Source organism: Mesorhizobium sp. P2_D6 (assembly GCF_056404315.1).
Genome location: NZ_JBFUEG010000015.1, coordinates 1 through 56445 on the forward strand (window position 1 = coordinate 1; position 56445 = coordinate 56445).

General features: G+C 59.8%; 51 protein-coding genes and 13 pseudogenes (1 of these 64 only partly in view). 26 read left to right on the forward strand and 38 right to left on the reverse strand.

Translation table 11 applies throughout. From position 1 onward, the window contains the following. The first annotated feature begins 477 nt into the window (after positions 1–477). Positions 478–657 (forward strand): hypothetical protein, encoded by a 180-nt coding sequence (locus tag AC1D1L_RS25340; RefSeq protein ID WP_436175691.1) that lies wholly within the window; start codon positions 478–480, stop codon positions 655–657. Positions 658–673: 16 nt separating this feature from the next. Here the strand turns inward: AC1D1L_RS25340 and AC1D1L_RS25345 are convergent, their stop codons facing one another. From AC1D1L_RS25345 to AC1D1L_RS25360, 4 genes are all read right to left on the reverse strand, one after another. After that, positions 674–865 carry a hypothetical protein gene (locus AC1D1L_RS25345; protein ID WP_109671438.1) on the reverse strand — a complete coding sequence of 64 codons (192 nt, stop codon included), beginning with the start codon at positions 863–865 and terminating at the stop codon, positions 674–676. Positions 866–2048: 1183 nt separating this feature from the next. Continuing rightward, positions 2049–3485, reverse strand: a complete 1437-nt coding sequence (locus AC1D1L_RS25350) for a hypothetical protein (RefSeq protein WP_199201288.1) — start codon at positions 3483–3485, stop codon at positions 2049–2051. Positions 3486–3573: 88 nt separating this feature from the next. Next, the gene (locus AC1D1L_RS25355) at positions 3574–3969 is read right to left on the reverse strand and encodes a hypothetical protein (RefSeq protein ID WP_020628768.1); all 396 of its coding nucleotides are present in this window, start codon (positions 3967–3969) and stop codon (positions 3574–3576) included. Beyond that, positions 3962–4555 (reverse strand): hypothetical protein, encoded by a 594-nt coding sequence (locus AC1D1L_RS25360; RefSeq protein WP_019856495.1) that lies wholly within the window; start codon positions 4553–4555, stop codon positions 3962–3964. Before AC1D1L_RS25360 ends, AC1D1L_RS25355 begins: the two co-directional genes overlap by 8 nt. 131 nt (positions 4556–4686) lie before the next feature. Between AC1D1L_RS25360 and AC1D1L_RS25365 the strand changes: the two genes are divergently transcribed. The 3 genes from AC1D1L_RS25365 to AC1D1L_RS25375 all read left to right on the forward strand — a co-directional run bounded on the left by AC1D1L_RS25365 (position 4687) and on the right by AC1D1L_RS25375 (position 7127). After that, a complete protein-coding gene (locus tag AC1D1L_RS25365; RefSeq protein WP_199201287.1) occupies positions 4687–5358 on the forward strand; it encodes a multiubiquitin domain-containing protein in 672 nt (223 codons plus the stop codon). A 135-nt stretch (positions 5359–5493) separates the two neighbouring features. Further along, positions 5494–6753 (forward strand): HesA/MoeB/ThiF family protein, encoded by a 1260-nt coding sequence (locus AC1D1L_RS25370; protein WP_477344126.1) that lies wholly within the window; start codon positions 5494–5496, stop codon positions 6751–6753. Between the two features lie 74 nt (positions 6754–6827). Further along, positions 6828–7127, forward strand: a complete 300-nt coding sequence (locus AC1D1L_RS25375; RefSeq protein WP_223217946.1) for a ubiquitination-like system serine protease family protein — start codon at positions 6828–6830, stop codon at positions 7125–7127. A 63-nt stretch (positions 7128–7190) separates the two neighbouring features. Here AC1D1L_RS25375 and AC1D1L_RS25380 read toward each other — a convergent pair whose 3' ends face one another. Together AC1D1L_RS25380 and AC1D1L_RS25385 are read right to left on the reverse strand one after the other, a co-directional pair. After that, the gene (locus AC1D1L_RS25380; RefSeq protein ID WP_019856492.1) at positions 7191–7799 is read right to left on the reverse strand and encodes an RES family NAD+ phosphorylase; all 609 of its coding nucleotides are present in this window, start codon (positions 7797–7799) and stop codon (positions 7191–7193) included. Continuing rightward, complete coding sequence (locus AC1D1L_RS25385) at positions 7800–8531, reverse strand: XRE family transcriptional regulator (protein WP_244748464.1); 732 nt, start codon at positions 8529–8531, stop codon at positions 7800–7802. Positions 8532–8810: 279 nt separating this feature from the next. Between AC1D1L_RS25385 and AC1D1L_RS25390 the strand changes: the two are divergent. Continuing rightward, positions 8811–9725, forward strand: a pseudogene (locus tag AC1D1L_RS25390) (IS481 family transposase); the annotation flags it as partial. A 283-nt stretch (positions 9726–10008) separates the two neighbouring features. Then, complete coding sequence (locus AC1D1L_RS25395; protein ID WP_477344127.1) at positions 10009–11502, forward strand: hypothetical protein; 1494 nt, start codon at positions 10009–10011, stop codon at positions 11500–11502. 34 nt (positions 11503–11536) lie between these two features. Here the strand turns inward: AC1D1L_RS25395 and scpB are convergent, their stop codons facing one another. Both scpB and AC1D1L_RS25405 read right to left on the reverse strand, forming a co-directional pair. After that, on the reverse strand, positions 11537–12241 hold the full coding sequence (gene scpB / locus AC1D1L_RS25400; protein WP_436175692.1) for an SMC-Scp complex subunit ScpB: 705 nt from the start codon (positions 12239–12241) through the stop codon (positions 11537–11539). A gap of 2 nt (positions 12242–12243) precedes the next feature. After that, positions 12244–13137, reverse strand: a complete 894-nt coding sequence (locus AC1D1L_RS25405) for a DUF1403 family protein (protein WP_436175693.1) — start codon at positions 13135–13137, stop codon at positions 12244–12246. Between the two features lie 532 nt (positions 13138–13669). Between AC1D1L_RS25405 and AC1D1L_RS25410 the strand changes: the two genes are divergently transcribed. Genes AC1D1L_RS25410 through AC1D1L_RS25425 form a run of 4 tightly spaced genes read left to right on the forward strand, consistent with a single transcriptional unit; the run spans position 13670 to position 16621 of the window. Continuing rightward, positions 13670–13963 (forward strand): DUF2604 domain-containing protein, encoded by a 294-nt coding sequence (locus tag AC1D1L_RS25410; protein WP_199201282.1) that lies wholly within the window; start codon positions 13670–13672, stop codon positions 13961–13963. Further along, positions 13956–14573: a putative metal-binding protein gene (locus AC1D1L_RS25415; RefSeq protein ID WP_477344128.1), complete on the forward strand. Its 618-nt coding sequence runs from the start codon at positions 13956–13958 to the stop codon at positions 14571–14573. The genes AC1D1L_RS25410 and AC1D1L_RS25415 overlap by 8 nt, the downstream gene beginning before the upstream one ends. 8 nt (positions 14574–14581) lie before the next feature. After that, positions 14582–15058, forward strand: coding sequence for a Mov34/MPN/PAD-1 family protein (locus AC1D1L_RS25420; RefSeq protein ID WP_244748463.1), 477 nt, complete (start codon positions 14582–14584; stop codon positions 15056–15058). A gap of 3 nt (positions 15059–15061) precedes the next feature. After that, positions 15062–16621 carry an E2 ligase fold family C protein gene (locus tag AC1D1L_RS25425; RefSeq protein WP_199201279.1) on the forward strand — a complete coding sequence of 520 codons (1560 nt, stop codon included), beginning with the start codon at positions 15062–15064 and terminating at the stop codon, positions 16619–16621. A gap of 49 nt (positions 16622–16670) precedes the next feature. Here the strand turns inward: AC1D1L_RS25425 and AC1D1L_RS25430 are convergent, their stop codons facing one another. Then, a complete protein-coding gene (locus AC1D1L_RS25430) occupies positions 16671–16967 on the reverse strand; it encodes a DUF3363 domain-containing protein (RefSeq protein ID WP_477344129.1) in 297 nt (98 codons plus the stop codon). A 73-nt stretch (positions 16968–17040) separates the two neighbouring features. Next, a pseudogene (locus AC1D1L_RS25435) lies at positions 17041–18171 on the reverse strand (DUF3363 domain-containing protein); the annotation flags it as partial. A gap of 507 nt (positions 18172–18678) precedes the next feature. Here AC1D1L_RS25435 and AC1D1L_RS25440 point away from each other — a divergent pair. Together AC1D1L_RS25440 and AC1D1L_RS25445 are read left to right on the forward strand one after the other, a co-directional pair. Next, positions 18679–19067 (forward strand): annotated as a pseudogene (locus AC1D1L_RS25440) (RNA polymerase factor sigma-54); the annotation flags it as partial. Positions 19068–19123: 56 nt separating this feature from the next. Further along, positions 19124–20350: an MFS transporter gene (locus AC1D1L_RS25445; protein WP_477344211.1), complete on the forward strand. Its 1227-nt coding sequence runs from the start codon at positions 19124–19126 to the stop codon at positions 20348–20350. Positions 20351–20966: 616 nt separating this feature from the next. Here the strand turns inward: AC1D1L_RS25445 and AC1D1L_RS25450 are convergent. Further along, a pseudogene (locus tag AC1D1L_RS25450) lies at positions 20967–21082 on the reverse strand (nitrogen fixation protein NifQ); the annotation flags it as partial. A 110-nt stretch (positions 21083–21192) separates the two neighbouring features. Then, entirely contained in the window at positions 21193–22098 is a 906-nt protein-coding gene (locus AC1D1L_RS25455) for a LysR family transcriptional regulator (RefSeq protein WP_477344130.1), read from the reverse strand. Between the two features lie 43 nt (positions 22099–22141). On the opposite strand from AC1D1L_RS25455, the gene AC1D1L_RS25460 reads away from it, so the two are divergent. After that, entirely contained in the window at positions 22142–22288 is a 147-nt protein-coding gene (locus tag AC1D1L_RS25460) for a hypothetical protein (RefSeq protein ID WP_477344212.1), read from the forward strand. Between the two features lie 35 nt (positions 22289–22323). Here the strand turns inward: AC1D1L_RS25460 and nolL are convergent, their stop codons facing one another. Next, the gene (nolL, locus tag AC1D1L_RS25465; protein ID WP_477344131.1) at positions 22324–23445 is read right to left on the reverse strand and encodes a nodulation factor fucose acetyltransferase NolL; all 1122 of its coding nucleotides are present in this window, start codon (positions 23443–23445) and stop codon (positions 22324–22326) included. Next, a pseudogene (locus AC1D1L_RS25470) lies at positions 23438–23953 on the reverse strand (GNAT family protein); the annotation flags it as partial. The gene nolL and the pseudogene AC1D1L_RS25470, both read right to left, overlap by 8 nt. A 206-nt stretch (positions 23954–24159) precedes the next feature. Here AC1D1L_RS25470 and AC1D1L_RS25475 point away from each other — a divergent pair. Next, a complete protein-coding gene (locus AC1D1L_RS25475) occupies positions 24160–25104 on the forward strand; it encodes a LysR family transcriptional regulator (protein WP_477344132.1) in 945 nt (314 codons plus the stop codon). Between the two features lie 14 nt (positions 25105–25118). Here AC1D1L_RS25475 and AC1D1L_RS25480 read toward each other — a convergent pair whose 3' ends face one another. The 3 genes from AC1D1L_RS25480 to AC1D1L_RS25490 all read right to left on the reverse strand — a co-directional run bounded on the left by AC1D1L_RS25480 (position 25119) and on the right by AC1D1L_RS25490 (position 27527). Next, positions 25119–25964 (reverse strand): TIM barrel protein, encoded by an 846-nt coding sequence (locus AC1D1L_RS25480; protein ID WP_477344213.1) that lies wholly within the window; start codon positions 25962–25964, stop codon positions 25119–25121. 262 nt (positions 25965–26226) lie between these two features. After that, entirely contained in the window at positions 26227–26877 is a 651-nt protein-coding gene (locus AC1D1L_RS25485; protein WP_027033372.1) for a LysE family translocator, read from the reverse strand. Between the two features lie 26 nt (positions 26878–26903). Further along, entirely contained in the window at positions 26904–27527 is a 624-nt protein-coding gene (locus tag AC1D1L_RS25490; RefSeq protein WP_027033371.1) for an FMN-binding negative transcriptional regulator, read from the reverse strand. On the opposite strand from AC1D1L_RS25490, the gene AC1D1L_RS25495 reads away from it, so the two are divergent. After that, positions 27520–27756 (forward strand): hypothetical protein, encoded by a 237-nt coding sequence (locus AC1D1L_RS25495; RefSeq protein WP_477344133.1) that lies wholly within the window; start codon positions 27520–27522, stop codon positions 27754–27756. The two genes, AC1D1L_RS25490 and AC1D1L_RS25495, sit on opposite strands and share 8 nt — an antisense overlap. A 266-nt stretch (positions 27757–28022) precedes the next feature. On the opposite strand, the gene nodB is transcribed toward AC1D1L_RS25495, so the two are convergent. Continuing rightward, positions 28023–28682, reverse strand: coding sequence for a chitooligosaccharide deacetylase NodB (gene nodB, locus AC1D1L_RS25500; protein ID WP_214393647.1), 660 nt, complete (start codon positions 28680–28682; stop codon positions 28023–28025). 382 nt (positions 28683–29064) lie between these two features. On the opposite strand from nodB, the pseudogene AC1D1L_RS25505 reads away from it, so the two are divergent. Continuing rightward, positions 29065–29169, forward strand: a pseudogene (locus AC1D1L_RS25505) (LysR family transcriptional regulator); the annotation flags it as partial. A 22-nt stretch (positions 29170–29191) separates the two neighbouring features. On the opposite strand, the gene pdxR reads toward AC1D1L_RS25505, so the two are convergent. Continuing rightward, positions 29192–30661 carry a MocR-like pyridoxine biosynthesis transcription factor PdxR gene (pdxR, locus tag AC1D1L_RS25510; protein ID WP_477344214.1) on the reverse strand — a complete coding sequence of 490 codons (1470 nt, stop codon included), beginning with the start codon at positions 30659–30661 and terminating at the stop codon, positions 29192–29194. 318 nt (positions 30662–30979) lie between these two features. Here pdxR and AC1D1L_RS25515 point away from each other — a divergent pair, with 318 nt between their 5' ends. Further along, positions 30980–31282 carry a PLP-dependent transferase gene (locus tag AC1D1L_RS25515; protein WP_477344135.1) on the forward strand — a complete coding sequence of 101 codons (303 nt, stop codon included), beginning with the start codon at positions 30980–30982 and terminating at the stop codon, positions 31280–31282. A 157-nt stretch (positions 31283–31439) separates the two neighbouring features. Here the strand turns inward: AC1D1L_RS25515 and AC1D1L_RS25520 are convergent, their stop codons facing one another. The 9 genes from AC1D1L_RS25520 to AC1D1L_RS25560 form a co-directional block, all read right to left on the reverse strand. Further along, complete coding sequence (locus tag AC1D1L_RS25520; RefSeq protein WP_006328890.1) at positions 31440–31658, reverse strand: nodulation protein NodZ; 219 nt, start codon at positions 31656–31658, stop codon at positions 31440–31442. A 61-nt stretch (positions 31659–31719) separates the two neighbouring features. Then, positions 31720–33741: a carbamoyltransferase family protein gene (locus AC1D1L_RS25525; RefSeq protein WP_477344136.1), complete on the reverse strand. Its 2022-nt coding sequence runs from the start codon at positions 33739–33741 to the stop codon at positions 31720–31722. A gap of 296 nt (positions 33742–34037) precedes the next feature. Beyond that, the gene (locus tag AC1D1L_RS25530; protein WP_010913823.1) at positions 34038–34826 is read right to left on the reverse strand and encodes an ABC transporter permease; all 789 of its coding nucleotides are present in this window, start codon (positions 34824–34826) and stop codon (positions 34038–34040) included. Between the two features lie 3 nt (positions 34827–34829). Then, complete coding sequence (gene nodI, locus AC1D1L_RS25535) at positions 34830–35852, reverse strand: nodulation factor ABC transporter ATP-binding protein NodI (protein ID WP_006328887.1); 1023 nt, start codon at positions 35850–35852, stop codon at positions 34830–34832. Positions 35853–35901: 49 nt separating this feature from the next. Further along, complete coding sequence (gene nodC, locus AC1D1L_RS25540) at positions 35902–37176, reverse strand: chitooligosaccharide synthase NodC (protein ID WP_477344137.1); 1275 nt, start codon at positions 37174–37176, stop codon at positions 35902–35904. 55 nt (positions 37177–37231) lie between these two features. Further along, positions 37232–37828: a NodA family N-acyltransferase gene (locus AC1D1L_RS25545; protein ID WP_172374577.1), complete on the reverse strand. Its 597-nt coding sequence runs from the start codon at positions 37826–37828 to the stop codon at positions 37232–37234. A 991-nt stretch (positions 37829–38819) separates the two neighbouring features. Beyond that, positions 38820–39428, reverse strand: a complete 609-nt coding sequence (nodS, locus tag AC1D1L_RS25550; protein WP_036240893.1) for a nodulation methyltransferase NodS — start codon at positions 39426–39428, stop codon at positions 38820–38822. A gap of 425 nt (positions 39429–39853) precedes the next feature. Continuing rightward, a complete protein-coding gene (gene ubiM / locus AC1D1L_RS25555) occupies positions 39854–41035 on the reverse strand; it encodes a 5-demethoxyubiquinol-8 5-hydroxylase UbiM (protein ID WP_477344139.1) in 1182 nt (393 codons plus the stop codon). Between the two features lie 458 nt (positions 41036–41493). Next, positions 41494–42285: a zincin-like metallopeptidase domain-containing protein gene (locus AC1D1L_RS25560; RefSeq protein WP_477344140.1), complete on the reverse strand. Its 792-nt coding sequence runs from the start codon at positions 42283–42285 to the stop codon at positions 41494–41496. A 136-nt stretch (positions 42286–42421) separates the two neighbouring features. Between AC1D1L_RS25560 and AC1D1L_RS25565 the strand changes: the two genes are divergently transcribed. The 3 genes and pseudogenes from AC1D1L_RS25565 to AC1D1L_RS25575 all read left to right on the forward strand — a co-directional run. Then, the gene (locus AC1D1L_RS25565; RefSeq protein ID WP_477344142.1) at positions 42422–43144 is read left to right on the forward strand and encodes a tyrosine-type recombinase/integrase; all 723 of its coding nucleotides are present in this window, start codon (positions 42422–42424) and stop codon (positions 43142–43144) included. Further along, entirely contained in the window at positions 43141–44082 is a 942-nt protein-coding gene (locus AC1D1L_RS25570; RefSeq protein ID WP_477344143.1) for a tyrosine-type recombinase/integrase, read from the forward strand. The genes AC1D1L_RS25565 and AC1D1L_RS25570 overlap by 4 nt, the downstream gene beginning before the upstream one ends. After that, positions 44079–44909, forward strand: a pseudogene (locus tag AC1D1L_RS25575) (tyrosine-type recombinase/integrase); the annotation flags it as partial. The gene AC1D1L_RS25570 and the pseudogene AC1D1L_RS25575, both read left to right, overlap by 4 nt. Before the next feature lie 31 nt (positions 44910–44940). Here AC1D1L_RS25575 and AC1D1L_RS25580 read toward each other — a convergent pair. Further along, on the reverse strand, positions 44941–45825 hold the full coding sequence (locus AC1D1L_RS25580; protein ID WP_477344144.1) for an ArdC family protein: 885 nt from the start codon (positions 45823–45825) through the stop codon (positions 44941–44943). 475 nt (positions 45826–46300) lie between these two features. Here AC1D1L_RS25580 and AC1D1L_RS25585 point away from each other — a divergent pair. The 4 genes and pseudogenes from AC1D1L_RS25585 to AC1D1L_RS25600 all read left to right on the forward strand — a co-directional run. Beyond that, positions 46301–46914, forward strand: a pseudogene (locus AC1D1L_RS25585) (aldehyde dehydrogenase family protein); the annotation flags it as partial. A gap of 151 nt (positions 46915–47065) precedes the next feature. Continuing rightward, a pseudogene (locus AC1D1L_RS25590) lies at positions 47066–47468 on the forward strand (transposase); the annotation flags it as partial. Positions 47469–47782: 314 nt separating this feature from the next. Then, positions 47783–48754: a glycosyltransferase family 10 domain-containing protein gene (locus tag AC1D1L_RS25595; protein WP_436175703.1), complete on the forward strand. Its 972-nt coding sequence runs from the start codon at positions 47783–47785 to the stop codon at positions 48752–48754. Positions 48755–48922: 168 nt separating this feature from the next. Next, a pseudogene (locus AC1D1L_RS25600) lies at positions 48923–49854 on the forward strand (IS630 family transposase); the annotation flags it as partial. 76 nt (positions 49855–49930) lie between these two features. Here AC1D1L_RS25600 and AC1D1L_RS25605 read toward each other — a convergent pair. The 3 genes and pseudogenes from AC1D1L_RS25605 to AC1D1L_RS25615 form a co-directional block, all read right to left on the reverse strand. Beyond that, positions 49931–50302 (reverse strand): hypothetical protein, encoded by a 372-nt coding sequence (locus AC1D1L_RS25605; RefSeq protein WP_436175704.1) that lies wholly within the window; start codon positions 50300–50302, stop codon positions 49931–49933. A 52-nt stretch (positions 50303–50354) separates the two neighbouring features. After that, positions 50355–51575, reverse strand: a complete 1221-nt coding sequence (locus AC1D1L_RS25610) for an acyltransferase family protein (RefSeq protein ID WP_477344145.1) — start codon at positions 51573–51575, stop codon at positions 50355–50357. A gap of 194 nt (positions 51576–51769) precedes the next feature. Next, positions 51770–51886, reverse strand: a pseudogene (locus tag AC1D1L_RS25615) (transposase); the annotation flags it as partial. Positions 51887–52158: 272 nt separating this feature from the next. Here AC1D1L_RS25615 and AC1D1L_RS25620 point away from each other — a divergent pair. Together AC1D1L_RS25620 and AC1D1L_RS25625 are read left to right on the forward strand one after the other, a co-directional pair. Next, positions 52159–52775: pseudogene (locus AC1D1L_RS25620) on the forward strand (aldehyde dehydrogenase family protein); the annotation flags it as partial. A gap of 132 nt (positions 52776–52907) precedes the next feature. Beyond that, positions 52908–53471 (forward strand): hypothetical protein, encoded by a 564-nt coding sequence (locus AC1D1L_RS25625; RefSeq protein ID WP_477344146.1) that lies wholly within the window; start codon positions 52908–52910, stop codon positions 53469–53471. Here AC1D1L_RS25625 and AC1D1L_RS25630 read toward each other — a convergent pair. From AC1D1L_RS25630 to AC1D1L_RS25655, 6 genes and pseudogenes are all read right to left on the reverse strand, one after another. Beyond that, positions 53418–53948 (reverse strand): annotated as a pseudogene (locus tag AC1D1L_RS25630) (Shedu immune nuclease family protein). The gene AC1D1L_RS25625 and the pseudogene AC1D1L_RS25630 overlap by 54 nt on opposite strands. Continuing rightward, positions 53896–54405: a hypothetical protein gene (locus AC1D1L_RS25635; RefSeq protein WP_477344147.1), complete on the reverse strand. Its 510-nt coding sequence runs from the start codon at positions 54403–54405 to the stop codon at positions 53896–53898. The pseudogene AC1D1L_RS25630 and the gene AC1D1L_RS25635 overlap by 53 nt, the downstream one beginning before the upstream one ends. A gap of 35 nt (positions 54406–54440) precedes the next feature. Beyond that, positions 54441–54671, reverse strand: coding sequence for a hypothetical protein (locus tag AC1D1L_RS25640; protein WP_348648956.1), 231 nt, complete (start codon positions 54669–54671; stop codon positions 54441–54443). Between the two features lie 7 nt (positions 54672–54678). Continuing rightward, positions 54679–55119, reverse strand: a complete 441-nt coding sequence (locus AC1D1L_RS25645) for a hypothetical protein (RefSeq protein ID WP_477344148.1) — start codon at positions 55117–55119, stop codon at positions 54679–54681. Positions 55120–55133: 14 nt separating this feature from the next. Beyond that, positions 55134–55703: a hypothetical protein gene (locus tag AC1D1L_RS25650; RefSeq protein WP_477344216.1), complete on the reverse strand. Its 570-nt coding sequence runs from the start codon at positions 55701–55703 to the stop codon at positions 55134–55136. Between the two features lie 488 nt (positions 55704–56191). Next, positions 56192–56445 carry the 3' end of a hypothetical protein gene (locus AC1D1L_RS25655; RefSeq protein ID WP_477344149.1) on the reverse strand. It continues 721 nt past the right edge of the window, so the window shows 254 of its 975 coding nt (coding positions 722–975); its start codon lies off the right edge, out of view — the gene reads right to left on this strand; it ends in the stop codon at positions 56192–56194.

Below are 56445 nucleotides of genomic sequence, written 5' to 3' on the forward strand. Positions count from 1 at the left end.
GCCTTGGCTACAGCTCAACATCATAAGCCTCGCCCCATTGTTTTCGTTTCCAATTCGGACCTTCCTAGCACTGATATATGCAATGATTATGGAAAAATGAGCATTCGCTCCGCAGGGCAAAGACCTCCTCATTCGGACACGCGAGGTGCCTGGTGAGCCGAGCAGGATCGGCACCAATCACGCCGAGCCGTCCCGTTAGAGTTCACAGCCATACATCAGGGTCGGTGGAATGCTGTTCTCCAATATCTCCGCCAGCTCATTGACCCTTGGCAGCGCATATCAAACGCCGGCAGCGAAAAAGACTCGACGGCCCTCCGCGGAGGGCCGTCAGCGAGTAGGACCCGAAACCGTCGCGGCTCCTCTCACCCGTTCGGCCGTTCCGTCGTACCAGGGCGTCGCGTAGCGCGAAAGCTACTCAGGCGACCGTTCCGTGATCTCGGCCGGATCGACGCCGTCCTGGGACAGGAAGGCAGGCGAATGGCTGAAAAAAAAGCGTTCCGCCACAACCCGGCACCTGGCGCGGGCGCGGCGGAACTGCCGGGCGGCGGCCATTCCGGAATAGCTGCCGCCGATGACAATAGGCGCAGCGAAATTCAGAAGGTTGTGGGCGACAGGCTTCGGACTCCCATTCGATTGCCGACTCGGCTCATGCCTTGACGGGCAATATTCGGCCTCAGAAGCGGCGCCCAATCGGAAACATTAGCACCTCCGCGTTTTGGCTCGGCTGCTTGAACTCCTCGACGGCAACTGCCTCAATTAGCAGATCCAAGGCTTCGCGCCCTCTCTGGCTGATCGGGTCATCGCCTCGCAGGTAATGATATGCTCGATCTAGATGCACTCGCGCGGCGGAAAAATCGCTTGTCATATGACCCTCTCAGTTGCCGCCCGCGTTAGCCGTCTACGAGGTGAGGGTCACGCAATCGTCAATATCCACAGACGGATTTGATTTAAATCGCAGATGACCCGGGAGAACCAAACACCGGCTTGTCCTATGCGAGAGCTCCTTGATTATGTCGCCGGCGGGCCCGGTGGACTCTGCAATAGGGTTGCTTGGCAGGACGCCACTATGGCTTTTCTGCGTTCTGTCTTATCGCTGTGACATTTCCCGCACAGGATGACGTTAATGACACTCTTTCCCGCGTGAGGTGAGGTGATGAGAGCAGGTTAGAGTGACGCGCGGCAGGGAGGACAGGAGGCGATGGCAAAGGCTGAAACTCGGTAAGACAGCGCAGACCGTCACGCTTGCTACAAAGAGAATGTTCTTCGAAGAGTATCGTTATGATCGATCCGGCGTCGCGAGGCTCGGCCGGCTGAAGGAGGACGCTGGCAATGATGCGGTCAGGGGATGGTTGGCACGATCCACGCCAGGCACCTGCACGGATCACCCCGCAAAAGTGGCGGACGGGACCTGGAATCGAGCCGACATTGCGAGATTTTCGCGGCCGTGGCGGCTTCGCTGTCTGCTGTCCGCAGGCCGAAGCGCGCATCAGATGAGGGCCAGCGGTGGGTGCATCGCCGCCGGAACCGCGGGGATGACGAACACGATCTTCGCCGGCTAGGACAGCGGCACTGCGAACTCAATGTTGGAGGCGCTACGCCGCTCGATCTAGCGGAGGCGTGGCGAGTCGATGCGGCCGGCCAAAACCCGCGCTGCCGCTCGATTTCGGGAAGGATCCCTTGCCGCTTAAATATGATTCACCGATGAAGCTTAGGGTGTCGACCATGTCGAGGTGTTCGTCGCCAATGATTATCCGGGCGGCAACTGGACGATGCCAATTATTCGGGACATCACTCCCAATTCGATAATGCCCTTTTATGCGACTTTAGAAGCACAGAACGCGAACATTAAGAGGTTTGCACCAGCACAGATCCTCCTGTGTTGACGTCTCCCCTCGCCGACGCCAAGGCATGCGAATTCCGTCTCCAAGACCACCTAATTGTGGTCGTTGAAACCGTATCTCCTACGGCTCACGACGTCCTGTCAAACACGGAAACGCTGACGGAACACACCCAACGCGTCCTGTGAGAATTCATTGCATGATACTCCCTCAGTCCGCATCGCGTCGCGGGCGGCTTTGAGGTGAGGATATCGCTCGATCAGTTCGTCCAGCACTTCGTCCGTCAGATTTTTCTCGCGTCCGGGCATTTTTGTGCTTACGGGCTTTTTCTCCTTGATCATGTGAGGCTCCATTCGTTTCCTGGTCGAAGTGATAGTTGTCGAAGAAATGTTGGTTCAGCTCCGGTCGGAAATAGTGCTTGCGGTCGATCCAAATGAAGCCATCTCCCTTGGAGATAACAGCAACATCAACCGGTCCGCCGACCGTCTCGGTGCTTAATGACATGCGCTTTTGAAACCAGTTCAAGCTGACTAGCCGCGCGGCTGCAAAACCCAGCTCATCCTTCGGCATATTCGCAATCGCCTGTTTGATAGGGCCGAGGTGTTTTTCTTCTCGCTGCTCATTCAACTTTTGGATCAAGCTTTTGATGGCTTTTTTGCTTTCGGGACGAAACTGACTTTTCCACTTGGCGCGCTGTTCATCAGTCAAGTCCGCGATCGCATCGACGATGGCGTCCGGCAGATTGGTCACGAGGTCTGCAATCTCCTTCGTCATACGAAGTTCAAAGCCGGGATTCATCCCATGGAGAAAGGTGTTGACCATGTCGCCATCAGCGAAAGGGACAATAACCGATGGCGTATCGCAATCGATCCTTCGAACCTCACAGCAGCGATATTTGAGCCGACCTTCGAAAACGTCGCCGATCTCCATAGACTGCATCACAGGGAAATGCTCATCTTCTCCGAAGCCTGCAACCACGATGCCGCTCAGCGAAAAGCTGGGAATTCTCTCCTTGGAGACGATCAGCCTCGCCAGTTCGTAAAGCGCCTGCATGGTCTCCGAATCGATCCGAAATGGACCGAACGCAGCCGCAATACGTTTGCTTATTTCGCCCGAGAAGCGACCGGTAAGGCGCGCTCCAACACCCTCAGCGAGACACGATGCCTCCGCCTCGCTCTTCCAGCTGTTTCGCTCTTTATTGATGATCTGTCGCGCGATGTCACTCGAGGCCGGCGGCGGATCGGTGCCATCAACGAACGATGCGTAGATTGCGTCTTCGATGCGGTTCTCAAGTAATGCGAAAAGCGTCTCAATTGAGCGAAGATAAAAACGATCCTGCAACGCCGCAGGAAACAGTCTTTCGTTCCTATCAAGGAAGCCGATCAGCGCGCTGCCATATTCTTCTAACGTCGCAAACCTGGAGTTGCCGAGCTGCCGCCGAAACACCTTGATGATCGTTTCCCACGGCACTCCAAGCAGGGCTGCGTTGTCATAAACCATCACTCCGACAGGGTGGCGCTTAGATAGCATGAACAGCTTGTCGGCAGAGTTGAAGACTTTGTCACCCTCGCCATTGTTGACTGTCGCAGCACTATCGCTGGCAAGCGCGACGCCAAGGCTGTTCATTACGACGACCTCGGATGTCATCGGGTGGGCTCGTCAAACCACCGATACCCAAACGCCACAGCCCGCGGCAAAGCGCGGGCTTGGAAATAATAACGCCTAAACAGCTCGCTCATCCCATTGCTGACCCGTCGTCCGTGCGCAACAACTCATCCAGCATTTCTGCAATTTCGGCATCCTCCGGCTCTCGACTCTTGAATGCCATGCTGATCCGCGTCGGCAGTTCAGGTCGCGAAGCGATAAGGCGACCGAGAAGCCGACGTCGTCCAGCCGCGTCACGGGGAACCGCGCGCCTCGCAGCTACTTTGGGGTAGGCTGGGGCGTGCCCGACCGATGCGTGTGAAACGGTGGATCTGAACTGCGCTAGCCTCATTGCGATGAAAGAAGAGGTTTCATCAGCCTCGCCTCGCGCAGTCGCCGTCATGTCGCCATTGACAGTGCCAGCAACAATGTCCTCACAGCCTCGCAACAGCGCGTCGAGGCGATCTGCAGGATCAAAATTACTCATGCTCAACTCCTTCCGGATATGCGCGGACAAGACAGCGTCGGATTCGACGCTGCGCCGACGCATATTGCTTTGCCGTTAGATCGGCTTGCGCCTGGATTTCATGCGGCTCAAGTCCCTTGGCTAGGCCATCAAGGATTGCGAGTGCCGCAGCGTCCCCATCGAAAAGCGACAAGATTTGGCTGATCATCTGACGCGCGTGGATATCCCGTTCAGGTCCAGGACAGTCACTTGCAGTTGTCGTGAGGACCGATTCCTGACCCGAGCGGGTCAGGAGATCGGCCTCAATAGTAATCGGTCCAAACTGCCATTTGCGGCGGTGTTCGCTTGCGAGGCTTCTCATCACCTCCCGCATAAACAGAAGAAAGGGCAATCTACGCGGCCATTTGCGTGTGCCATCCAGAGCCTTGTCGATCGCGTCATGTAGCAAATCCCGCCACTCGAACCCGGGAGCATAACGGGCCCGAAGCTTGGCAATCAGGTTGAGGCGAGCGATTTCAGTGATGTCAAGCGCTGCCAAAGCTTGCGCGACTTCATCGCTTGTTGCGACCTCGTCGCCCTCAGATACTACCTTAGCTTGCGTGCGCATGCTTCCCTATGCTGACGAAGCCGCGGGTCTCGGACAGCCGCCCTGAAAAAAATTTGGCGGCGTTTTGCTGTCTGCAACACGAAGCGCCGTCAGCATCATCTGATGCAGAGAAAATAGCAAGGAGCTGCGCGATGAGCGATGATGATGAGAAGGACGTGAAGGACAAGAAGTCCTATAAGGTCCAGATCGACAAGGAACACTACGAGAGCAATAAGGCGCAGCCAACAGCCCGTGAGCTGTTGGTTCTCGCCGGAAAGTCGCCTCCGGAGCATTTCGCGCTCTACTTCAAACCCAAGCGCGGGGCGCCCGAGCGGATCGAGATCGACAAGGAAGTCGACTTGCGCGAGCCTGGCGTCGAACGGTTCGTAACCTTGCCGCTCGATCAAACTGAAGGACTGGGTACCGACCGCCGGGAGTTTGACCTCCCGGCGGAGGACGTTGAGTGGCTTGTGGCAACCGGTCTTCGCTATGAACTGGTAAGAGAAGGGGGCGTGCTTAGGGTTGTTATTTACGGTTACCCATTGCCGCCTGGCTACAATGTAAGCGCAGTGGACGTGAACGTGCGCATCGACACGGGCTACCCCGAAGCGCAAATCGATATGGCCTACTTTTACCCAGAACTGCAACGGAGCGACGGCCGCTCAATTGGCGCACTCGCTGCAGAATCGTTCGATGGAAAGGTATGGCAGAGGTGGAGTCGCCATCGAACGCCCGCTAACCCCTGGCGTCCGGGAGTCGACAATCTTTCCACCCATTTTGGCCTCGTCGACAGCTGGCTGTCACGTGAACTTGCGAAAGCTTAAACGATGGCTGTTTCGCTTACCCTTACATCTGCTCAAAGGGACGCACTTGTGCAGCATCTCTTTCCCAGTGACCGGTGTGAAGCCGTCGCGCTGTTGCTGTGCGGTCGCCGAGCGGGCCAATCCCGTCATCGGCTGATGGTCCAGAAGGTCGTTACTATCCCATATGATCAATGCAGTGTTCGACTACCTGATCGCGTAACCTGGTCAACAGCCAAACTTGAGCCGCTCCTCAACGAAGCAGCGCAACGCGACTTGGCGGTCGTCAAGATACACGGCCATTTTGGCTACGATCAATTTTCCAGCGTCGATGACGCTTCGGATAAGGAACTATTCCCGAGCATCTACAGCTGGACCGATGGCGGTCCGCACGGCAGCGCGATATTGATGGATGACGGCCGCATTTTCGGTCGCGTGGTGGATGATGCAGGTCATTTCGAACCGTTTTCTCATGTGAACGTCGTCGGAGACGACCTCTCCTTTTGGTATTCTGATGGCGAAACTTGTGTTGAGACCTTTGGCAAGCGGGTCGCCCAGGCCTTCGGCGCCGGCACCTACTCGCGACTGCGTCGACTCCGGATTGCTTTGGTGGGATGTTCTGGAACCGGCAGCCCTGTTGTCGAGCAGCTTGCGCGAAACTGTGTCGGAGGGCTCGTTCTCGTCGACCCCGATCACGTCGAAGACAAAAACCTAAATCGCATTCTTAACTCAACCATGGCCGATGCCGCAGCGGCGCGACCGAAAGTGGATGTTCTTGCGGAAGCAATCCGCTCGATCGGCCTTGGCACCGAAGTCGAGACATACTGCGCCGATTTGTTCCACCCGGACGTCGTTCGCGCGATTGCAGGTTGCGACATTGTGTTTGGATGTATGGACAGCATTGATGGGCGGCACCTGCTCAACAAACTGGCGACTTTTTATCTCCTCCCCTACTTCGATCTCGGCGTAAAGCTTGAGGCCGATGGGCAAGGAAGCGTCGATCAAGTCTGTGGCACGGTTCATTATCTGCAACCTGGCGGATCCAGCTTGCTGAGCCGAAACGTCTATACGATGGAGCAGGTCCGCGCTGCTGGGTTGTTTCGCACCGACCGTGCTGCGTATCAGGCTCAACTTGCACAAGGCTACATACGAGGTGTGGCTGAAGACCGGCCGGCGGTTATCCAGCTGAATATGTTGATTGCGAGCCTAGCCGTTAACGAGCTGCTCGCCCGACTGCACCCCTATCGCATCGACCCGAACAGTGACTACGCGATCCACCGGATTTCCTTGAGCCACGGTATCTTCGAGCACCTTGAGGACGGCAGCCCATGTTTGGCCCTTGAACGCCACATCGGTCGGGGCGACGTGACGCCATTGCTCGATTGGGCCGAATTGAGTGAACAGAGGGAGGCTGCTTGAACTGGATTCGACGCCTTTTTCGGTCCCTTGGCGATCGGTTATTACCGCGCTACCGCGCGGTATTCGTAGACGATTTGCCGGATCGACTGAAGGAACGCCGGATATACCTTGTGGGTGAAGATCGAGATTCGTGGCAGGCGGCTATGATTTGCCCATGTGGATGTCGCGCACGCATCCAACTGAGCTTGGTCCCTCGCGACAAGCCAAGCTGGAAGGCGGAAGTGGGATGCGCTGGTGTGGTTACACTCAAGCCATCGATTTGGCGAGTGAAAGACTGTCGAGCACATTTCTTTGTTCGAGCCGGTCGTATCGTTTGGGCTCGAGACAGTGGCATTGCGCAGCCCCCCCGACATGGAACTCGGCCACGTTCGTAGCCAGTCCGCCGATAATGGAGAGATACGCGTTGAAAAGTAGGCGCGGCATCTAATCTCGAGTTCTCATTGTAGTCCGACCTTCAGGTCGCTCAGGATTGTCGCGATCCCGGTTTCCTGGAGAAGTGGACCATGCTTAATCGAATGAAGCTTCGGGATTGCGCGGTCGTAGATCGCCAGATTTGTTTCACCATTCAAACGTGAGGGATAAATTATTCCGTCCGGTCGAGCTGGGTGCTCATATATGGCGAGCGACCATCGGCGTGCCAAACTCTGTCTCGAGCCTCGGGCTACATCGCTGGGAATGCCCATTCTCAATGGTCCGTCGCCCCGGAAGTCTACGAGTGACAGCGCTGCGGTGACCTCGACCAACGCGTAGCTGCGTGCTGCAAGATCGTACTCGTCCAACAGGAGATCGCCGATCCGGCCATCGCCTTGGTCGCGCAGCACCGCCTCGACGAAGCAGACCTTTATGCTGCTGCCTAGATAGACGACACCGAAGCGACGATCGGGCGATCGACGGCGAGGATCGCTAAATCGGCTTGGGCCTTTACCAAATCCAAGCGGGTCCCGGAAGCGTGTGAGCAGAATGCGCCCGAATTGCAGACCGACGTCGACTGTCGCGCTATCGAGCGAAACGGCCGCGAACCCAGATGGTGGATGGAGCCGCGGCACTCAGGCGAAGGTGCCATGGGCAATGCTGTCGGCGAGGGCTAACGCCTCCTCCGTTTTGCCGCGTCGCAATGCCTCACGACCCGTCAGCCCATCGAGTTCTGGATGCGACTGTACGAGAAAACGATATACTGACCACGGCCCTCCACCCAATCGCTCGAAGAGACCTGGAAGCGCTTCAAACGGCTTTCCGTCCTCACCGAGCTGCCACGAAGGAAAGCGAAAGCCGCGCTTAGCGCCGTCGAGACCCAACACCCGACCGTTTTGACGTTTGGTGTTGACGGTCATTCGGCTGATACCTAACAGCGACGCGAACCTGTCCGCGCTCAGCATGTCCGCTTGAGCCAAGATTGCTGCTGCGTGAATCTTGCCGCGCGCGCGCGCCTGATCGAGCGCTACTGTCAAATCTTGGGCGGCATCCGCCGGCATATTGGTCAGTCGGGTGACAGTAGTATCGCCCGTCGGATCGACGTTGACACGGAAACTGACAGCTCGGCCCGCCGCCTGACTTTCGGCCATCGCCCTGCCGTAACCAGCCAAAAGGGCCTTTATCTTAGCAGGTTTCTTGGAGATCACATCGACAATGTTACGTGGAGCACGGAAGGTAACTCCGGCAGTGCCCTTAGGCAGAGCCGCGCCCGCACTTGTCATGAAGGCGGTCGTGAGCGTTTCTTGCGAAGAAGCTCGTTTGGGCCTCTTGGTGCTGCGGCTCTGTTTGTTTTTGGCTTGAACCATATCGTACCTCTTGGATGCCATATGGCGTCTTTCGTCAAGTTCGTCAAGTTCGTAAGAATCGATCTAGTCTTCTTTAGGGTTGTGTGACCGTTCGGACCGCGCGCTCGTTTTGGAGGATGCTGGAACAATGCCTCTGCCCCACGCGGCTCCCGGCCCTAAATCCTACAGACTGCCCTGCCACGCGTGGGGAGCTAGCTGTGAGCTTTCAGGAGGTTGTCCATTCGGACCGAACCGAGGAGACTGGAGTTACCAGGCTTCAGCACTCATCGGAGGGTCCGAATGAACATCCACAAGAATGCCCGTCTCACGCCGCTGCGTCGAGAGGAGATGGCGCTTTCGGTGATAGAAGGCGCCTTTTCCAAAGCCGATGCGGCGCGAACGTATGGCGTGTCGGCCAAGATCGTGGCTCGTTGGGTCGAGCGCTACAGGGCCGAGGGTAGCAAAGGCATGGTCGACCGCTCGTCGCGGCCCACCCATATGCCACAGGCCACCGTTGCGTTGATCGCCGAGCGCATCATGGCGCTGCGGCGGCAACGTTGGACCGGCAAGCACATCGCCCATGAGGTCGGCGTCTCGCCCGCCACCGTTAGCCGCGTTCTCAAGCGTGCCGGACTGTCGCGGTTGCGGGATATCGAACCGGCCGAGCCGATCCGACACTACGAGCGCGAGCATCCCGGCGAGATGATCCATATCGACATCAAGAAGCTCGGTCGTTTCGAGCGCATCGGTCATCGCATTACCGGCAAGCCCACCGGCAATGCCAGCTCGCGCGGCAGCAGTTGGGAATTCGTCCATGTCTGCATCGACGACGCCTCCCGCATCGCCTTCTCGCAGATACTGCCCGATGAGAAAAAAGAAAGCGCCATCGCCTTCCTCAAGGCGGCGGTCGCCTACTACGCCAGCCTCGGCGTCGCGATAGCCCGCGTCATGACTGACAACGGCTCCTGCTACAGATCGAAGGCCTTCGCTAAGGCCTGCCGCGATCTCGGCCTCAAGCATGTCAGGACAAGGCCTTACACGCCCAAGACCAATGGCAAAGCCGAGCGCTTCATCCAGACAGCACTGCGCGAATGGGCCTATGCCATCGCCTATCCGACTTCAGATCATCGTGCCGCAGAGTTGCCGGTCTGGCTGCATCGCTACAATTGGCACCGTCCCCACGGGAGCCTAAAGTCCAAAACACCTATCAGCCGAGGCCATCGCTCTTGCGCAATCCTATGCGCCGACATTGGGGCCGACACTTGTCCTTCACAGCCGGAACGGCGTGTTTGCTGTCGTGGCCGGGACGCTTTACCAGGACAAGGCGAAGGCGAACCTGACCGCGCTCAAGGAACTGCACATCATCCCTCAGGATTCGTTTCTCTCGCGCGGGGACGGTCTGGATGGATTGATCTGGATGTCCTACCAGAGGGGAGCCTCTTTCGACTTCGCGACCCAGCCCAACTATCTGAGGCTCGTCCAAAGGCTCCAGGCGGCGATGTCCAAGCTTGGCCTATATTCCGGCCCTGTGGACGGCCTGATTGGGCCAACGACCGTTAAGGCCTTCAGGTCATACCTTGCGCGTTTCGACCTGCAGCCGGGTGCAGTTCTCACCGACTACAGCCTGGCCGAGATCGAACGTAACGCCGGCGACGGCTTCCACAGCGACGAGGAGCGAAACGCCGCCCGCGCGCTCGGCTATACGGACGCGCAGAGCTTCAACGATGCAAGGTCCGGCGGCTTTACCTCGGCTAGCGCATTCGCGCAGGCGAAGAACATGGGTTTCACGACGCAGAGTGACTACGATGCCGCCGTGTCAGGCGGCTTTCGCAACCGCGATGAATACCAAAGTGCCCAGACAGGTGGATTCACGGCAGCCAACGAGTATCGAGCGGCCGTCCAGCTTGGCATACAGACAAACGCGGAACTGGTCGGTTATCGCGCATCGGGATTTTCCGATCCTGCCGCGTTCCGCGATGCCAAACAGAAGGGCTTTGGCGACAAGGCCTCTTACGACAAGGCGGAGGCCCGCAAACTGAAGGCGGCGAGAACCTCCGCGACGGCACTGCTCTCTGATGCCGAGACATTCCTGAAGCTGAACCCTCAGACCTCGAACCTCGTCGAGATCGCCGGTCAGGCCGCCGCGCTGAACACGCAGGTCCAGACAGATTCCACCGATGCGCTGGACAGTTCGGCGTTGCGGCTGAGCAACCTGCTCATGGCCGTGCCGGGATATTCCGAGTTTTCGGCGTCGAGGGACAAGGAGCGCGCCCGGGAAATTGAAAAGCGGAAGGCCGAAATCTTCGCCGAGCTACAGGCCGAACGTCAGGCGCTCAAGCATTGGATGAGCAGCCATCTGACATCGGCAAAGCTTCCCGAGGTCGTTCAGGAGGTGAAGGCGCTCGACGAGATCACCGACACGAATGACCTGGACACGCTGGCCGATGCACGAGAAGCCGTGCGCGCCATGATCGCCAGGCAGGCGCTGGCGGATGAACTGGATACAGGCAAGGCCGCTGACAGCCAGTCGGGAAGCGGAGCCAGCCAGGAAAGCGACAGCGCGACTTATGCGGTCACAGACTTGAACAAGGCCCTCCTTCGCGGCCCGCTGGAGGACGTAGTCGTCCTCTACAACGCAGGCCCGAAGGCGCCTTCGCTCCTGCGCACGATATCGGGCCAATTTTCTCTGACGAAGAATCAAGCCTGGATCTGCCTACTCGGTCCTCAAAGAACGCCTGCCTTGGATAAGGCCCTGCTCGAGGCCATCGACCCGATGGGAGGCAAGGCAATAAACGTCAGCTCGGACTGCGGGGCGGGCGGCCTTGAAAGCGCCGACCTCTTCATGTCCAGCGCAAAACCTTCCTGGAGGCCCCGCCAACGCTTCAAGCGGCCTACCTCGAAGCGATGGAAGCCAAGACGATCCGCGTGTTCGATCCTACCTGCAAATCTCATTCAGACCGTCGAGGATTGGCTCCCCTCCATAGCGCGCTGAAGTAGCTCCGAGGCGTCGGCACCCCCGGAGGTCCTCACCGCCCTTCTTGCCCAACCTGTCCCTCATCCCCATCGGAAAAGTCGGGCATGATGTCGCCAGCCAGCAGCTTCTCCTTCGACAGCAGCCCGGCGTCCTCGAGCATCTCGAAATCCGGCAGCTGGCGCAGCGTGTCGAGCCCGAAATGCGACAGGAAGTTTTTGGTCGTCACATAGGTGTAGGGCGCGCCCGGCTGCGGCGAGCGCGGCCCCGAGGCGATCAGATCTTGCGCGCGCAGCACGCCGATCAGGTCGCGCGACACCTCCTTGCCGAAAAAGCTCGACAGCTCACCCCGGGTGATCGGCTGGAAATAGGCGATGCACATCAAAACCAGAGCCTCCGCTTGCGACAGTTCTTTTGCCTCTTTTGCCCCCTCGCCCGCTGCCGTGCCGAAGGCGGCGCGGATGGCGTCGCCAAAACCTTTTTTGGTCCGGTGCTGCCAGCCGCCGGCGACCGCGACCAGCTCATAGGGGCGGCCGGCGAGCTCGGCGCGAATGTCGTCGATGATCAGCTCGACATTGCAATTTCTTCCCACCACCCGCGCCAGCACACTGCGTGGCACGGGTTCATTTGCCGCAAAAATCACCGCTTCGACGCGGCCCATCCATTCGCGCCAGCGCAGCTCCGGCGGCAGGTGGTCCAGTTCCGTGTCGAGCAACGCCGGCTGTTCGTTTGGCTTGCGGCGGGCAGACGCTTCGCTCATCGCTAAAGCCCAAACAACCGAAAGCTGGTGCGGCCGGAGAGCTCGCGCACGACATCGAGTTGCTGCAGCCGGTCGAACAGGCGCCGCGCCGCAAAGCGCGACAGGTTCTTGGTCGTCAGCGAGCCTGAAACGGCTTCTTCGTCGAGCAGTCTTTGGATCACCTCGCCCGCCCCCTTTGCCCTGAGCTTCGGTGCGACGGCGATGAGCCGCTCCGCGCGGGGCGACAACTCGGCGGCCAGCCGGCAGGACTCCGCCGCGGCGTGAACCAGCGCCAGGCAAACCGCGCGCTCAAACCCTTTTTCGCCGGGCCGGATGCGCTTGCCGCCGGCCTCGCGAAAGGCCGGACCAAAGGCCTGCGCCATCAGGAGCGGTAGCGGCCGCGGCCAGCGCAGGCTTTGCGCCAGCACCAGGTCGGCCAGCCACCAGGCAAAAAGCTCGGCATCGGGCCGCATGGCAACGACGTGGGCGGCGATCGCCGCCGCGGCGAACGGCGCCGGCCGCCCCGAGCGCGGCAGGTCGTCAATGTGTTCACAAAGCGCGGCCAGCGCCTCGACATCCCAATGGAGACCCAGCTGGTCGACGATCTTTTCGAGCTGATCGGCGCTGGCAACGGGCGGCTGCCCGGCCAACTGCCGCCAGGCGCCAAGGATGGCGCCGGCGGGGCCGGGATCGGCGCCGGGCGGGCGCAGGTGCCAGGCATCGCGCAGGGCGGCCTCGTCCTCTGAGCGGCCGGCGAGCCGCATGCTGGCGGCGGCGCATCTCAGCGCCAGCCGCTGGCGCCAGGCGCCGGCCCAGCTGGCTTGCGCGCGGGCCAGCGTGTCGAGCGCGCTCAGGGCGGCGCCGGCCTGGAAGGCGGCGTCGGCGTCGCTGGTATCGCGGCCGGGCGCGAGCGCCACTCACGTCAATCCGGACAGTCCCGTCTTCTCGTCGCGACTATCCCGGTACCCGGAGTTGGTCACGGCGACCTGCTTCCGAGCCACCTTTCGAATAGGCCGAGCTCGGATCACCAACTCTAAAGCTCCGCGTGATTGCCTATTCGATAAACCCTCCGTCAAGATTGCAGCGGCTAGAAGCCGCCGCAGCCGAACCGTCACAGCGTCCGCCCAATCGAACCTGAAATCATACCGGCCGGCGGACTTGCACGGGGGCTGTCAGTGGAGCAGGCGCGTGAAAGAGCACATGAAATAGGTGTATCGCCAATATTTTCGTATTGCTCTAATCGATTATAGTTGTGAAGCGCAATTTCAGCCCGTTTACTTGCCGCTCAAGTCACGCATAAAAGAAGGTAGCACCGATTCGGTAGCTTATCCCCTGTCTTTTGCGTACTCGCGGCCCGTGGCGCCGAGTGGACGATTGAAGATCGCCGGTCTCACTAGCAGGTGGGCACAAGCGCCTGGGGCCGGTTGGCAAGCCACAGGAGTAGGACAAATGTCGAAGGATTCGGGTAAGGGCGATCACGGCGGCGGGCCAGGCAAGATTGAGATCACGGTGGTGGTGAACGGCCAGCCCACGCAGGTCGAAGCCAATCCCAACCAGCCGCTTCACGTCGTTCGTGCCAAAGCCCTTGAGAACACGCAGAACGTCGCCCAGCCGGCCGAGAATTGGGAATTCAAGGATGAGGCCGGCAACCTGCTCGACGTGGACAAAAAAGTTGGCGATTTCGGTTTCGCGAACTTTGTGACCCTGTTCCTCAGCCTGAAGGCGGGTGTAGCAGGTGCCTGAAATCCAGACTGTGGACCCTGCGGTCTCGCGAGCGAAATTCGATCGGCAGATCGGCTGGTTCCAAACACAAGCGGGCGCTTACCGGGCTCAGGGTTGTTTCCTGATCGAGGCGAGATTCCCTACTGCCTTCTTCATCTTCGCACCGCCCAAGATAAGGCCACAGATAATCGGTGCAGCTGTCGAGATCGACTTCTCCAATTACGACCTCCGACCTCCGTCGGTAGTCTTCGTCGACCCCTTTACCCGCCGGCCGGTTGCTCGCAAGGATTTACTGCTAAGTATGCTCAGACGACCGCATCTACCCGGAACCCCACCGGATATGATTTCGGTCCTCATGCAGCAGAAAGCTCTGTCGCTATCGGACTTCCTCCAGGCCAACAGTGCGGAACATACGCCATTCCTGTGCATGGCAGGCGTCCGGGAATACCACGACAATCCAGCCCATTCAGGTGACTCATGGCTTCTCCACCGGGGTTCTGGCGAAGGCTGTTTGGCCTTTGTCCTGGACAAGATCATCAAGTACGGGACCGGCCCCGTGGAGCAGATACAGTATCAGTTCCAAATCTCAGTGGGAGCGATGGTAGTACCCCCATCCGCCATTCCGGAATGAGCGTTTTGATGGATGTAACGGCCGTGACGCTCCCGCGCCACTGTATCTCGACTGTGCATGCGCATCTGCGCTCGGTTGGTCGCGAAGGCAATGAGGGGATGGCGCTCTGGGTCGGCGTTCAGCAAGACCAGCATTTTGCCGTAACAGAGACCGTTATCCCGGCGCAGCGTCACATTCGGACGGGCGATGGTGTTTGCGTGATGGTTCCGGCCGAGGAACTGCACCGGCTTAATGTCTGGCTCTACAATAGCGGCCTGAAACTCTTGGCCCAGATCCATAGCCATCCGGGCCGAGCCTACCATTCGACGACCGACGATGCTTATGCGGTTGCTACCACGGTTGGGTGTCTGTCGCTGGTAGTGCCGAATTTCGCCCGCGAGCCTTTCGATTTTGCTCGAGTCGCCGCCTATCGGCTCGACGGAAAAGCCAACTGGAATGCGCTCCCTTCCGCGGCACTGTCGCGAATGATCACAATAACGAGTTGAACAATGGCACTCGCTAACTTCATCGACCGCGCCGCCACGGCGGCATCTCAGGTCCTAGCCGATTTTCATCTGGAGGACTTTAAAGCAGCTCTTGAAAAGCAGGTCGTGGCCGTCGCCTTTGACGATCAAGCCGCTTCCTGCGCCGAAGGCCAGGCGACACTAGATCTTGCGGTGAGGTTGCTCGCCAGGCTCTATCCAGTTCTGGCGATACTCCCGCTGGGCAGCGCGGCAAGCTCTCAAGCCCAAGCGCTGGAGCGCTTGGCAAAGTCGATAAATCCAAAAGTTGGCATCCGGCGTTCCGGCAAGTCTGCCACCATCTGCGTAGCTGCAGGGCTGACGCGCCCACCACTCCGGTGCCCGACCTTTTTCATGGGATCGGAAGGTTGGGCGGCAAAGCTGTCGCGTACGGACCCGGTGAGCTCCGGCTCGAGTTTGCTGCCCTATGGAGCTGGCGCCGCCAGTTGCTTCGGCGCCGCCAACGTCTTTCGAACCATCTTCGCCGCTCAGCTGACCGGCGCCGAGTTAGACGAAACCATCGACCTCTCGTTATACAGTTACGACAAGACCAAAGCCGGCGAGGCAGGCCCGATCGACATACCTGTCGACCTTGGCGAAACGCACCTCGTTGGGCTCGGTGCGATAGGCCATGGCTCGCTTTGGGCGCTAGCGAGACAACCCGGTCTCACGGGTCGTCTGCATGTAATCGATCACGAAGCAATCGAACTCTCAAACCTGCAGCGCTACGCCTTGGCCGGCCAGGCGGAGATTGGCATGTCCAAGGCGGTTCTTGCAGCCACCGCCCTTAGATCGACGGCCCTTGGGGTCGAGGCGCACCCGCTGACGTGGGCAGAATATGTTGCGCGCCAGGGCGACTGGGTCTTCGACCGAGTGGGTGTGGCGCTTGACACCGCCGCCGACCGTCTGGCGGTCCAAGGTGCTCTGCCCCGATGGATCGCGAATGCCTGGACGCAGGAGCACGACCTCGGCATCTCGCGGCACGGGTTCGATGACGGCCAAGCTTGCCTTTGTTGCATGTACCTGCCGTCCGGGAAATCCAAGGACGAGCACCAGCTGATTGCCGAGGAACTCGGAATACCGGAAGCACACGAGCAGGTGAAAACGCTCCTGCAGACCAATGCCGGAGTTCCCAACGACTTTGTAGTTCGGGTGGCTACAGCGATGGCTGTGCCGTTTGAACCGCTAGCCCCGTTTGTTGGCCAGCCCCTGCGTTCCTTTTATCAGCAGGCTATCTGCGGCGGTCTGGTGTTCCAGCTCAGTGATGGAAGTCGCCGCGGTCGAACCGTGGTTCCGATGGCCTTCCAGTCAGCGCTTGCCGGGATTATGCTTGCCGCCGAGCTCGTCAAACATAGCGCGGGTTTTCCCGTGGGCCCGACGACGAGCACTCGGGTGAATCTTCTGCGCCCACTTGGCTCCCACTTGCACGATCCGAAGGCCAAGGATTCCAGCGGCCGCTGCATCTGTAGCGATGACGATTTCATTGCAGCTTACAGGCGCAAATACGGCAAGAGCGTCGTACAGCTAAGCGATGTCTCCGCCGCCTAAGCAGACGCGCGAATGTCTCCGTTGCCGCCGGGCGGCGATGTGCGCGCCACTACGAAACGCTATGTCCGCTCCTCTGCCGTCCGAGGGTCCATGAGATAGCCTCCCCACGCGCCACACCGGAAACCTCCTTTCCGATGTACCGATCAAGCACCGGCCTCCACGGCACGAGCGTGAACTCGCGCGACTTCTCGATCACGGCATATTTGCCGCTGGCAAGCTCGACCGATCGGCGCAGCGTGCCTTCTATTCGTTCTCCAGGCTGCGCTTCGGCATACGAGAGACCGAGCTGATCCGACAGCTGGCCGGCGACACGGTTCAGATCGCGCTGGCGCAGGATCGAAATCATGTTGGCACGATAGACGACCCCGGTCCTGTTCTTCGTGCGCGAGGCCTTGCGCGATCAGCCACTGCCGCCGACGGGCATGCGCCTCCCGCACCTCATGCCCGAAGCCTGAGTTGCGCAACGGCTCCGGTCTCTCGGCAACCAGGTTCCGGTCGAGCCAGGTGGCGCCTTCGAAGCTGACTTGGCGTTCCAGCGGCATTGATGAGAGCTTCTCGACTATCACAGGCTCGACCCTGGCCCGCAGGCGCTCGTATTCCGCGACACGATCGAGATGATCCGGCGCGATGATCCAGGTGCCATTCGGCTCGCGCTCCACGCCGCCGGTGGAGCGCCGGATCGCCTCCAGCCGGCGGATATGCGTCTCGGCAAAGCTTTCGGTGGCGAACGCATCATGCTTGAGGTGCATATCGACGCTGTAACGGCCGCCGTGTGCGGTAGCGATGTCGGCGATTGTACGGTCGACTTGCCTGGGCTTGGTATCCCTCGACGTGACACGCACGATGCAGCCGTCGGGCGTCGGTTCCGTCAACTCGCCTTTGCCGATGTCTATCCAATGGCTTTTGCCGTCAACGCCGTCGACGATGAGGTAATGCCGATCGTTGATTTCGTCGGCGAGCCCGCACGCGACGAGGCGGCCGACGACCGGTGGGGAGGGCTCTTCACGTCGATCGTGGACAAGGTAATCGGCGGCACTGCGAGCGAGCCCCTTGCCAGTCAGCTCGCGGTGCATGGTCTTGATGATGTCGCCGCGTTCGCCGGTGCGGCGCAGCGTGGCTTCCAGCTCATCATCCAGGCGCCAGCGGACCGGGTCGACCTCCTCGGCCAAGCCCAGCCGCCATGCGCCATGGTTAGCGTTGTTCGTAGCGGCGCGGCGGGCACAGCTGAGCCCGCATCCGAAGTCGACGAGGAAAGGGTATTGCTCCACCGATTTCCGAAGAAGGCCACGGGTCGCAATTGCCCCTGCGGGCCGTGGCGATCTTTTGGTCGCGCTTGCGACATTCTTGTCCGCCTTCGGGACACAACAATGTTTTCGGATAGGCGCGCACGAGGGAGCAGCCCAGCCGGAATCGATCCTCTCCGCGTGGAGACCGGCGCGCCGTGATGAAGAGCTCAAGGGTGTCAAAGACCTTCCTCGACAGGGGGAACAGCAACAGCGCGATGGTAGAGGCGCGACGGCCGCGTCTTCGCAAGTTGCCAGCCTGCGCACGCAATTACACGCTAGAGACAAAGCCTTACGCGGTCGATGCAGTGCCCGCCGGCGTGCGGCAATGCATCGGCTAGGCCCGTCGGGAACGGTTTTCGTCTTCCCTAGCCGGTGCGGTAGTTCTGACTACTCCGACAGTACAGCACCTTTGCTCGGTCCGGATGACCAAGCGATTGTGCGGCGCGCGCGGTCTCGGTCAAGGCACCGCGCCCTGCTCAAGCCGACAGGGCTTCGGCAAAAGATAGTCCGATTCGGTGCCCCCAAGTGAAATGGCATAGCGCTTGCTGTTATCCGTTAGAGCCCACCAAAGCACGTAGAAAGCTATGAACAGAACCATGGCAAAAACGCGAAGTTCCATACAAGCGCCCAAGGAGACCGTGCACATTGGCGCCGAACGTCCCCTCCAGACGTCCCTCCTCCGGTATCTGATTTGCGATGGCTGGTTCGAGACTGACGGAGCCGTGGCGCTCGCCCAATTGTCGCTTACCCGCCTCCGCCAGGAGGATGCCTTTTTTGGAACACGGCATCGACCAAGTGCGGCCTCTCGGGCCCAGGACTGTCGTCGACGCGATCAACGTGCATCAGGCGACGGTAAGCCGGGTGACGTCGAACACATACATGCAGACCCCGCGCGAAGTGTTCGAACTGAAGTATTTTTTCACCGTCGCGAGCGCGTCCTCCCAAGGTGGCGACGCGCGGTGCCCCCCGAAGCTGGCCGCCATCGGATCAAGGCGACAATCGCCGACGAATCGCAAGATGACGTGCTTTCCGACGACGACATCGTCGTCCGGCCCAAGGAAAGGGCCATCGATTTGCGCCGCACCGTCACAAAATATCGCGAAGCGATGAACATCCCCTCGTCCGTGCAATGCCGCAGGGAATGGCGCTTCTGGCGTTAATGCGGGTCAACGCAGCAACCCGAGTTTGCAGCACATCCAAACTGGAGACCCTGTTGATGACCGAATCCGCTACGGGCTTCATGGACGGAGTTCTGCATGACCCAGAACAGCCAGATCAACGGTCTGGTCCCGCATGGGGTGCAGTCATTTCGCTTGCCTTAGGCACCTTTGGGCTTGTGACGGCAGAGTTTCTGCCTGCCAGCGTGCTGACGCCGCTCGCGCATGATCTCTCTATCACCGAGGGTGCAGTTGGACAGGCGCTGACAACGACCGCCATCGTGGGGGCGATCTCGGCGCCGACGATGGCTGTCATCACAAGGCCCCTGGACCGCAGGATCGTCATATGGGCGATGACGCTGCTGCTGATCCTGTCGAACGTTCTATCGGCCGTCGCGGGGTCGCTGCCGGTTCTCCTAGCCGCCCGCGTCGTGCTTGGCATAGCACTCGGAGGGTTCTGGTCGATTTCGGCAGCGCTGGCGATGCGGCTCGTTCCAAGTCACCTCCTGCGGCGCGCCATGTCGATCATCCTCACCGGCGTTACCTGCGCTACCGTTTGCGCGGCTCCAATCGGCGCCTATGTCGGCGATATCTGGGGATGGCGAACCGCCTTCATGATCGCTGCGGTCGTCGGCGCCGTTACGCTGGTAGTGCAACTCATAACCATTCCGAGGCTGCCTCCGATTGGAGTGGCCAGCTTCCGCAGCCTGCTGGATGTGGCCAAGAATCCGATGATCAAAGTCGCTATGTTGGTCGTCCTGCTGGTCGCTTCCGGGCACTTCGCCGGCTTCACCTATATCCGCGCCTTCCTTGAGAAGTTTCCCGCGCTTGATATCGAGACGATCTCGCTCGTGTTGCTCGTCTTTGGCATCGGCGGCTTCTTCGGCAATTTGGCCGGCGGATTCCTGGCCGAGCACAGCCTCAAGGCAGCCGCGGCGCTGCCGCCCCTGCTCATAGCGATGGCCACTGTCTCGCTGCTGACGCTGGGAGCATCGGCTTGGGCCACGGCGATTGCGGTTACCGTATGGGGCTTTGCCTTCGGCGCGGTGCCGGTGGGACTGCAGACATGGATGGTGCTGCACGCTGCTCCCGAGCAGGCCGAAAGCGCCGGTGGGCTGATGGCCGCAACGTTCCAGGTGGCCATCGCAGCGGGCGCGATTTTCGGCGGACTACTGATGGACAATGCCGGCGTCGCCAGTGCCCTTGCCTACAGCGCCGTTGCCTCGTTCCTCGGCGCCCTGACAGTGTTCTTGCTCGGCCCGAAGCGCGAACCTCAGACCACCTGACAGAGAGGCCATCAGTGCAGCGCGGGAAAGATGCAATCATCAGCCGCGCGGTGCGATCCTACGCCCGATTTTTGGCGGTTGCAGGCCTCGTCTCCGGGTGATCGGACGCTGTTGTCCGGCGATTTCGACCGGCGGGGGCGTTTCGAATGATGGTGCCGACGAGAGAAGCTAAGAGTGCCGGACCGAACCGGACCGCCTCGCCGTCGACCGCTCTGGCATGGCGACAATGTCGCTGCAGTGTGGTTATAACCACCTGAATTTTGAAAGATCCTCCAACAGGCGAGAACACGCTACGTGGCCACAAAGGCCGCCGCTAACCGTTAGAACGTGCGGTCTATGCGGCTTTGTCTTGCGGCGAGCATCGGGCGGATCGCGCGCCTGATCTCTTACACGAGGCTCGGGGCCGAACATGCCCCGCAGCTTCCGATTCGGCCCGAAATAGAGGATCGTTCGGCGATGTCGTAGTTGTATTTACCAACTGTGATCCAGCCGCGAATGAACGTCGACAGACCCGCGAGGCGGATTTCCAGCGGCGGAGTCTCAAGCGCCGCCTGCCCGGCGGCTTACCGGAAGTCGGCAGGATGACGAGACGAGTTATCTCACGCTCAGGATCCCCGCAATTCGGTGCGGTGCATTGCGAAAACCTTCAGCCTCGCATAGCTTGCGGTAAAAGTACTTCTTCCACTTCATGTTTTTGGTGTTGCCGGCTGCCAAGGTGGGGAAACACGTGGCACGCGTTATGCAAAATCATCGAATTTGAGTCAGACCCAATTCTACACGCCGGTTCGCACCCGTATGAGGCGCTGAGTAAATCTAGACTGAGACCAGGAGTGCCCGCGACGTCACATGCGGGATGCCTCCTGCAACATTATCTGCCGCATCCAGATGCTTGCCGGATCACTGTTGTGGAGGGTGGGCCATTGGACGGCCTCGGTGAACGTGGGTAGTGGCCGCGGAAGTTCGATGATCCGCAAGGGGAAGGTTTTTTTGAAATGCTGAACCAGCCGGAAGGGCATGGTCGCTATCCGACCTGTGCCTGAGACCATCGGCGGGATCATGCTAAAGGCCTGTACGACGATCTCGACACGTCTCTTGAGACCATGCTCAAGCAAAAACTGTTCCTCGATGGATGGCATCTGGGCACCGCCGACCCTGAACGCAATGTGTTTCATCGACATGTATCTCTCGAATGTAAGCTGACGTGGCAACTGCTTGTTCGTGGGGCAGCCCACGCACACGAATGTCTCGTCGAACAGCGCCGCTCTTGGATGGGCGCTCGACATGAAAAATTCCGGAAGAATCACAAAATCGACGTCACCGCGCCGGAGAAGCTCATCGGGGTCGTCGTCGAGCGGCCGCAATTCGAAGCTGACGGCGGGTGCTTCGCGTGCAACCCGCTCCACGACCTTTTCAAAAAACACGAGTGTGGCGAAATCGGAAAGAATGATCCTGAAGCGGCGATCGGATTGAGCCGGGTCAAATGGATCCCAAGAAATAATCGAGCACTGGATGTGCAGGAGTGCGCCACGAACTGCGGGGGCGAGTGTTTCCGCACGCGGGGTTAGAACACGTTCGCGGCCGCTCATCGTAAACAGTTCATCGTTGAAATAGTCGCGCAGCCGGGCGACAGCCGCGCTCATGGCCGGTTGACTTAGGTTGATGCTGCTTGCCGCCGCCGTGAGGTTGCGCGCGGTCAGCAGTGCGTCGAGCACGACGAGAAGGTTCAGATCAAGGCCTTTGAAACGCATGCCTCATCTGTCCGTAACGTGGTTGCTTGTCATCGTGACCATTATGGGCGCTCGTTTACGGTCCCACTCAGAGGTGTTGTATCCCGACCTGGCGCCCACGCGCGTACTCGTCGCGGTTATGGGGATTGCGCGGCAGATGAGCGAATGGCCGACCGGTACAACAGTCGATCGGATAGGTCCGGAGCTATGAAACATGTTGATTACAGATGCGAATTTTTCACGTGGCTAATTGATTACAGATTGAGATTTGAGCAGACTTGGGCGTGGCGGCGCTCCGACAACGATCCGCGACACATATCCGAGGTCGCGCGCAATCCTGCGAATTGCCATCGCTATGACGACAATCGCCACTCCAAGCACAGTTGCGAAGGCGATTCTGGTCGTGAGATTCCAGACTTCTCCAAACTGTATCAAATCCATGAGGCGAAACACGGCACCCTGGACCAGGTAAAGCAGCAGCGTGCTCTGACCAAGCTGCACCGCGACAAAGCGAGCTACTCTAGTCGAATAGACAAGTCTCCAGCATTGGAACATAGACTGCATTGCTACCGCAGAAGCCGCTAAAGAGCCAGCGAACATCAGAAAAACTTGTTTAGCTGACTGTTCATCATGAATTAAAACGAGATTATTGTAGGCATAAGTCTCCTTGCCCCACCCGAGGAAGCATATGAAAGCCGCTATCGAAAGTAAGACAACAAAAATCCATTTGTAACGCCAGATGACGCCATTCTGCCATCCGATCGGCTGGGCAAACAGGAACCCTAAACAATAAAATGGGTAGGTGTATTTTAACAACGGGGTTATTGATAACGTGATGGGTGCGAATGCGACCGCAATTGCAGATGCGCTTATGATCCATATCGATAGACGGTTGAAAGTTGTAAGAACTCTAATCAGAATGAACGAAATAAATGCCGCCCATATGAACCAGTAGGTTCCAATAACTTCCGTCGACAAGTCCAGCAATGTGTCGGTTAAACTCTTCGTAGGAAAAATCACTACGAACTTTAGCGTCCAGATCAACATACACCAAAAAAGCATTGGCAGTATTAGCTGCATTGCCCGCTCACCGACACCCTGGGTGAACGATTTTCGCAAAATTGCCCCAGAAGAAAGATATCCGCTTATCGCCATAAAGAGAGGCATATGAAACATGTAGATCGACTTGAAATACGGCGACAGCCAGAATGCGTCGGTGCCCTGGTAGATTAAATATTGTAACAGGTGCCCAATTATCACCAAAGTAATGAGTATACCTTTGGCAAAATCAAAGCTTAGGTCTCGGTTGTTTGTCCCTGCTGGGCACGAGCCGCGTCCCTTCGCTCCGGCTCTTATGTGATCAAGCATCAGACTCCAGCCTATCTGTTGCAGTTGCTACTTGCCGTTTCTGGGCACGGCGAGCGCGGTGCAAAGGATCGAAAATCACGCGGATCGCGGCGTGGTATGGAGGGCCGATTGGCTGCAACCGAGCGGACAAAATCCCAGTGCCTGATCGCAAACCTCGAGCGCATTGGTGGTCGCGATCATGTGTGGCGATGCGAACGCCCGGCACTATGGTCGTCTGGCCGTCTCTGCAGAACCTCTCAAGATGGTTTCGCAACGGGTGCCGAACCATGCCAAAAGCGAATGGAATGCCACGCTGCTGCAGCACCGGCCGCATGATGCGGATAGAATGACTCATTCCGTGTCTCTCAAGATCCGGATGCATCCTGTACGATCCGAGTTCGCCTCCCAAGAAATCAACCTCGCCAACCGTGAAGAAATGGCGCAGCAGGTCCTAGTGAGCTGCTACGCCGTGCACATCAGCGCCGATTGCGCGAACCTTCGGCCCTGCACCGGCCCAGCTACAACCGCCTGAAAGCCCCTGTCGCCCATAGGCCTTTTGGAAGAAGGCGGAGAGTTCGACATGATCGGCTACTTACAAGTCATTTCCCAGCACACGCTGCAGAAGCAGTGGCGTGATCGGGCGCATGTAAAGTGCGGTCATCTATGCAGCGCCCTGGAAGTTTGGTAAAATCGATTGTTTAGATCGCGAGCATCCACGCTATGGATAAGTGAAAGATGCGCTTCAAGGGCCTTGATCTGAACCTTCTCGTCGTGCTCGACGCACTGCTGACCGAGCGGACCCTCACGGCGGCGGCAAGCAGCATCAACCTTAGTCAGCCGGCCATGAGCGCGGCCGTCGCCCGGCTGCGCGACTATTTCAACGATGAACTGTTTACGACGAGCGGCCGCGAACGCGTTCTAACCCCGCGTGCGGAAGCACTCGCCCCCGCAGTTCGCAGCGCACTGCTAAAAATCCAGTGCTCGATTATCTCTTGGGATCCGTTTAATCCGGCTCAATCCGATCGCCGTTTCAGGATCATTCTTTCCGATTTCGCCACACTCGTGTTTTTTGAAAAGGTCGTGGAGCGGGTTGCACGCGAAGCACCCGCCGTCAGCTTCGAATTGTTGCCTATAGACGACGACCCCGATGAGCTTCTCCGGCGCGGTGACGTCGATTTTCTGATTTTTCCAGAATTGTTCATGTCAAGTGCCCATCCAAGAGCGGCGCTGTTCGACGACACGCTCGTGTGCGTGGGCTGCTCCACGAACAAGCAGCTGCCACGGCAGCTTACATTCGAGAGATACATGTCGATGAGGCACGTTGCGGTCAAGTTCGGGCGGACGCTGAAGCCCTCCATCGAGGAACAGTTTTTTCTTGAGCATGGTCTCAAGAGACGTGTTGAGATCGTTGTGCAGGCCTTTAGCATGATCCCGCCGATGGTCTCAGGCACAGCTCGTATAGCGACCATGCCCTTCCGGCTGGTTCAGCATTTCAAAAAAACCTTCCCCCTGCGGATCATCGACCTTCCGCTGCCGCTTCCCGCATTCACCGAGGCCGTTCAATGGCCCGCCCTTCACAACAGTGATCCGGCAAGCATCTGGCTGCGAGAGATATTGCTACAGGAGGCGTCTCGAATGACTTCTCCGGGGGACGCCAAAAGGCGCCCCAGGCAGCCCTAATTTACTCCCGCGTCTCACGCCGGCACTCGCGTCAATAGCCCGTGTCGGAAGAGAGCGATGCTCGCGGCAAGTGCGCCTGCGAGGTCGTCCAGCGGGTGGGCTGCGTCGACAAACGGTGCGAATGAGAAGGGCCCACCATAGCCGCCATCAAGCAGCGCCCGGATCTGGCTGCCATTGTCGGAACCGACTAGGACGCGATCCGGGTAAATCCAGTGGATCGGATCGTTCACGCTTGAAATGTGGACGAGACCGGTCAGCTCGGAGGAGAAGAACGCCTCCCCGGCAAGCGTGTGGTGGAACGTGTCGTGCACGAGGCGGAAGACGGATTGGCCATCAATGGCGGCAATGGCCTTGGCCGCTTCGTTCTTCGATCGAAGCGAGCAGGTCCGGAAGCCCAGCGGCTCGATGAGACCGATCAGACCGCGCGACTGGAGGATCGGCTTGAGCGCCTTCAAGGCGACGCGGAGATCGCCCCGGCGCTCGACATTGGCGGGCCAGGAGCCGCCGTTGACCGGCACCAGCATGAGCGCCGTGGCTCCGCAGGCCGCTGCATAATCGGCGAGCTTGCTCGCCTCGGCCCTGCGGGCGGGCGTCCACTCGTTGAAGCGCTGGAGGGCATTGACGGAAATAATCCCAACGCCTGTGTCGGCGGCCGCAGACCGGACGTCCGCCGCCGGCTCGCCGCGTGCCATAGCATTGCTGCCCGGTTGGCTGCGGATCTGGACATCGGTTAGGCCCTGGTCGCGGGCAAAAGCGAAAAGTGCCCTGACGTCAAGTCCGGGCGTCGCCATATAATCGAGTGCAAAGCGGGGCGATGCTTGGCGCATGGCTTGGCTTTCCTTCCATGAAACGGGCGTCATTCTCGGCTGACTGGCTTCTACCGTGCGTTGATTCGCGAGGGCCGAAATGATGGGCATGAGCGAGGCGAGGCAGTCGTACTCACGTTTCTCTCACGCTATGTTTTTCTCTCATTTATGAGCCGACGTTCACCCAAACGGCGGTGCCGCGCCTCCTGAGACATGGCTTGAATAGGTGCAATGACCGAACTGGCTCGCAGCCTTCCAACTGCTTTCGCAAGGTACCCGCCAACCCTGAAAGATGCCCAATCGATCAGATTCAAAGTCAGGCAGCAGGGTGTTTCGCCAGAGCGAGGCCGACGCCCAGCGCGATCATCGCGCCGCCTGACGCCTCCCTCAGGCGGCGGATCAACCCGGGACGCGCTGCCGCGCCGTCTTGAATGCCGCTGGCCACGACGGCAACCACGATGTCGGCGAGCGTGTTGAGCGCAATGGACACGGAGCCAAGCACCGCGAATTGCAGAGCTACGAGCCCTGCGCTCGGATTCACGAACTGCGGAATGAAGGCGAGGAAAAAGACTGCCGTCTTCGGGTTGAGCGCCTCGACCAGTACCCCTTCACGAAACGCCCGCCGGGGTCCGACTGGACCCACTGCGGCGCCGTCATCGCCGCCAGTCGCTCCCTTGAGGCGGGCGGCTTGAAAGGTGCGAAAGCCGAGCCAGACGAGGTAGACCGCGCCGAACAGCTTTAATGCGGAGAACAGTTCCGAGCTCTCGAGCACGATCGCGGAAACACCTAAGCTTGCCGCGAGGACGTGGATCATGCCCCCCAACCCCGTGCCGAAGCTGGAAGCGATACCTTCCCGACGACCACCGGCGAGCGTGCGCGCGGCAACGTAGAAGATGCCCGGACCGGGGGTGATGGCGAGCACGGAGGCCGCGGCGAGGTACAGGGCGAGTGGGGTCAGTTCTGGCATGATGGTCGATTCCGACGAAGTCATGATTATTTTGGGATGAGAGCGGCGACGTCGCGGTCAGATGCCCGCTCGCTCGCCGCAAGGCCCGCCGCCACGCCAGCGCGGTCGGCCGCGTTCCGGTTCTGGCTCATTTTGCGCTTGCCCTCCAACCTCGTGATTGGCATGCGCAGGCCGACGATTCCGCGGAGTTGTGCCTGTACAAAATCCGGCGGCGCGTCCGACACGGCCCAAGGCGAGGCGCGCTCGCCCTCGTGGTGGTCGGTCAGCCGATTCACGACGTCCAGCAGTCTTCCCGCATCCTCGAAGAACTCGACCGGGCCATAGGCGTGGACGGCGACGTAATTCCAGGTCGGGACGACCTTCCCGGTTTCCCGCTTGGTCGCATACCATGCCGGCGTCACGTAAGCGTCCGGCCCCATGAAGATGGCCAAGCCGTCGCCCAGCGGCGGAACACGGCACTGGGGATTGGCCTTCGCCAGGTGCCCGTAGATCACGCCGTGCTCGCCCTCGTTCTCGTTAAGGAAGAGGGGCAGTGGCGTTGCGAGCGGCCCTTCCGCCGTGACGGTAACGAAGTTCGCCAGCAGCGCCGCGCGAATGGTCGCGCGCAGGCATTCCTTGTCGTCGTCGCGGAAAGCGGGAGGGATGTACATCGCGAAACTCCTTGCGTTACCAAGTCAGGTATCGGCAAGCTGGCCTGCTGGAAACAGCCAGTCAGAAGCTATTGAGGTAGGCCAGTTGGGGAAAGATGGCATCGCGCGCCGGATCAGAGCACCGGAATCCCCGGTGCCGGTCACGGTATGCGAATTGCTTGCCAAACCTTTGGACGCAGCCAGCGATCCCGCAGGGTCGCGCTATGTGAGCCTGCGGCAAGCCCAATGAAATCGATCCAACGCGAAGTGAACCATACATTCAAACAATCGTCGAAGAGTGAACCTACCGGCGGTGCTGGGCCATGCCGAGAGCGTGCGCGGGTCCTCATCGTAGCCGGGGACAACAGACGTCTACGCTTAGCCAACTGTCGGAGCCGACCAGTTGGTCCGATGTCGACGAAGTGCTTGTTCGCAGGGCGTAAACGGCCTGTAAGCCTTCATAAGCGAGACCACACAGGTACTGGCTGGGAAAGCAGGTCCATGCGATCTCGCATTTCAGTGATGTTCTGGAAGCGAGCGAATTTCATATCCCCAGGCATCTAATGCAGGAATCAGATTGGACAGCGCCATAACGGTCTGGTTGCGCAGACTGGCTTGAGTGCTCCGTGTCGACTCGTCGGGAGGGCATCCGTCGTGCAAGAGCACGATTGCGCCGGGGCGTACCGAGGCGAGCACTGCATCGACGATCGCGTCGGTGCCGGGGCGCGACCAGTCTCTTGGGTCGATCGACCAATGAAGGGCCGCCAGCCCCGCGATCTCTGAGGCAGTGAGCACTTCTTCGCTCCAGGCGCCGTATGGCGCGCGAATGTAGCGGATCGAGGCCTGCGGGCATGCCAGCATGATGGCCTGGTTCGCCTCAAATACCTCACGTTGCACTTCGCCCAAGCCGCATTTGGACAGGTCCGGATGAGACATCGTGTGGTTGCCTACCTCATGCCCTTCTGCGATCATTCGCTGGATGAGATCCGGATGCTCTGCGGCGTAAGCACCAATGACGAAGAATGTCGCTGGCACCCGATTTTGCGCCAGCACATCGAGTATCTGTGGTGTGAAACATGGATTGGGACCGTCGTCAAACGTCAGATAAACGCTTCGACGCCCGGTGCCGTCAGCGCATTCACTCTGCACCTCCCATCTGTCATCGAGACGTCTCATAGCTGCGAACCCTTGCGGTCAATTGTTGTACCGGTCGGCCATTCGCAATCGGCATAACCCCGATCCTTGAGGTAGGGGCCTACGCTATCGGGGGGAGCTTGTCGCGAAGAGCCGACGCGATGCAGCTTGCGCCGATCACCGATGTACCTGGTCGAAAAGGGGATCGGCTCGCTTGATGTTCGGCGCAGACCAGGAGGGACACACCAGAAAATGCTCCTCGGAGCCAACGCATGCATCGACAATCTCCTTAGGGCTGCACCCTTGAATTCTTCCTATGGGACGTTCTGTCGAATCGGCAAAATCGATTGTTTCGATGACAAGCATCCACGTTGCGGATAGATGAGACAAAGGCTTGGATCGCGCGCAACCTCACGGCGGCAGCAGCATCAACCTTAGTCAGCCGGCCATGAGCGCGGCCGTCGCCCGGCCGCGCGACTATTTCAACGATGAACTGTTTATGATGAGCGGCCGCGAATGCGTTCTAACCCGCGTGAGGAACCGTCAGCGTCTCAGAGTCGAGCGACGACGTCCCGCAGCATCTCGACGCCTTTTTCGATCTGCCGGATGCTCAGGGCGGAATAGCCCATGACAAGCCCGACGCGGTCGGCTTCGCCTGCTCCCGACTGCCGATGATAAAGCGGCGAAATCGGGTGCAGACCCAGACCCGCGTATTGGGCAGCTTCGACCAACGCCATTTCACGCGATCGCGGCAGGTCGTTGAACCATATGACGACGTGCAGTCCAGCCTCTGCCCCCTGGACGGCGATGCGACCTTGAAAACTCCGCTTCAGGGCGGTCAGCAATGCCTCCCGGCGCTCGCCGTTGATGCGGCGCACGCGGCGCACATGGCTTTCATAGCCACCGCTCTCGATCAGAGAGGCCAATGACTCCTGCCCCGCCATCGGAGAATGCCGGTCGGCAAGCTGCTTGGCGGTCTCGAAAACCTGCAGGAATTCCGCCGGGACGACGAGATAACCGATCCGCAGCATCGGCGAGAGCGTCTTGGAGATGGTGCCGAGGTAGATGACGGCTCCATGATCCTCGAGGCTATGCAGCGGGGGAACGGGGCTGATATCGTAGCGATATTCGCTGTCGTAGTCGTCCTCGATGACATAGGCGCCCTGCTCCCGCGCCCATTCCAGAAGCTGATGCCGCCGCGGGATCGGCATGACGCCGCCGAGCGGAAACTGATGCGAGGGCGTCACATAGGCCAGCCGGGCCGCGACCCCCGCCAGTTGCTCCGTTTGCATGCCGTGATCGTCAACCTCGACGGGAACGGGCGTGGCACCTGTACTGGCAAAGACCTGGCGCGCCATCCTGTAGCAGGGGTCCTCGATGACGAAGCTGTCCCCGGGGTCGAGCAGCAGGCGCGCGCAGAGATCGAGGCCCTGCTGCGAACCATTGACGATGACGATCTGCTCGGGGTCGCAGTGCACAGTACGGGCGCGCCAGAGATAGCCCTGAAGCGCTTGGCGGAGCCGGCTCGAACCGCACGGATCGTCATAGGCGAGCCGTGCCGGCCGCTGCGCCATCGCCGCGTTCATCGCGCGCTTCCAAACCGATGCGGGGAAATCTGAGGGCGCCAGGACGCCATATCGGAAATCAACCTTCAGCGTGTTCGGCAGGTAATCCGGCCAGCGCGGAGTACCACGCAGCCGTTCGCCATAGCTTGACAAGTGAACCGGGCCGAACCGTTTTGGGGGATTGGAGGTCAGCTCATGTCCCAGCAGTGAGGATGCGACACGAGGGCGCGCGCCTTGACGGATGTCGATGAAACCTTCCGCGGCCAGCTGCTCGTAGGCGACGGTGACGGTCGTTCGCGAGACTCCAAGTTCCTCGGCGAGACCACGGGAGGACGGCAGCTGGCTGCCGGTGCCGTAAACGCCTCTGAGGATCTGCTCGCGAAGCGCTTCGTAGATTTGGCGCGCGCCCATGCCATGCGAGCGGGTTGAAGCACCGGGACCTGGAGACTGGACCATTTCTTTTCCTGCCAACTGGACATTCCATATCAACCAGTTTGCAGCCACTCCTTCCGAAAGCCAAGAGCACGTCTGAAGCCGATGCCCGAGACCGCAATCCAAGACCGGATGGCACATCTGCGAACGATGCCAAATTCGGCTTCGCTACCCGCGCGATCCATCAACGGCTCCGATCCGGCTGGTTTTCCCGATGCCGTTCAACCACGCGTCTGCCTGAACTCGACCTACGATTGAAAGTGTTGTGGCGAATGAGGCCGCAGCCTTGGCGGCGCAATCCTCGGCGACGCGGAACCCCTCCACACGCTGTACGAAACGGCCTTGCGCTACATCACCGGCGCGGCGCTCCCGACCATGTCGGCCTTCCTGGTTCTGCGCGGGCTGAAAAGGACTCTCACGCTTCGCATGGAATGGCACAGCACCACGGCGCTTGCGATCGCGCAGGTGCGTGACGGGCATTCGGCCGTGGGTTGGGTGAGCTCCCCTTCCTCGACTCGCATCCCGATCAGGCGATTGCCCGAAAGCAGATGTCGGGCATCGCCAACGCTAACCGCGCGGGTGGCCTTGACCAACCGATCTCGAATCCTGAAGAAAGCGCCGGCGAAATCCGCAATGGCGTCATAATTGGAGGGCGAAGGGTCAAGCCGCGCTAAGACATGATCGTCGCCCCACCAACGCATTTGGCCAAAAAGCATCTCAACGACGAATATGCCGGCTTGGCGCGCCGTAGGGCCGCCGCCTTATCCCGCGAGCGGCGCAGCCCGCTCGCACGTCCCGTCCGCTATGCGTAACACCAGGCTGATGCCGGAGACCATAGGCAGTCACCGAACCGGGTCCGCCGTCGAGAAACGACAAATTGGTGCTGTTTTGGGCCACCGGCAAGCAAATCCATTACTGATCCCCGACTGCCATAAGGGTTAGATGGATTGAACATGACATGCTCGCGAGCAGATGCAATCGTCAGGATCCTTGCCTCAGCCGATGGATTGGGCACAGTCATATGAAGGTGCTTGGACAGACCGGTGTTTCGGCAACTGTTATCTGTCGTCCAGCGTTTGGCATCAGTTTTGATCGACTCGAGCAGCTTGCGAGGGACGCATCCGAACGCGGCGCTGCTCCCACAACCGTCGCAGTTCTCCTGTGAGAGCCTCGCGCTGGGCCTGATCCAGCGTAATTGTATCGAGGAGATCCGCGAGCACGGCTTCGCCTTCGATCCGCGTCAGCAGATCGAACAAGTCATGTGAAATACGCACACCGTCACGGCTGGAGTGATCCGTTCGGATTTCGCAGACGGTCTCCTGGCGATCCAGCGCCGTGTGAGCGCGGACCTTATACAGGGATACATAAGGCGGCAATGAAACCGCGAGCGCAGTCCAATCCTCCAGCGTTGTGGCCCGTTTTTTGACGAGGAACGGCCCGACCACAAGTCCATCCAACCCTGTCGTCAGGAACGTGGCAATCGAGTCTGCAACTGAATCCACGATCGGCTCGGCATTGTTGTTAAAGGACGTGTTGAGCAGAATTGGGATGCCAGTGCGCTGCTTGAAGGCATTGATGACGTCCCAGTAGGCCGGACTGGCCTTGCGCGATACTGTTTGCAGCCGAGCCGTACCGTCGACGTGGGTAATGGCGCCGAGCAAACCACGCTTGGAGTCGCGCACACGGACCACGAAATTCATGAAGGGGAATTCGCACGCACTGCCTGGGAGGTCGAAAAATTCGCGCGCATCCTCCTCCAGCACTGATGGGGCGAACGGGCGATACCCTTCCCGCTTCTTGACCATAGCGTTGATCCGGTCCTTGTTTGTGGCGGGCCTGGGGTCGGCAAGAATGCTGCGATTTCCGAGCGCGCGCGGCCCGAACTCCGAACGACCTTGCACCCAGCCGATCACGGCGCCACCGGCCATCCACTCGGCTGCCCTATCCGCCACCGCCTCAGTGCGTTCAAACTCCAGGTGCCCCGCCCATGCCTTGAGTTCTTCTTCGACAGCGTGATCGCTCGCGAGATCCGGCCCCCAATAAACCTCCTGCAATCGCGCACGCGGCGCGGGGCGGCCCAGCTCACCAGACACGATGAGTGCAGCGCCTAATGCGCAGCCAGCGTCATGCGATGCGGGCTGCACGAAGATGTCTTCGAAAAGTCCTGAATAGAGCAGCTTGCCGTTCATGGAGCAATTGTGCGCAACGCCGCCGGCCAGGCACAACCGCGTCATCCCGGTGGCCTCACGATGATGCCGAAGAATGTGAAACACGATGCGTTCGAGTGCTTCCTGTAACGACGCACTCACATCTTTGTGCTGCTGAGTGAATGGCATTCCCTTTTGCCGGACCTGAATGGTGCGAAGCAAACTCGGACCGATGCGGTCCAGGTGGACGCGATACTCGCCGTTTGCAGACAGTTCATAGAACTGCTCGAAAAGCTCGCGATAGGGAACGGGATCGCCGTAGGGGGCAAGCCCCATTACCTTATATTCATCGAACAAGCCGTAGCCGAGATACCGGATCACCTCGAGATAAAATAGCCCAAGGGAATTGTTCTCTGGGAAAGTCGCGAGTTGCGAAATTTCAGCACCAGATCCTACCGCCACAAGACCCGACTGGAAATCACCAGAGCCATCAATCGCGAAAATCAGACTTTGCTCGAAGCCCGACATTGCAAAAGCACTCACGGCGTGCGCCTGATGATGACTTACGAATGAGATACGCGAAGGGTCGAGCTCGCTACCGAACTCCTGCGCCAACAGCTGCTGCACCAAAAATTTGGCATCCAACGGAATGGAGGCGTCCGGCTCGGAAGCAAGCATGTTTTCGAGCATGGCGTTGCAATAGGCTTCGGTAGCGTAGTACGCCACATGATCGATTTCGCTGAGCTGAACCCCAGCGGCTGAAAGACAGTATTGAACCGAACTGATTGGGAGCTTGTTGGAGTGTTTGATCCGATTGAGGCGCTCCTCTTCTACGGCCGCGATGACGTGTCCGTCTCGGACGAGCACCGCAGCGCCATCGTGCATGAATGTATTCGCAATCTGGAATCGGTTTTCATAGACTTTGTCTAATCCGCCGCTCAATCCTAGACACAGCATCTCGCTCTCCGTTTATCGTACAGGAAGACTGAATTGGCCTGTCTCAAGGCCGTTTGATCAAAAACACAGGCTGCGTTGTCGTTCGCCGCCGCGAACGCCAGTCAGACATCACCAACCTCAAAGAAATTCTCTTAGGCCTGGATCAACATGAGATCCTGTGATCGAGGTCCCGGGCGTTCCATAACGTTGAGAGATTGAGTGGATGCCACGAAGACCCTGGGTTGGATGCCGATTTGCGTTGCGATGTCGTTTTTATTTGCAGCACGAAGTCCGTAGCGCATTCTCACTCTCTTTCGTCAGCGCATTAGTCGGCGGCGCAACAGCGCCATCGAGAGGAAGAATGGCAACAGCGCGTACAGGCCGAGCACACCGACGTGCAGGGCGATGCCGCTGATCGGGCGATCAAGCATAACCGGACGAATGAGGTCGATCGCATGTGACAGCGGCATGCATCGCGCTATCTGCTGAAAGGCGCCAGGCAGCTGGTTCAATGGGAAAACGGCGCCCGACAGGAACAGCATAGGTGTGAGGACAAGCGTCTGGTAAAACACGAAGTAATCGTAGCTGGGCGAAAGTGCGGTGACGATCATCGCGAGGCTCGCAAATACGCACCCTGTCAGAGCAATGATTGGCAGCGCATAGAGTACGGACGGCCAGGCGGCATAGCCCAAGGTTGCGGTGACGATGGTAATAGCCGTACCGGCCATGAAGGCCTTGGTGGCTGCCCACGCCAGTTCACCCAGAACGATGTCGCCGAGGGTAACGTGCGTATACAGCATGGCTTCCCATGTGCGTTGAGAATGCATGCGAGCGAAAGCCGCGTACAATGTTTCCAGGGTAGATGCGGTCATCGCACTTACCGCGACCATGCCGGCCGCCAAAAAGGCGATATACGACGCACCATCGACGCGGCCGACCATTATGCCGAGGCCGGTGCCTAGGCCGAAAAGGTAGATCATAGGATCGGCAAGGTTACCGAGAAGCGACACGAGTGCGACTTTCTTCCATGCCAGATAGTTGCGGCGCCATACCGCAACCCAGTTCCACGCATTGGCCGGCAGCGCCGCCGCAAAACCTTCAATCATCGTTCACTCCTCCATCTCGCGCCCGGTCAGCCGCAAGAAAACATCCTCGAGATTGGCTGGACGCAGAAGAAGACGCAGACCTGCTCGCCCCTGCAGTTGCGTGCGCACCTGGTCAGGGTCTGGCGCATAGCAATAAAGGGTTTCGCCGCTGACCTCGATGCGCTGGGAATGTGGCTTGACCAGCGAAAGCAACTCGTGCGGATCGCCGCCATAAATCTCCATGACCTGGCATCCGATATGCTCGTCGATCAGCGCCTGCGGGCCGCCTTCGGCGATGTTGCGGCCCTTTTCGAGTACGCACAGCCGATCGCATAATCGCTCAGCCTCTTCCATGAAATGCGTCGTCAGGATAATCGTCTTGCCGCGTGCCAACAGGGCGCGCAGCCGCTCCCAGATCAGGTGGCGCGCGTGCGGATCGAGACCGGTGGTCGGCTCGTCCATCACAATGAGCTGGGGGTCGTTGATCAACGCCCGCGCCATTGTCAGGCATCGTTTCATGCCGCCGGACAGTTCCGAGACGCGCGCATCCGCCTTGCGCTCGAGGCGAGCGAACTCGAGAAGCGACGGGATGACCGCTTCGCTCTGACGTGTGCTCATGCCGAAGTAGCGTCCGAACACCAGCAGGTTCTCTCGTACGGTGAATTCCTGGTCAAGATTGTCGAATTGCGGGACCACGCCAATGCCCCTGCGTGCCAGCCGAGCGCGCGCCGGCACCGGGACGCCGAGCACCGTGATCGTGCCCGCGTCAGGGCATGTCATGCCGAGGAGCATACGCGCAATCGTGCTTTTGCCCGCCCCGTTTGGTCCGAGGAGGCCGAAACACTCTCCCGACGCAACGGAGAACGACAGTTCGTCGACAACGATCTTGTTCCCATACGACTTGGTTACGCCGGCAAAATCGACTGCCACGGTCGACAGAGAGTCAGGCACGGAGCTTTTCGCGCTTGTCTGCCCGTGAGACTCCCGTTCGATCGCAGGAGTCTCGAATCGCCGCAAATCCTCTGGGCCCAACTTACGCTTCAACACTTGATGTTTCTGGTCCTGGCTCAAAACTCTTCCACCTGAGATCACGTGACTATTGCTGTTCGCTGTAAGCTGCGTCAGATCCCACCAAGTTCGGCTTTGAACTGGTGCCGCCAGTGTCTGTCACATTGGCAGCAGAGCTGCGCGACAACCAATCGCTGTTGCTCAATGTGCACAGCGCGTATGCTTTCAACGGGAGCAAGAGAAAGATGTTGATGAGTGTGTGGAGCGAGAATCCGAGAAATCGAAGTTGGCGCGCACGAAACGCTGCCACGCTGCAGCGAACTATAGTCATGGCTGCAATCATCAGGCATGCCGTCCAAGGCACAGTACCTGTCGTTACGAATTGCGCGAGCCCCGCCAGAATCGACAAAGAGAGCAATAATGGGCCAATATTCTGGCCAATCACGTCCAATGTGAGATAAATATTAAGGCCGCGCAGCAGTTGGAACGCCAGCAACGTGTCACGGAAAGTGCTCCGGGCCCAGCGAAGCTGTTGGCGCAGATAGGGACCCATGCTGTTGGGAACGACTGTTGCCGCGACGGCCTCCGGGACATACTCTGTTCGAAAGCCTGCTTTCAGCATCAGGATCGTAAGGTGGCGGTCCTCGCCGAAGTCGCTCGGCTTCCCTCGAAAGCGCTGCGTCTCGTACTGATCCAGCAGCGAAACAAGCGCGGATCGCCGGTACATGGCACACGGACCGCAGCAACACATGACGGCACCGAACCGAGCCTGCGCTGCCCGCTCTTCGTTGCAGGCGAGCCAGTATTCCATGTCGATCAACCGCGTCAGCCAAGTTTCACTGCGATTGCTAGCCGCCAATTGGCCCATGGCGGCGCCGACCGCTTGATCTTGCATCTTTAGCGCAAGCCTGGTGATGACGTCCGGGGCGAGTATCGTGTCCGAATCTACATTGACTACCAAATCTCCGCACGAGCGGCGAATGGCGGCAATCTGCGCCTTGCGCTTTCCGACATTCTTTGGGAGCGCAATGAAGTTGAACCTCGGGTCGCCCGCGTATTCCTCGTGTACACCCACGAGGGCATCGCGGTTTGCAGAACCGTCATCAACAACATAGACCTGCAGTTTGCCGGCGTAGTCCTGACTTGCAATGGAAGTCAGGCAGTCCGAGAGGGTGCGAGGCGCCTCGTTGTAGCACGGGATAATGACATCGACGCTCGGCCAAGGCTCACCGCTGGGCGGGTCGCCCGAGGTCGGCGGTACGTTTGTAGGCAGGGTATAAAAGACCTGCGCGGTTTTGTAGACGGTCGACAGCAGCGCATAAGAGCAGATGGCAACAGTACTGGCTGTGGCAAACAGGGTCATGAGATGTCAGATTTTTCTGTGAATTTGAGGAAGCGAGCGGATAACAGATCCGCGGTCATAGCTCTGGACCGTTCCGATCGATCAAAGTGCCGGCCGGCCACTCGCTCATCGAGCGTCCAATTGGGAGCACCATGAGGAGTACGTCGTCGTCGACTCGCGTCGTGGAAGGCAGATCGGGGTACACGTCCGGGAGGGTTGAACGCACGCGAACGCCCGTCAGAATGTTCGCCAAGCCTTTGCGGCAGAACCTCCCAACATGGTTCCGGAGCGCTTGCCGAACCGTGCCGAAAGCGAATGGAACGCCAAGCTGCTGCAGCACTGGATACATCACGCTAATCGAATGGGCGATTCCCAGCCCCTCAAGATCCGGACGCACCCCGTATAGACCGAGTTCAGCGACCAGCAGATCAACGTCGCCAACTTTGATGTATCGGCGCAGCACGCCCATGTGAGCCGCTACCCCGTGCACATCATAGCCGATTGCGCGGACCTCCGGCCTTGCACCGGCCCAACTTCGACCGCCTTCGAATTGCTTTCCATTGAAGGCTCCGGTCGGCTCATAGGTCTTCCGGAAGAACTCAGAGAGTTCGAGGTGATCGGGAAGCTGCAACTCATTTTCCCAGCATAACCTCCACTGCACGTCAGGGCGCATGCGAAGACTTCCTCTTTTTCGGGTTCTTTTGTGCACCTCACGCGGTAGAGCAATGGCGGTGCATGTCATGGGTCTAATGAACGACCCTCCCGGATTGGTAAAATTGATTGTTTAGATCGCGAGCATCCACGCTGTGGATGTTAAAACCGTGCCTTTCAAAGGCCCTGATCTGAACCATCTGGTCGTGCTCGATTGGCCCGATAAGCGGCGGCACCGATGGCAGCTGTCGGTGACACAACCTGATTCAAGAGCGGCCGCCAGCGCGTGGCTGCGCCCGTGCCGAAGCAGCGATCAAGTGGAGGATGGCCCGACTGTTAGGCGTCAGCAAAGGCGGCGACCGTTGGCGCACGCTGATGATGCATGGCGATCGCGCAGCTCTGGATCGCCGGCGGCAAACAGGTTCCGCGAAGCTCTGGCTCGACAAGTTGCGGCAAGGCGGCATGCCAATGGCGCGATGGTCGCGCTCGCCAACAGGAATCGTCTGGTCAATGCTTTCGAGTGTTGCCAGTCAACCGGACTGTCGGTGAAAGCACCTGGAGAGCGGGAAGGAGGGCGCGCCCGGATGGCGCTACTTCGAACGAATTGCTTGAGGTTTGGCAGGCTGGAACCCCTAGCTTGAGCACCTGAGGCCTGAAGTGCGCGAAGGGGCTGGGCCCTAAGTTTTTCATTCCGTACGAGGGATCAAAGATCGCCGCAAACAGAAATGGCAGCCTAGGGAGCGTCAGCACTTGCGCCCGCCGAAGGGCCGGGACGCGGGACTGACTGCAACGACGAGATCGGTTATAAGTCTGGGGCCGTTGAGGTGGAAGCGGGCGAAAACCCCTCGAGGCTCGCGGCGCAGAACATCGAGCCGCATGAAGAAGCCGGATGTAGTCAGCAGTTGTTACCATCAACCGGATCCAGCTAACTTGTTGCAATCGGGCGCTCTTATACGTCCCCATATTGGGTCAGCTTGACACCACAGAAGCGCACACAGTTTCCAAGTGTTTTATCAGGAAGCGGAAATCGGCTTTCGGAAGAGGGCCAGCAGGCAGTCTTCATTGATCGACGCGCCCCGGCACTCGATGCACTCGATCTCGGTCAACGATTCGTTGAGCATGGCGATAGTGGTCTCTGCACCAGCAGCGTGCCCCCAGCGTTGGCAATTGGCGTCACGTGCCGACCCGAAAACCAGCTGCCCGCCTGGCGCAAGCAGACCTACCAGGTTGCGGACTGCCGCGCGGATCTGAACGAGGTCTCCGACGTAGTAAAGAACCTCCGCAACGACGATCAGGTCGAACAGCTCATCACTCGAAAACTGTTGAACATCGGAAATTATCCAGCTGATGTGCGGCGTCTCCTTCATGCGTGAACGTGCTCGCGTAATCGCTGGCTCCACGACATCGATCACAGTGAGCCGCTGGCAAATGGGGGCTAGCCGCTCCGTAAAAGCGCCGGCAGCGCACCCGACTTCGAGCGCATTCGCGACTCGACCTTGCGCAAGTGACAACCGGAGAATTTGGGTGTGGCGCTCCCGCTCGAACGGGTTGCCATCGAGCCGCCATGGATCGTCTGCGGCCATTTCTCGATTCAGCAGTTCATGATCGATTTTATGGGTCAAATTCGCACCTAGCTAAGGCAGCAATCACCGGCGCTGCAAATGCCGTCAGATGTCGGTAGGGTCGGGACCGTACTGCGGGCCGAGGCAGTTGATTTCGGTCACGCTCCTAATAGGGTCGGCAGGATTGGCAAAATTGATTGTTTGGATGACAACCATCCACGCGCTGAACACATCGAAGGCGGAATTGGGCGTGGCTGGGTCCACTTCTGTGTGACGCCGGCCGACAAACGCTTTGCGGCGGTGGGGAATTCCGCACACACACGGCGATTGACACGTTGACGATCCGCGATGGAAGAGCTCGCGGTATTAGAGCAGCCCCGTCTTCATCAAGCTGATCCCGCGCAGCCGCGACCGTTCACGTCGAACCACACGCGCCCGCCTGCTACGACGCCGCACGCTGATGCTGACACTATGGTGACTGGGGTTTACCGCCTCAGCATGGCCGCAATGCCATGACGGACAAAGGGAAGATGTTGGCCGAGGCGCAGCCCCACATGCCTTGCAAGCCGTGCCGCCGGATGCTCGCTTGAGTAGAGTCCGACGAGGATATTCGTAGCATGGTAGAGCGGCGCCGCCGACAGGCGCAGTCGGCTTTCATATCTGTGGAGCATGTCGGGGTCGGCAATGTCGCGACGGTCACGCCATGCGGTCTCTATACCGCGGGCGAGTTGCTTCTGGCCGCCGAGGCCGATGTTGAAGCCATGCGCGGTCACCGGGTGCATGCCAATGGCAGCGTCGCCGATCAATGCGGCGCTCGGCGCCCGGAACCTGTGCGCCCAGGTCGTGGCCAACGGATAGATATAGCGTTGGCTTGCCAGGTTCATATTGCCGAGGCGGCCTCGACAGCGCTTTGTCAACTCGCTCAGGAACAACTCGTCGTCGAGGGCAAGCAGTCCGTCGGCCACGTTTGAGGGCAAAGTCAAAAGCAGCGACGACACGCCTTGCGCGAGAGGCAACATCGCCACCGTCTGATGGTGATCGAACCATTCGATCGCGATCTGGTGGTGGGGGCGCTCGTGCCTCACCCGGCAAATCAGCATCGAGTTGCCAAGCCGATTGATATCGGCGCCGATGCCGAGCAGATTGCGGGTGGCGGAAAAACGCGAATCGGCTGCAACGAGAAGCCGAGCGCTCAGCTGCCTGCCATTGGAGAGCGTTATCACTGCTCCTTGACGGCTGTTTGTTGCACGCACGACCGACTGGCCGCACAGCAGCCGGGCATGGCCCCGCAAGCGGATGATCTTGAACAGGGCATCGCGGATCTGGCAATTCGGGACCAGAACGCCCAGTGGTTCCGCGGATCCGGCGGGGGCATCGAAACACAACGCAAACGGGCTCGATCCGTTGAGGACGCGTGCGCCTTGAAGCGGTGACTTGTCCGAAGCGGAGATAACATCCCAGGCGCCGAGCTCGCGAAGGATTCCAATCGAGGCGTGGGTGAGCGCTATCTCGCGACCGTCGAAAGCCGGACTTGCCAGTCTTTCCAGGGACTGCCCTTCGACAACCGCCAGTTTGAGCTGGCTATGGGCAAGCGATGCGGCGAAGGAAAGTCCGACCGGCCCGGCGCCCACGACAATAATGTCGAAGCTGTCGTCACAGCTGGCCATCAGCGTGCCGCCAGCGCGTCGGTTCTCTTCGTGAGATGATGGGGGAGTCGAGCCGCATGTCGTGCATCGATTGCGCTGTGATCTATCGCCCGCATCGCCTCAAGCGCGTTTCTCACGTCGGTTCCTGGCTGGTGAAGCGTCATTTGCCTGCCGTATGATCTGGATTGTCAAGATGATGGGAGCGACGACCAGGCTGTCGGTCAGCCCATGCGTTTTCCCGTGAAGGACTGGCGATCAAACCACGCCGACAAGGGCGTGGCCTTGATCTGGGTCAGTCGAGGCGGAACCGGCTCAGATGACATCGATCCAATCCAGTCATGCGGCAGCTGATTCCATGACGACGCCATTGGGTCGGCCAAAAGGGCGGGGCGGTCGCGCGTGGTGAGCGGTCGGACACCGGGAATGAGCGTCTGCTCGCGGTTTCGGTTCGGTCTGCAGGGTGTAGCGATCGCACGCGCTCATGCCGCGATCTCGTCTTGTTGCGCGCTTTCGGCCTCGGCGTTGAAGCCCAGAAGAAAATCGGCGGCCTTGGAGGCAAGGCTGGCGGCGCGGAAGATGGCGCGATTGTCCTCGCGCAGCACCTTCAGCCATGTGCCGATATAGTCGGCATGGCGCACGGTCGGCTCGATGCCGAGGGTCGAGCAGACAAAGGCAGCAGTGATTTCGGCAACCAGTTCCTCGCGCGCATAGGTCTTGGAACCAAAGGTGCCGGAGAGGTCGCGCGCCAGCCGCGCCGGGTGGCCCGTCCAGTGGCCATTATGCCGATATCGGCATAAGACACATAATGCCGCGATCCGGATTATGCCGCATCTGGTCGACAGCGCGCGGTTGGCAGTATGATCGCGCCAATCCCATTCGGCATAATCTTCGTCGCTCCAACAACATGGAGCACGACGATCATGACTCAATATTTGCAGACCTGCATCGAACGGTATCTGGACTCGTTCGCCGAGAGTTTCGCGGCGGAGAATTACACGATCGGCACTATAAACACTTACCGATCGATCCTGCGGAGAGTGGGTCACGTGATGGATGTCGAGGGCATCAGTCCTTCGGCGTTGACGCTCGACATGGCCGAGCATCTGGGACGCAAGGTGCCGCGCGAGAAGGCCGGCACGGCGTGGCCGTATAGGTTGGCCCGCCGGTTCGCGCAGCATCTGCTCGATATCGGCGTAACGGAGCCGGTGCCGTTGACCGAGGCGCAGCAGGTGCGCGCGACACTGCTGGCGGACTTCGAGACCTCTCGTCAAACAGCGCGGCCTCAGCCCGCGGAGCATCCCCCACACGATCGGCTTCGCGCGTCGCTTCCTCGACTATCGCTTCGGCGAGACGATCATCGATCCGGGCAGCCTGCGTCCCGCCGACGTAATCAGCTTCATGGAGCATGTGCTGACCAGCGCCCGTCGCGACAAGACGGTGGCGACCCATGTCCGTATCTTCCTTCAATATCTGTTCGGATGCGGGGCCACGGCGACCAATCTGGCGCTGAGCGTGCCGAAGGCGGCGAAGGTCTGGGGCGCGCGACTGCCGCGCCACCTGTCGCCCGATGGCGTCGAGGCGGTGCTCGCTTGCGTACGCGACAATCCCCGACACGGCGCGCGGGACTATGCGATGCTGCTGCTTATGGCACGGCTTGGCCTGCGCGCAGCCGAGGTCATCGCAATCCAGCTCGACGATATCAACTGGCGTTTGGGGGAACTGCTGGTGCGCGGCAAGGGCAAGCTGCACGACCGCCTGCCGATCACGGTGGAGGTCGGTGATGCGCTGAGCCGCTATCTTCGCGAGGAGCGAGGACCGACCATCTGCCGTACGATGTTCGTGAGCCATCGCGCGCCGCATCGGCCGTTCAAGGATGGGCAGATCGTCAACGCCATTCTCAAGGATGCCCTGAAGGCGACCGGCCAGAAGCCGGCGACGCCCTATGTGGGATCGCACCTTCTGCGTCATAGCCTTGCCACCCAGCTCGTGAACACGGGTGCGTCGCTCGACGAAGTGGGCGATGTGCTGCGGCACCGCTCTCGATCATCGACGATGATATATGCCCGGCTCGACATCGACGGACTGCGGTCGATCGCGCAGCCCTGGCCGGTGGCGGGAGGCGCGCAATGAGCCTCACCTCCCAGCTCGACCGCTATCTGAGCGTTCGGCGCAGCCTCGGCTACGACCTTGCCACCAGCGAGCGCATCTTGCGGCGCTTCACCCGGTTCGCCGACCGCGAAGGCGCCGATCATGTCGACACGGCGTTGTTCCTGCGCTGGCACGCCACGCTGGCTGAGGCCTGTACCTCGACCCGAGCGGCGAGGCTCAGCGTCGTGCGCCTGTTCGCGCAGTGGCTGAGCAGCTTCGATCCGGCGCATGAAGTGCCGCCGCGAGGCCTGCTGCCGGGCTCCGTCCAGCGGTCGCGTCCGCATATCTACAGCGAGGCCGAGATCGGATCGATTATCGTGGCGGCGAAGGAGTTGCCATCCATCTACGGTCTGCGTGGGCTGACCTGCTCGACGCTGTTCGGGCTTATCGCAGTCACCGGACTCAGAATCAGCGAGGCACTGGCCCTCGATCGTGACGACCTCGACGCCGAGCATGGCGTGCTGCGCGTCAGACAAGGTAAGCTCGGCAAAGAGCGGTTGCTGCCGCTCGACCCGAGCGTCGTCACGCAGCTAATCGACTATCTTGCCGAACGCGATCGGCTGATCGGCCATCCGGCCAAGCCGCTGTTCGTCACCGACAAGGGCACACGCCTCACCGACTGTGCTGCCCGATACAACTTCGCGAGGGCCTGCCAGCAGATCGGGCTCCGGACCCATCAGCCCTACTGTAAACATGGCCGGGGACCGCGCATCCACGATCTTCGCCACAGCTTCGCGGTGAAGACGATGATCGACTGGTACCGCACCGGCAAAGACCCGGCGCGCGAGATGATCCGGTTGACGACCTATCTGGGACATAGCGATCCCTCCAATACATACTGGTATCTGGAAGCGGTTCCGGAGCTGCTCGATCTGGCGATGGCGCGAGCGACCGCCGATGGCCGGGAGGCAGTCCAATGAGCGCCGCCGCCTTGCCCGCGCTGATCCAGCGCTTCTTCACAGACCGACTGTGCGTGCAGATGGAAGCGAGCCGACATACGGTCGCGGGCTATCGCGATACGTTCCGGCTGTTGTTGCGGTATGCGAGTGCTCGACACGGCAAGCCGCCGGTCAAGCTGACGATCGAAGATATCGACGCCGATCTGGTCGCCGACTTCCTCGTCCATACCGAGACGGCGCGAGGCAACAGCGCGCGCAGCCGCAATACCCGGCTCGCCGCGATCCGGTCGTTCTTCCGCTACGTCGCGATGAGCGATCCGACCTGGCTGCTGCACTGCCAGCGTATCCTCGCCATGCCCAACAAGCGCTACGTGAAGCGCACGGTGACGTTCCTCGACGCCGACGAGATGGCGGCGTTGTTGGCAGCGCCGGACCGCACGACATGGGCGGGGCGGCGCGATCACGCGTTGCTGCTGCTTGCGGTCCAGACCGGCCTTCGGGCTTCCGAGCTGGTCGGTCTCACGCAAAGCGATGTCGTGCTCGGGAGCGGCGCGCACATCCGCTGCATGGGCAAAGGCCGGAAGGAACGCGCCACGCCGCTTCGCCGCGAAACGGCCAAGCTGCTGGCGGCGTGGATCGGCAACGACAAGAATGAGAATAGTCCGCTGTTCCCGTCGATCCGAGGCGAACGGATGAGCCGCGACGCTCTTGAGCATCTGGTCCGCAAGCACTGCCTCACGGCATCGCGGACGTGCCCGAGCATCGGCACCAAGCGAGTCACGCCGCATACGCTTCGCCACAGCACAGCCATGGATCTGCTCCATCACGGCGTCGATCCAGCGGTGATCGCGCTCTGGCTCGGTCACGAGAACGTCGAGACTACCCAGATCTACATCCACGCCGACATGCGGATGAAGGAGAAGGCGCTCGCTCGCGTCGCCGCCCCAGCCACCCGGTCCAGCCGGTTCCGGCCCGACGACCAACTCCTCGCGTTCCTGGAAGGGCTCTGATTATGCCGAACAGCCGCATGGCCGATGCCCGGGAAACCAGCCTCCAGCGGACGCCATGCGGCATAATCCGGATCGCGGCATTATGGCCAAGCTCGTGGAAGCAGGTGCGGTAATAGTCGATCTGCTGAAAGAATGCCGGCTGCGGCGGCACCTGAATGGAGTCGGTGCCCGGCATGTAGAAAGCGCGATCGCCGCCGATGCGGAAATCCGCGCCGCTTGCTCGAATAAGCGCCTCGGCTTGGGGGACGATCTCGCGTTCGGGCAGCGGTTCAGCGTTGCCGTAAAGGTGCTCGGGTAGGCCGTCGCACTGCGCGACGTTGAAGACGGTGAAGCGCTTCAAATACGGCACCGCCTGCGGCTCGTCGCCGTCTGTCCTGGCGCGCTCCTGCTCGCCCTTTGGGACAAAGCGGTCGGCATGCACGATTGTTGTGCCGCGCTCGCCCTTCCTGACATTGCCGCCAAGGGCAAGCGCCTGCCGGAAGGTCAGCCAATTCTGGCCGGGATAGCTGCGCTCGATGACGGCGCCCCACAGGATGAGGATGTTGATGCCGGAATAGCGGCGCCCGGTGGCCGCGTTGCTGGGCAGGCCGAGGTCGGCCCTTGCGCTGCCCCATGGCTTGACCCATGGCACGGTGCCGCGCTCCAGTTCGGCAATGACGCGGTCCGTGATCTCCTGATAAAGGCTGGCGCCCGGGCGCCCGCCCCTGCCCGCGCCAGCCTCTCGGCTGCCGGAACGGTTGTGTTTTGCACGCATCGTCTGGTCCTCCGCTCTTCAATCCCGCGCCGCCGGGAACGGCCAACGAACAAACCGCGCCGGCCGACAGGGCGGCGACCGTCAGCAGCCGAAGGCTGCCCGCGCCAGGGGGCGAAGCCGGATGGCCGAGACCGCCTGAGCCTGGCGAAGAAAAAGCGGGCTCGGTTCACGAGCACCCGGCACGCGCCGTCAGGCGCGCGGGCGCCGTCAAAGCTTAGGCCTCCCGCGGATGCGTGGATGCCATGCCTTGCGCTGCGGTTATCAGGTTGCAGGGCTCAGCGCTCGGTGCCCCCGCCAGGCGTGCGGGCGAGAAAGGCGCTGAACAGGAATTCTCGTTCCAGGAACGGTCGTTCCTGTTCCATAACGCGGTCGGCAGGTCGCCAGGGCCCCGTCGCTCGAGGTCCTATGCGAAGTGCGGTTACACATCCTGACGCAGCCAATAGAAAACATCCGCCGTTTTGAAGAGAAAGCCGGGATGCCTCTGTGCCAGCCGCTGATGCGAATCTGAAACTCCCCGACCTGTTCGGCGCTATCGACCGCATGCCGACGCTTGGCACGGTGTTGGGTGAGCGAAAGTTCGAGGGTCTTTAATCCGCAGCGCTACCCGACATGGGCGCTGAGACGCGCACGGCGATCGACAAGGCTTCTACGGCGCAGGCTGGATGGCCGGCGTTGACCGCCTGGGATCGCAGGGACATGCTCTGGCGCTGGCATCAATTGATCATCGACCACGCCGACGACCTCGCTGCCATCCTCACAGCTGAGATGGGCAAGCCGCTTGCCGAAGCCAAGTCGGAAGTCTCGCATGCGGCGGCATATCTGCAATGGTATGCCGAAGAGGCCAACCGCATCTATGGCGAGACGATCTCCCCGCCCTCGACTGACCGGGGCATTCTGGTGATCAAGCAGCCAATCGGCGTTGTTGGCACGATCACGCTATGGAATCTCCCGGCTTCAATGGTGGCGCGCAAGATCTCACCGGCACTGGCGACGGCTGCGCCGTGATATTGAAACCTGCCGAACAGACGCCGCTTGTTGCAGGCGCAATGCGCGCGGCCGGCTTTCCCGAAAGGCGTCGTCAACCTGATACTGATCAACCGATGAACTTGATACACAGGCGCTTGAACCATGCGACGATGGCCTTGAGCCCCTTCGGCTGGGTGCCGCGCTTGAGAAGGCGGCATAGGCACGGCCGGCTTCGATCTGCTCGCGAGACATCTTGCCGGCCCAATGGATCGATGATGACTGCCTGCAGGAACTGCGCTGGATGTATGACCGGCGCGACCTTTCCGAAGTGCGGCGCGACCTCGCCCAATGGCTGGCCAAGTGGGAGACGCGCTGCCCCAAGCTGTGCCAGTGGGTAGAGGGCAACATCGAGGAGACGCTCACCTTCAACCGGCTGCCACGCCAGCATCACAAGCGCCTGAAGAGCATCAACATCCTGGAGCGGCTCAATCAGGAGATCAAGCGGCGGTGCGCATCTTTCCCAGCGCCGAGAGCTGCCTGCGGCTCGTCCGCGCGCTCGCCGTCGAAACACACGAAAACTGGCTGGAGTCCATGCGAATCTCAACATGGAGCACCTGGCCGAGCACAAGAAGGAGATGCTGCGCAAGCTGGAGGAGCCCAAGGCCGCGGTTACTTGAAGACGCCGCGCCTGACCCGCCAACACCGGCGACCGTGATCGCAAATTTGCAGAAGACTCTGGACAGAGCTCCCAAACTGCATCAAAAATAGTCAGAGCTAAATTATGGAAGCCGATCGAGATGGAGGAGGAGGGGTTACAAGCCTTTGTATAGTTCCCCCAAACTTTTCGATATCGAAGGGCTTACCTGCGGACCGTTTGGCCATCGATTCCGATCGTTTTAGCTTCATCTCACGACGGGAATAGGCGCAGAGAGGTCTGGCCCTGGTGCAGAAATTACTCCCGGCACCACCGAAGTGAAGGAGTCGAACTGCTTTGTCTAGCGCGAAATTGCCGACGGAACGTCCGGCGCCCATTGTTGCTGCATGCCTCGATTCTTGGGGCGGTCTGGATGACGCCATCCACCATCTCACTCCAAAGGGCAGTGGAATCTGGAACAATGTCGCTTTTGTACGCAAGACATCCTTCACGCCGGATTGGCATATAATCTTTAACTCTCCTTCTGTTTTTGGACTTCCAGTTGATATCGAGGCGAGCCCGAACAGGACAATTTTTGCAATCGGCGAACCGCCGACGCAAGCTCATCGCGCGCTCCATCTAGGGCAAGGGGAAAATACCATCGTTCTGACGTCTGACGCAGAGCTGGTAGCTCGGCAGAATGCAGGGCGTCGATTCGTCTTGTCTCCACCTATCACTCGGTCTTGGTCTGTAAGAAAGACGTATGACCAACTTCTGGTCAGCGAAGTCGTTGACAAGCCGCGTCGGCTCTCATGGATTACCAGCAACATCGCCCTGCTTAAAGGACATCGATATCGGCTGGCGTTTTTGGAGCGGCTGAGAGAGGAGCTCGAGTTCGACCTGTTCGGCCGAGGTTTTCACCTGATTGGAGATAAATGGGACGCACTTGCACCTTACCGCTACAGTATAGCTTTCGAGAATACTAGAGCTGATTACTATTTTACAGAGAAGCTTATGGACTGCTTCGTTGCTGAAACAATGCCGATCTATTACGGCAGCCCGGCAATCACGAGGTTCTTTCCGCCGGATTCAATGGTTCTGATTGATCCAGAGGACAAGAACGTAATTCAAAAGATCCGCGAAATAACCAACTCGGACCTCTGGAAGGACCGTCGCGATGCAATACGAGAGGCGAAGCGGTTGGTACTTGAGAAGTACAATATATTTGCTTATCTCGCGGGCTTCATCGAAAGCGTTCAGGATAAGCCTTTGCCGCCTAAAGTTATGCACATCGGTACGCCCGAGGTCGATTTTGGGGTAGACGAATGAACTCCAAAGTTCATTCGCTTCGCGCGCCCGGCGGTTGGTGGTCTGGCAGGGTCCGTACGAAACTCGGCGGAGAATGCCTCGAGCATCTTTGATGAACAGGGACGGTTTGGGAATCACGCGATAGATCCTGTCTGATTCACTGTCCCGGTGATTTACGAGGATGTGATGATGACGAGGAGCCTGAGCGCGGACCTTCGCGGGCGCGTGATTGCGGCCATTGAAGTCGGGGTTTCGAGGCGGGAGGCGGCGCGTCACTTCCGGGTCGGCATTTCGACGGCCGGAAGTTGGTATCGCCGCTATCGCGAGACCGGCGAGATGGAAGCGCGCAAGCAGGGCCAGCCGGTGCGTTCGAAGCTCGATGCGCATGAGGCCTTCACTCTTGGCCTTATCGAGCACGCGCCGGACATCACGCTTGCCGAGATCGGCGAGCGCCTTGCCGCCGAGTGCGGCGTTCGGGTAGCGCCGTCCACGGTCCGGCTGTGCCTCGACCGGCGCGGCATCACGTTTCAAAAGAAGACGGCGCACGCCGCCGAACAGCAGCGCCCCAATGTCCTGCGCCGCCGCAGAGCCTGGTTCGATGGCCAGCTCGATCTCGACCCCGAGAGGCTGATTTTCATCGATGAGACCGCAGCATCCACAAAGATGGCGCGGTTGCGTGGCCGCAGCCTGCGCGGCGAACGATTGTCGGGCGGCCGTTCCTCACGGCCATTGGAAGACCACCACATTCACGGCCGGCCTGCGGCTGGGCGGCTTGGCGGCGCCAATATTGCTCGATGGCCCTATGCTTGCTCGCCTATGCGCAGCAGGTCCGCGCACCCGAGCTTCGCCCAGGCGACATCGTGGTCATGAACAAACCTGCCCGCCCACAAGATCAGCGGCGGGCGCGAGGTGATCGAGAAGTTGGCGCGCTCCTGTTCCTGCCGCCATACTCGCCCGACTTCAACCCGATCTAGATGGCTTTCTCGAAGCTCAAGGCTCTCCTGAGAAAGGCTGCAACCCGAACCATCGACGAGTTCTGGTCGGTCGTGGCCAACTGCCTCGCAGCTTTCACAGCCGAGGAATGCAGGCACTATTTCGAGGCAGACAGCTCTGACCCGGAATACGTCGAATCTGCTCTGGCTGCGCAAACGGGCCGAGACGGGCGCACAACATCGTACGCCACCCGGCTGCTGCTGATCAGGCGAACTGGGGAAGGCCGGGAACGGAATTGAGGACCTCGTCCACGAGTTCGTCGCCGGCATGTTCCTTGGCGAAGGCGATCGTCTCGTTAGCAAGGCCGGCGATATTTCCTAGGCTGAGACCCTCATTCATCAATTGCTGGCCGAAACCCACCACGCCGCCTCCGGCGAGGACGCTGCCGCCCTCTGCGTCCTCACCATCATGCTTCGCCACTAATTCCGAAGCTCCGGGAATGGCCTCGATCATGCGCGCAGCGGGACCGTCGGCTGCCTCGCGTTGCAGGAAACCCAGCATCATGCCAACGGCCTTGTCTGCGAGAGCCGGGTCGACGCCGACATTGGTGGCGATGCGCGATACGAATTCTTCCAAGGCAGGGCACCTTTCGTTTTGAGGTCAGAATGATTAGCTATGTTTGTCCCGCTCAAATGGTTGAGCGCAGCGCCAGTCTACGCCTCTGCAGACTTACGCAAAAACCTCTCAGGTATTGGTCCACCCTCTTGGCTACTTCCATGGACTTCACGTCTACAAGGCGCTGAAAAGGCACCGCAGCAATGATGGTGGTTACAAGTACAATGACGACAGTGCTACTAGCCGCAATGGCATGCCCCCATTGGATAGTCCAGAGATAGACAAAGCACCCGAGGGAACAAAGGAGAGGGAAATGAAGAAGGTAGACCGAGAACGACAATCGACCTAGGAGTGGGAAAAAGTATGACGAGAAGGCTCGCTGAAGCGATGGAAGCGCGAGAACGCTAGCGACAAGGAAGGTTGCACCGACGCAGTGCATTGCGTCCTTCAGGTGATTAAAGTCGATTGGGGAGAGTTTGATGATCGGCTCATACAAGATGTCGTTTGAGAAGCCGCCAAGATAGATGGCAGCAAGAAAGATTGCGATCTTAGCTTTGTGAGGCCATTTCGCTGGAGAAACGCGAGTCAGGAGGACGCCGACCCCGAACGACAAGGCGAAGGGCAGGTAAGCTATATGGACCGCAAAAGAGAGAGCCGCGGCAAAAACTGTGACGAGGGCGAAGGTGAACCACCTCGCAGCGAGGGCGAACATGAAGGCTAAGTATGAACCGACGAGCTCGATGGACATCGTCCAGAGTGGTGAATTGAGTTGGTTCTTACCGAGAAATAAGGACTCATATAGGGCCTCCTTGGCGATGGTCGCGACCGTAATTGAGCTAGGGTAATACCAGGTCAGCCAGATCGAGCCCGTGAGTGGAGCAACTTCAAGATTTCTCATCAGCCCCATGGCGAAAATGGTACCGGCAAAAACGATTGAAGCCGCGATTGGAATGCCGAGGCGGGGTATCCGTCGGATTGCTCTGGATACAAGCACCGACGCATTTCCAGTGTCAGCAAAAGACTTGGTAAGGACGAAGCCGCTTAGAACGAAGAATACACAAACCGCAAAGCTTCCGTTGATAAGCATGCTGAATGGGGGGAGAGTTAGAAGCTGAGCAGGCCATCCGATTTCTGGCCACGCTGCTTGCGCCAACGGGTACATGGTTTTGAATATCCCTGGCTCGACAGCGAAGAGGGCGTGAGACAAGAGGACGCCAACTGCAGCCAGCCCCCTCAACCCCTCTAAAGCAATAAAACGTTCAGATCCGGCCTGCCCCGCCGCCATTCCGTTCATGGATACTCTGCCCCTTATGAATGCGCCGGTTTCGACTTGGTCTTCCTACAAAGTCCACGCTCGTGAACGTGAGCTGGAAAGCACGGGACATTGGCTTTCCTGTACTGCGCTATGCAGCATCATGACGGAGGGGTAAACTTGATTGTTTGGATATAATGCATCCATGGGATGGATATGCGGGCCATGCCCACCGGCGACAGCTGGTCCTGGATATGAAACTCGGCTTGATCGTCCGAGAGACAGTAGAGCGCCTGCAGCACCATGATCTTCAACATCATCACCGTATCAAAGGGCGGCCGTCCGCCCTTGGCGCTATCGGAGGCGGCGAAGCCGGATGGCCGAGGCCGCCTGAGCCTGCCGAAGAAAAAGCGGGCTCGGTTCACGAGCACCCGGCACGCGCCGTCAGGCGCGCGGGCGTCATCAAGTGCCGGCAGACTGCCGCTTGCCGGATGCCTGGACGCCATGCCTTGCGCTGCGGTTTTATCGGCTCGCAGGACTTAACGCCGGTGCCCCCCGCGAGGCGTGCCTCTGTGCCAACCGCTTGCACCTGAAATCTGCATAGCTGTTCGGCGCCTTCGACCGCATGCCGCCACTCGGCACGCCGCCTGGGCGAGCGAATTTTCGAGATCTTGATTCCACTGGCGACGTGTTGGCGGAAATTTCCCAACATGGGGTCACGGAGACGCGGGCAGCAAGGCCTGTATCGCAAGAGACTGGATGGGCAGCCATGACCGCCCGAGAGCGCAGCGACATGGCTTGGCACTGGCATCAGCTGATCATCGACCATGCGGACGACCTTGCTGCCATTCTCACCGCTGAGATGGGCAAGCCGCTTGCCGAAGCCGGCTCGGAAGTCTCTCACGCTGCTTGCGATCTGCAATGGGACGCCCGAAGAGGCCAAAGCCATCTATAGCGAGACGATCTCCCTGCCCTCGACGGGCCAGCGCATGCTGGCGGTCAAGCAGCCGATCGGCGTTGTTGGCACCATCAGGCCGTGGAATTTTCTCGGCCTCGAGGGTTGCGCGCAAGAGCTCGCCGGCGCTGGCGGCCCGCTGCGCGGTCATCCTCAAACCTGCCGAACAGACGCCGCTTGTTGCAGGCGCAATGGTTGCACTCGGCGCGGAGGCCGGCTTTCCCGAAGGCGTCGGCAACCTGATCTGTGCCTGCAAAGGCGATGCCGTCGGCCGCACGCTGATTAGCCGATGAACTTGATCCACAGGCGCTTGAACCATGCGACGATGGCCTTGAGCCCCTTCGGCCGAGTGCCGCGCTTGAGAAGGCGGTCATAGGCGCGGCCGGCTTCGATCTGCTTTTGATGAGGAGATTAGCGATGTGGTCGTCATGGGTGTCGGGCACGCCGGGACGGTGGATGAGATAGGCGTCGCACTTCGCGGCATCGCGGATGGCCTTGTGCGTCTTCATCGGCGACACCGCCACCGGTTCGAGATGGCCAAACGCCTCGACGAGGTGTTGTTCGGCCGCCTTGTCCGGACCGATCGGCAGGCTCGGCGTGGTGAACGCTCCCGGCGCGTGGCCGAGCGCTTGGGCGATGCGGTCGAGCGCCTCGTCGCTCACCTTCTTCGCGCGTTCGACGCGCTCGACCGTCGACAGCGAGACACGCGCGAAGTCGGCGAGCGTGGTGGCTTTCCACTGCTTGAGATGGCGACCCCAGCGCACCACCATGGCGACGAGCTCGATCGCCGGCGGCGTGGGCACATCGACCGGCTTGTTGGGCAGTTCCTTAATCTTGTCGAGAAGTTCCTGGGCATTCATGGACGAGGTCTCCTTTCGTGCCCGCGAACATGCCTCAACTCCGCCGAGCAAAAGAGGTCGAAACGCCCTTCAGCACGCATCAGCTCCCGACGCATCCCCGCCGCCCGCGCACCTGTCGGTTGAATCCCGCCGGTCTGTGCCACGCTTGTCAGCGCGTTGCCCCAATCCGGCCGAGCCCGCGCGCTCCGTCAGCGAGACGATGATTCTGTCGAGGCGGTGGAGCAGATCGTCGTAGGTGACGATGTCCATCATATTCACATATTTCCGCTTGATCACCTCCAGGTCGAACGATTGGTTCTCGGTGAGCCCGCCCGTGCCGTCCGTTCGGCGATCGCGGCCGAGCAGAAGCAGCGCCTTGGGATTGGTCACCCGGATCTGGAGACCGGCGGGAAGTGCTGACCCGTATCGCTTCGACAGTTCGCGCTCCCCCTCAATGCCCTATTTGGAGAGGTGGAACAGGTATTTCTCGGCCTGCATGATGGTGCCTGACAGCTCCTTGGTCGGAACGCTGTTGCCACGATAAATTCCTCTGCTCAGCAGAATGTCGTCAAAAGGCTTCTTGATCTCGATGACGTCGATGTTGCCGTTGGCGTCGACCACGCACAGGTCGACGTATCTCGAGCAGCTCGCCGAAGGCCTCGACGGCGATGCTGTCGACCCGGTCGCCGCCAACGACGATTTCGCTGCCGGGCTTCAGCTTTGCAATGCGCCGAAAGATGCTGATATTGCGCTCGGCGACAAAGACCTTCCGGTCCAGCGCGATCCCCTCCGCGACGATCAGCACATCGTTGTCGATCCCCAGGATCCGCCCGGGAATGCGGTGATATCCGTCTTTTGTGGTCGCGAACCGAAACCGATAGAGCGGTCGATCGTCCTCGTCCGCCTCGTCGTCGTGCGCGGCACCGTGCGCCGTCTCCGCCACGAGGTCGGAACTGCGGAAGAAGAAGACCCGGCTCAGCGTCACCTTGCCCGCCGCCTTGAGCTCCCGCGTCACCCAGGCATATTGCCACCGAAGTGCGGTTCGTATTCGAGCGCTGCCGACCTCAAACGAAATCATCACACGTGCTCCTGCACTGGCTGCCACCATCCTCTTCACCCGGCGCCACGACTAATGGCGACAAACCGGTCTCGCACTATATCGGTCCGCCCTGCCGGGCCGCGGACATTTCCCTCAAGGAAATATTCGAAGTCGCCGTTCTGAAGCAGGACTGTGAACTGTTCGGCGATGAACCGGTGGACTTCGGCCTCTGCAGCAAGAATCTCGTCCACGATCTCCGGCCGCCCGTCGACGATGAGGAGGATATCTTCCATGTCACGGCTCATGAACAGATCACCTGCGCCGCGCCCGAGATAAGCTTCCAGCTTTGTCGCGACAAAGCTCCGGGGAAAGCTTTTTGATCCTGAGCGTAGCGGTCAATTCATGGGTTACTGCCGTTTCGATCCCAGCTGCGTACCAGTGGTTAGTGAAGCTGAGTATGCCGGCATCGTCCGGCATAAAGTCGACCTTGAGGTCCCGCAGCCGCATCCGGCAGATGACGTTGTCCTCGGGGGACTCAGCGAAACCTCGCTGCCTCAATTCTTCCCGCAACTGCGCCCACTCTCCATAACCGGCAAGATCGACGATGAGGTCGACGTCGTCAGTCGCCCTCACATCCTCAAGGGTCACTTCGTCCGTTATAAAAAGAGCGGTTGTGCACCCGCCGACAAAGACCAGCCGTTCCCGGAATTCTTCCCCCAAAGCTTCCGCCACCGTCTGCAGCATCAGGAGCAATTGGTCTCGGACCGTCATTTTTTCAGGAACCTCTCCGAAAGCCGCTGTCCAGCCAGGCCCGCTTCGCGCTGATTGCCGAGCCGGATGGCATCAACGAGAGCAAGATATTCGTAGAGCCGTTCATCTTTCTGGACTGCTTCAGGCACACTCTTGAACAAAGGTTCAACCGACTGCCCCATGTCCCGCCCTTGGGCATAGGGCCATATGTGTATGTACTCGCCTCCGCTGACCAATAGCCCCTTCAGCATCGGCGCGGCGAACGCCGTCGGAATACCGCGCGTCATCGCGCCTGCCTTCGCGGGAAACACGAACTTCAGGCCGTGGACGATAAATTCATAGAGATTGCGGCGGTGAGGATTGGCCCGTCCCGTATCCCGGTCTTTAATGGCCAACCCCGATGAGAGACTGCGCTTTAAGGAGGCGTTGATCTCCGTCTTGCTGATACCTGTTAGGGATTCCAGCCCGCGAACAGAGAAGGGGTCCTCGCCCGCAAGGCCCCTACGCTGTTCCCCATGGCCCGCGAACTCTCCTTGCTCCTGCAAGCTCACGAGCTTCAGAAGCACCACGATATCCTGACTTTTCATTCCAATCATTGCAGCTTGTCCTCTGTCCTAGGACCAAGGACATTCCATCATTCGATGTCTCTCCTGTCAATGAGAACGCCAGGAGGGCGCCGCGGAAAGTCCAAAATACGTCGTTTTGAGCCGCCGGTACGTGGTTCGCCGCCAGCATGATGATTGGCTCAGGGCGCTCACCCTAGCGAAAGAGCATTCAAACGTCGTCGTCCGACTGGCGAGCGCCCCCGGCAGCATTGAAGCGGTCAATATCGTCGGCAGAAGAGCGTCCGAAAAGGGCTGTCGGTTGCTCCATCGTGGGAACGAAAAGCGAGAGAAGCAGAACTTTCGTGTGCGATTTTTGCACACAATGGCCCGTAAATATGTGATTTTCTTTAAGTATCTGCCCAATCCAGTCATGCGCCAGCTGATCCCATGACGACGCCATGGCACCAGCCAGCCCAAGGGAAAACCAGGCGTCTGATCTGGGGAAGGCTGTTTTAAGGACTTTTGCGAGATCAGCGGATGACCGGCTCGCCATGGAAGCGCCGGCGCGAGGGCGGCGAGACACCGAAGCCGACTTCCATCATCAGCCGTGGCGTGCGCGACGGCACGGTGCCCATATGGAAGCCGAACGGATCCTCGACGAAGCCGAGGCCGGCTTCGCCGGTCAGCGTGACCGGACTGTCGTCGCCATAGACCTTGAGAACCTCTTGCGCCGGATGGCCGACAAGCAGCGTCAGCTGATGCTTGATGGCGCGGCGGTTATGAC

Bases quoted from the DNA above. Each gene is read 5' to 3' on its own strand.
- AC1D1L_RS25430 (WP_477344129.1), bottom strand. From the start codon at position 16,967: ATGATTTCGATCCTGCGCCAGCGCGATCTGAACCGTGTCGCCGGCCAG.
- AC1D1L_RS25455 (WP_477344130.1), bottom strand. From the start codon at position 22,098: ATGCGTTTCAAAGGCCTTGATCTGAACCTTCTCGTCGTGCTCGACGCA.
- AC1D1L_RS25485 (WP_027033372.1), bottom strand. From the start codon at position 26,877: ATGCCAGAACTGACCCCACTCGCCCTGTACCTCGCCGCGGCCTCCGTG.
- AC1D1L_RS25395 (WP_477344127.1), top strand. From the start codon at position 10,009: ATGTCCAAGCTTGGCCTATATTCCGGCCCTGTGGACGGCCTGATTGGG.
- AC1D1L_RS25570 (WP_477344143.1), top strand. From the start codon at position 43,141: ATGAGCCTCACCTCCCAGCTCGACCGCTATCTGAGCGTTCGGCGCAGC.
- AC1D1L_RS25525 (WP_477344136.1), bottom strand. From the start codon at position 33,741: ATGCTGTGTCTAGGATTGAGCGGCGGATTAGACAAAGTCTATGAAAAC.
- AC1D1L_RS25420 (WP_244748463.1), top strand. From the start codon at position 14,582: ATGGATGTAACGGCCGTGACGCTCCCGCGCCACTGTATCTCGACTGTG.
- pdxR (WP_477344214.1), bottom strand. From the start codon at position 30,661: ATGGTCCAGTCTCCAGGTCCCGGTGCTTCAACCCGCTCGCATGGCATG.
- AC1D1L_RS25340 (WP_436175691.1), top strand. From the start codon at position 478: ATGGCTGAAAAAAAAGCGTTCCGCCACAACCCGGCACCTGGCGCGGGC.
- ubiM (WP_477344139.1), bottom strand. From the start codon at position 41,035: ATGGCCAGCTGTGACGACAGCTTCGACATTATTGTCGTGGGCGCCGGG.
- nodC (WP_477344137.1), bottom strand. From the start codon at position 37,176: ATGACCCTGTTTGCCACAGCCAGTACTGTTGCCATCTGCTCTTATGCG.
- AC1D1L_RS25365 (WP_199201287.1), top strand. From the start codon at position 4,687: ATGAGCGATGATGATGAGAAGGACGTGAAGGACAAGAAGTCCTATAAG.
- scpB (WP_436175692.1), bottom strand. From the start codon at position 12,241: ATGAGCGAAGCGTCTGCCCGCCGCAAGCCAAACGAACAGCCGGCGTTG.
- AC1D1L_RS25610 (WP_477344145.1), bottom strand. From the start codon at position 51,575: ATGAACGGAATGGCGGCGGGGCAGGCCGGATCTGAACGTTTTATTGCT.
- nolL (WP_477344131.1), bottom strand. From the start codon at position 23,445: ATGCTTGATCACATAAGAGCCGGAGCGAAGGGACGCGGCTCGTGCCCA.
- AC1D1L_RS25495 (WP_477344133.1), top strand. From the start codon at position 27,520: ATGTACATCGCGAAACTCCTTGCGTTACCAAGTCAGGTATCGGCAAGC.
- AC1D1L_RS25350 (WP_199201288.1), bottom strand. From the start codon at position 3,485: ATGACATCCGAGGTCGTCGTAATGAACAGCCTTGGCGTCGCGCTTGCC.
- AC1D1L_RS25370 (WP_477344126.1), top strand. From the start codon at position 5,494: ATGGTCCAGAAGGTCGTTACTATCCCATATGATCAATGCAGTGTTCGA.
- AC1D1L_RS25360 (WP_019856495.1), bottom strand. From the start codon at position 4,555: ATGCGCACGCAAGCTAAGGTAGTATCTGAGGGCGACGAGGTCGCAACA.
- AC1D1L_RS25385 (WP_244748464.1), bottom strand. From the start codon at position 8,531: ATGGTTCAAGCCAAAAACAAACAGAGCCGCAGCACCAAGAGGCCCAAA.
- nodB (WP_214393647.1), bottom strand. From the start codon at position 28,682: ATGAGACGTCTCGATGACAGATGGGAGGTGCAGAGTGAATGCGCTGAC.
- AC1D1L_RS25580 (WP_477344144.1), bottom strand. From the start codon at position 45,825: ATGCGTGCAAAACACAACCGTTCCGGCAGCCGAGAGGCTGGCGCGGGC.
- AC1D1L_RS25475 (WP_477344132.1), top strand. From the start codon at position 24,160: ATGCGCTTCAAGGGCCTTGATCTGAACCTTCTCGTCGTGCTCGACGCA.
- AC1D1L_RS25460 (WP_477344212.1), top strand. From the start codon at position 22,142: ATGGGCGCTCGTTTACGGTCCCACTCAGAGGTGTTGTATCCCGACCTG.
- AC1D1L_RS25410 (WP_199201282.1), top strand. From the start codon at position 13,670: ATGTCGAAGGATTCGGGTAAGGGCGATCACGGCGGCGGGCCAGGCAAG.
- AC1D1L_RS25635 (WP_477344147.1), bottom strand. From the start codon at position 54,405: ATGATTTCGTTTGAGGTCGGCAGCGCTCGAATACGAACCGCACTTCGG.
- AC1D1L_RS25445 (WP_477344211.1), top strand. From the start codon at position 19,124: ATGACCGAATCCGCTACGGGCTTCATGGACGGAGTTCTGCATGACCCA.
- AC1D1L_RS25520 (WP_006328890.1), bottom strand. From the start codon at position 31,658: ATGACTGTGCCCAATCCATCGGCTGAGGCAAGGATCCTGACGATTGCA.
- AC1D1L_RS25345 (WP_109671438.1), bottom strand. From the start codon at position 865: ATGACAAGCGATTTTTCCGCCGCGCGAGTGCATCTAGATCGAGCATAT.
- AC1D1L_RS25480 (WP_477344213.1), bottom strand. From the start codon at position 25,964: ATGACGCCCGTTTCATGGAAGGAAAGCCAAGCCATGCGCCAAGCATCG.
- AC1D1L_RS25425 (WP_199201279.1), top strand. From the start codon at position 15,062: ATGGCACTCGCTAACTTCATCGACCGCGCCGCCACGGCGGCATCTCAG.
- AC1D1L_RS25490 (WP_027033371.1), bottom strand. From the start codon at position 27,527: ATGTACATCCCTCCCGCTTTCCGCGACGACGACAAGGAATGCCTGCGC.
- AC1D1L_RS25640 (WP_348648956.1), bottom strand. From the start codon at position 54,671: ATGAGCCGTGACATGGAAGATATCCTCCTCATCGTCGACGGGCGGCCG.
- AC1D1L_RS25545 (WP_172374577.1), bottom strand. From the start codon at position 37,828: ATGCGCCCTGACGTGCAGTGGAGGTTATGCTGGGAAAATGAGTTGCAG.
- AC1D1L_RS25530 (WP_010913823.1), bottom strand. From the start codon at position 34,826: ATGATTGAAGGTTTTGCGGCGGCGCTGCCGGCCAATGCGTGGAACTGG.
- AC1D1L_RS25355 (WP_020628768.1), bottom strand. From the start codon at position 3,969: ATGAGTAATTTTGATCCTGCAGATCGCCTCGACGCGCTGTTGCGAGGC.
- AC1D1L_RS25650 (WP_477344216.1), bottom strand. From the start codon at position 55,703: ATGAAAAGTCAGGATATCGTGGTGCTTCTGAAGCTCGTGAGCTTGCAG.